Source organism: Burkholderia sp. RF4-BP95 (assembly GCF_001521985.1).
GTDB classification, from domain to species: Bacteria; Pseudomonadota; Gammaproteobacteria; order Burkholderiales; family Burkholderiaceae; genus Burkholderia; species Burkholderia diffusa.
The window spans coordinates 114,392-170,166 of record NZ_LOSX01000070.1 but is presented as its reverse complement, the minus strand read 5'-3'; the positions used below and the strand labels follow the sequence as shown (position 1 = coordinate 170,166).

At 68.8% G+C, this 55,775-nt stretch carries 54 protein-coding genes (1 of these 54 cut by a window edge); 20 read left to right on the top strand and 34 right to left on the bottom strand.

What is annotated here, in order from left to right:
- Positions 1 to 14: 14 nt before the first annotated feature.
- From flgL to flgB, 12 genes are all read right to left on the bottom strand, one after another.
- Positions 15 to 1,253, bottom strand: coding sequence for a flagellar hook-associated protein FlgL (gene flgL, locus WS46_RS23935; protein WP_059691966.1), 1,239 nt, complete (start codon positions 1,251 to 1,253; stop codon positions 15 to 17).
- A gap of 23 nt (positions 1,254 to 1,276) precedes the next feature.
- Entirely contained in the window at positions 1,277 to 3,259 is a 1,983-nt protein-coding gene (gene flgK, locus WS46_RS23930; protein ID WP_059691965.1) for a flagellar hook-associated protein FlgK, read from the bottom strand.
- A gap of 194 nt (positions 3,260 to 3,453) precedes the next feature.
- Positions 3,454 to 4,209, bottom strand: a complete 756-nt coding sequence (locus WS46_RS23925) for a flagellar brake protein (RefSeq protein WP_059535097.1) — start codon at positions 4,207 to 4,209, stop codon at positions 3,454 to 3,456.
- A 236-nt stretch (positions 4,210 to 4,445) separates the two neighbouring features.
- A complete protein-coding gene (gene flgJ, locus WS46_RS23920; RefSeq protein WP_059535095.1) occupies positions 4,446 to 5,444 on the bottom strand; it encodes a flagellar assembly peptidoglycan hydrolase FlgJ in 999 nt (332 codons plus the stop codon).
- Positions 5,445 to 6,632, bottom strand: a complete 1,188-nt coding sequence (locus WS46_RS23915) for a flagellar basal body P-ring protein FlgI (RefSeq protein ID WP_059691979.1) — start codon at positions 6,630 to 6,632, stop codon at positions 5,445 to 5,447.
- A gap of 5 nt (positions 6,633 to 6,637) precedes the next feature.
- Positions 6,638 to 7,327, bottom strand: a complete 690-nt coding sequence (flgH, locus tag WS46_RS23910) for a flagellar basal body L-ring protein FlgH (RefSeq protein WP_059535093.1) — start codon at positions 7,325 to 7,327, stop codon at positions 6,638 to 6,640.
- Positions 7,328 to 7,348: 21 nt separating this feature from the next.
- On the bottom strand, positions 7,349 to 8,137 hold the full coding sequence (gene flgG / locus WS46_RS23905; RefSeq protein WP_014895799.1) for a flagellar basal-body rod protein FlgG: 789 nt from the start codon (positions 8,135 to 8,137) through the stop codon (positions 7,349 to 7,351).
- Positions 8,138 to 8,172: 35 nt separating this feature from the next.
- On the bottom strand, positions 8,173 to 8,931 hold the full coding sequence (gene flgF, locus WS46_RS23900; protein ID WP_059691964.1) for a flagellar basal-body rod protein FlgF: 759 nt from the start codon (positions 8,929 to 8,931) through the stop codon (positions 8,173 to 8,175).
- Positions 8,932 to 8,951: 20 nt separating this feature from the next.
- Positions 8,952 to 10,193 (bottom strand): flagellar hook protein FlgE, encoded by a 1,242-nt coding sequence (gene flgE / locus WS46_RS23895; protein WP_059691963.1) that lies wholly within the window; start codon positions 10,191 to 10,193, stop codon positions 8,952 to 8,954.
- A gap of 28 nt (positions 10,194 to 10,221) precedes the next feature.
- The gene (locus tag WS46_RS23890; RefSeq protein WP_059535087.1) at positions 10,222 to 10,968 is read right to left on the bottom strand and encodes a flagellar hook assembly protein FlgD; all 747 of its coding nucleotides are present in this window, start codon (positions 10,966 to 10,968) and stop codon (positions 10,222 to 10,224) included.
- 67 nt (positions 10,969 to 11,035) lie between these two features.
- On the bottom strand, positions 11,036 to 11,461 hold the full coding sequence (flgC, locus tag WS46_RS23885) for a flagellar basal body rod protein FlgC (RefSeq protein WP_059535085.1): 426 nt from the start codon (positions 11,459 to 11,461) through the stop codon (positions 11,036 to 11,038).
- Between the two features lie 35 nt (positions 11,462 to 11,496).
- Positions 11,497 to 11,985 carry a flagellar basal body rod protein FlgB gene (gene flgB / locus WS46_RS23880; protein WP_059448497.1) on the bottom strand — a complete coding sequence of 163 codons (489 nt, stop codon included), beginning with the start codon at positions 11,983 to 11,985 and terminating at the stop codon, positions 11,497 to 11,499.
- 206 nt (positions 11,986 to 12,191) lie between these two features.
- On the opposite strand from flgB, the gene flgA reads away from it, so the two are divergent.
- The 3 genes from flgA (at position 12,192) to WS46_RS23865 (ending at position 14,428) form a co-directional block, all read left to right on the top strand.
- Positions 12,192 to 13,451 carry a flagellar basal body P-ring formation chaperone FlgA gene (gene flgA / locus WS46_RS23875; RefSeq protein WP_059691962.1) on the top strand — a complete coding sequence of 420 codons (1,260 nt, stop codon included), beginning with the start codon at positions 12,192 to 12,194 and terminating at the stop codon, positions 13,449 to 13,451.
- A 118-nt stretch (positions 13,452 to 13,569) separates the two neighbouring features.
- Entirely contained in the window at positions 13,570 to 13,902 is a 333-nt protein-coding gene (flgM, locus tag WS46_RS23870; RefSeq protein WP_059448495.1) for a flagellar biosynthesis anti-sigma factor FlgM, read from the top strand.
- 85 nt (positions 13,903 to 13,987) lie between these two features.
- The gene (locus WS46_RS23865) at positions 13,988 to 14,428 is read left to right on the top strand and encodes a flagella synthesis protein FlgN (protein WP_006762551.1); all 441 of its coding nucleotides are present in this window, start codon (positions 13,988 to 13,990) and stop codon (positions 14,426 to 14,428) included.
- 95 nt (positions 14,429 to 14,523) lie between these two features.
- Here WS46_RS23865 and WS46_RS23860 read toward each other — a convergent pair whose 3' ends face one another.
- Positions 14,524 to 16,374 carry a M24 family metallopeptidase gene (locus tag WS46_RS23860; RefSeq protein WP_059691961.1) on the bottom strand — a complete coding sequence of 617 codons (1,851 nt, stop codon included), beginning with the start codon at positions 16,372 to 16,374 and terminating at the stop codon, positions 14,524 to 14,526.
- Between the two features lie 448 nt (positions 16,375 to 16,822).
- Between WS46_RS23860 and WS46_RS23855 the strand changes: the two genes are divergently transcribed.
- Entirely contained in the window at positions 16,823 to 17,653 is an 831-nt protein-coding gene (locus tag WS46_RS23855) for a helix-turn-helix domain-containing protein (RefSeq protein WP_059691960.1), read from the top strand.
- A 48-nt stretch (positions 17,654 to 17,701) separates the two neighbouring features.
- Here WS46_RS23855 and WS46_RS23850 read toward each other — a convergent pair whose 3' ends face one another.
- The 4 genes from WS46_RS23850 to WS46_RS23835 all read right to left on the bottom strand — a co-directional run bounded on the left by WS46_RS23850 (position 17,702) and on the right by WS46_RS23835 (position 22,711).
- A complete protein-coding gene (locus tag WS46_RS23850; RefSeq protein ID WP_059691959.1) occupies positions 17,702 to 18,943 on the bottom strand; it encodes a multifunctional CCA addition/repair protein in 1,242 nt (413 codons plus the stop codon).
- A complete protein-coding gene (locus WS46_RS23845) occupies positions 18,940 to 19,587 on the bottom strand; it encodes a glutathione S-transferase family protein (protein WP_059691958.1) in 648 nt (215 codons plus the stop codon). Before WS46_RS23845 ends, WS46_RS23850 begins: the two co-directional genes overlap by 4 nt.
- 54 nt (positions 19,588 to 19,641) lie before the next feature.
- A complete protein-coding gene (locus WS46_RS23840; protein WP_059535067.1) occupies positions 19,642 to 20,601 on the bottom strand; it encodes a complex I NDUFA9 subunit family protein in 960 nt (319 codons plus the stop codon).
- Between the two features lie 157 nt (positions 20,602 to 20,758).
- The gene (locus WS46_RS23835; RefSeq protein ID WP_059535065.1) at positions 20,759 to 22,711 is read right to left on the bottom strand and encodes a lytic transglycosylase domain-containing protein; all 1,953 of its coding nucleotides are present in this window, start codon (positions 22,709 to 22,711) and stop codon (positions 20,759 to 20,761) included.
- 8 nt (positions 22,712 to 22,719) lie between these two features.
- Between WS46_RS23835 and WS46_RS23830 the strand changes: the two genes are divergently transcribed.
- Positions 22,720 to 23,328, top strand: a complete 609-nt coding sequence (locus WS46_RS23830; RefSeq protein WP_059691957.1) for a 5-formyltetrahydrofolate cyclo-ligase — start codon at positions 22,720 to 22,722, stop codon at positions 23,326 to 23,328.
- Positions 23,329 to 23,396: 68 nt separating this feature from the next.
- On the opposite strand, the gene WS46_RS23825 is transcribed toward WS46_RS23830, so the two are convergent.
- Positions 23,397 to 23,909: a winged helix DNA-binding protein gene (locus tag WS46_RS23825; protein ID WP_059535061.1), complete on the bottom strand. Its 513-nt coding sequence runs from the start codon at positions 23,907 to 23,909 to the stop codon at positions 23,397 to 23,399.
- A gap of 148 nt (positions 23,910 to 24,057) precedes the next feature.
- Between WS46_RS23825 and pxpB the strand changes: the two genes are divergently transcribed.
- The 3 genes from pxpB to pxpA are packed head-to-tail and all read left to right on the top strand — an operon-like array spanning position 24,058 to position 26,598.
- Positions 24,058 to 24,714, top strand: a complete 657-nt coding sequence (gene pxpB, locus WS46_RS23820) for a 5-oxoprolinase subunit PxpB (protein ID WP_059535059.1) — start codon at positions 24,058 to 24,060, stop codon at positions 24,712 to 24,714.
- On the top strand, positions 24,711 to 25,778 hold the full coding sequence (locus tag WS46_RS23815) for a biotin-dependent carboxyltransferase family protein (RefSeq protein WP_059691956.1): 1,068 nt from the start codon (positions 24,711 to 24,713) through the stop codon (positions 25,776 to 25,778). The genes pxpB and WS46_RS23815 overlap by 4 nt, the downstream gene beginning before the upstream one ends.
- Before the next feature lie 55 nt (positions 25,779 to 25,833).
- On the top strand, positions 25,834 to 26,598 hold the full coding sequence (pxpA, locus tag WS46_RS23810) for a 5-oxoprolinase subunit PxpA (protein WP_059535055.1): 765 nt from the start codon (positions 25,834 to 25,836) through the stop codon (positions 26,596 to 26,598).
- Positions 26,599 to 27,158: 560 nt separating this feature from the next.
- Here pxpA and WS46_RS23805 read toward each other — a convergent pair.
- The 10 genes from WS46_RS23805 to WS46_RS23760 form a co-directional block, all read right to left on the bottom strand.
- Complete coding sequence (locus tag WS46_RS23805) at positions 27,159 to 28,304, bottom strand: TraB/GumN family protein (protein ID WP_059691955.1); 1,146 nt, start codon at positions 28,302 to 28,304, stop codon at positions 27,159 to 27,161.
- Entirely contained in the window at positions 28,297 to 29,313 is a 1,017-nt protein-coding gene (locus WS46_RS23800) for a peptide ABC transporter ATP-binding protein (protein ID WP_059691954.1), read from the bottom strand. Before WS46_RS23800 ends, WS46_RS23805 begins: the two co-directional genes overlap by 8 nt.
- The gene (locus WS46_RS23795; RefSeq protein ID WP_059691953.1) at positions 29,310 to 30,308 is read right to left on the bottom strand and encodes an ABC transporter ATP-binding protein; all 999 of its coding nucleotides are present in this window, start codon (positions 30,306 to 30,308) and stop codon (positions 29,310 to 29,312) included. Before WS46_RS23795 ends, WS46_RS23800 begins: the two co-directional genes overlap by 4 nt.
- A 1-nt stretch (position 30,309) precedes the next feature.
- Entirely contained in the window at positions 30,310 to 31,227 is a 918-nt protein-coding gene (locus WS46_RS23790; RefSeq protein ID WP_059535048.1) for an ABC transporter permease subunit, read from the bottom strand.
- A gap of 4 nt (positions 31,228 to 31,231) precedes the next feature.
- Positions 31,232 to 32,242: an ABC transporter permease subunit gene (locus WS46_RS23785; protein ID WP_059691952.1), complete on the bottom strand. Its 1,011-nt coding sequence runs from the start codon at positions 32,240 to 32,242 to the stop codon at positions 31,232 to 31,234.
- 118 nt (positions 32,243 to 32,360) lie between these two features.
- Complete coding sequence (locus WS46_RS23780; RefSeq protein ID WP_059535044.1) at positions 32,361 to 33,989, bottom strand: ABC transporter substrate-binding protein; 1,629 nt, start codon at positions 33,987 to 33,989, stop codon at positions 32,361 to 32,363.
- A gap of 312 nt (positions 33,990 to 34,301) precedes the next feature.
- Positions 34,302 to 35,609 (bottom strand): MFS transporter, encoded by a 1,308-nt coding sequence (locus WS46_RS23775; RefSeq protein ID WP_059691951.1) that lies wholly within the window; start codon positions 35,607 to 35,609, stop codon positions 34,302 to 34,304.
- A gap of 188 nt (positions 35,610 to 35,797) precedes the next feature.
- Positions 35,798 to 36,109: a high-potential iron-sulfur protein gene (locus WS46_RS23770; protein WP_059535040.1), complete on the bottom strand. Its 312-nt coding sequence runs from the start codon at positions 36,107 to 36,109 to the stop codon at positions 35,798 to 35,800.
- Positions 36,110 to 36,258: 149 nt separating this feature from the next.
- Entirely contained in the window at positions 36,259 to 37,368 is a 1,110-nt protein-coding gene (locus WS46_RS23765; RefSeq protein WP_059691950.1) for an NAD(P)/FAD-dependent oxidoreductase, read from the bottom strand.
- A gap of 153 nt (positions 37,369 to 37,521) precedes the next feature.
- On the bottom strand, positions 37,522 to 38,502 hold the full coding sequence (locus tag WS46_RS23760; RefSeq protein WP_059535036.1) for an AAA family ATPase: 981 nt from the start codon (positions 38,500 to 38,502) through the stop codon (positions 37,522 to 37,524).
- A gap of 227 nt (positions 38,503 to 38,729) precedes the next feature.
- Here WS46_RS23760 and WS46_RS23755 point away from each other — a divergent pair, with 227 nt between their 5' ends.
- From WS46_RS23755 to WS46_RS23720, 8 genes are all read left to right on the top strand, one after another.
- Complete coding sequence (locus WS46_RS23755; RefSeq protein ID WP_059691949.1) at positions 38,730 to 39,449, top strand: nitroreductase; 720 nt, start codon at positions 38,730 to 38,732, stop codon at positions 39,447 to 39,449.
- A 146-nt stretch (positions 39,450 to 39,595) separates the two neighbouring features.
- A complete protein-coding gene (locus tag WS46_RS23750; protein ID WP_059691948.1) occupies positions 39,596 to 40,084 on the top strand; it encodes a hypothetical protein in 489 nt (162 codons plus the stop codon).
- Between the two features lie 5 nt (positions 40,085 to 40,089).
- Positions 40,090 to 40,905, top strand: coding sequence for an endonuclease/exonuclease/phosphatase family protein (locus WS46_RS23745; protein WP_059691947.1), 816 nt, complete (start codon positions 40,090 to 40,092; stop codon positions 40,903 to 40,905).
- 274 nt (positions 40,906 to 41,179) lie between these two features.
- The gene (locus WS46_RS23740; RefSeq protein WP_059535031.1) at positions 41,180 to 41,950 is read left to right on the top strand and encodes a ferredoxin--NADP reductase; all 771 of its coding nucleotides are present in this window, start codon (positions 41,180 to 41,182) and stop codon (positions 41,948 to 41,950) included.
- 415 nt (positions 41,951 to 42,365) lie between these two features.
- The gene (rqpS, locus tag WS46_RS23735; protein WP_059691946.1) at positions 42,366 to 43,181 is read left to right on the top strand and encodes a quorum system sensor histidine kinase RqpS; all 816 of its coding nucleotides are present in this window, start codon (positions 42,366 to 42,368) and stop codon (positions 43,179 to 43,181) included.
- A 7-nt stretch (positions 43,182 to 43,188) separates the two neighbouring features.
- Complete coding sequence (gene rqpR, locus WS46_RS23730) at positions 43,189 to 43,845, top strand: response regulator transcription factor RqpR (RefSeq protein WP_059535026.1); 657 nt, start codon at positions 43,189 to 43,191, stop codon at positions 43,843 to 43,845.
- Positions 43,846 to 44,043: 198 nt separating this feature from the next.
- A complete protein-coding gene (locus WS46_RS23725) occupies positions 44,044 to 45,450 on the top strand; it encodes an amino acid permease (protein ID WP_059535024.1) in 1,407 nt (468 codons plus the stop codon).
- 302 nt (positions 45,451 to 45,752) lie between these two features.
- Positions 45,753 to 46,778, top strand: a complete 1,026-nt coding sequence (locus tag WS46_RS23720) for an XdhC family protein (RefSeq protein WP_059607548.1) — start codon at positions 45,753 to 45,755, stop codon at positions 46,776 to 46,778.
- Positions 46,779 to 46,859: 81 nt separating this feature from the next.
- Here the strand turns inward: WS46_RS23720 and WS46_RS23715 are convergent, their stop codons facing one another.
- The 6 genes from WS46_RS23715 to fliE all read right to left on the bottom strand — a co-directional run bounded on the left by WS46_RS23715 (position 46,860) and on the right by fliE (position 50,874).
- The gene (locus WS46_RS23715) at positions 46,860 to 47,594 is read right to left on the bottom strand and encodes a PepSY-associated TM helix domain-containing protein (protein WP_059691945.1); all 735 of its coding nucleotides are present in this window, start codon (positions 47,592 to 47,594) and stop codon (positions 46,860 to 46,862) included.
- A 266-nt stretch (positions 47,595 to 47,860) separates the two neighbouring features.
- On the bottom strand, positions 47,861 to 48,181 hold the full coding sequence (locus tag WS46_RS23710; protein ID WP_059535017.1) for an EscU/YscU/HrcU family type III secretion system export apparatus switch protein: 321 nt from the start codon (positions 48,179 to 48,181) through the stop codon (positions 47,861 to 47,863).
- The gene (locus tag WS46_RS23705) at positions 48,178 to 49,515 is read right to left on the bottom strand and encodes a flagellar hook-length control protein FliK (protein ID WP_059691944.1); all 1,338 of its coding nucleotides are present in this window, start codon (positions 49,513 to 49,515) and stop codon (positions 48,178 to 48,180) included. The genes WS46_RS23710 and WS46_RS23705 overlap by 4 nt, the downstream gene beginning before the upstream one ends.
- A 75-nt stretch (positions 49,516 to 49,590) precedes the next feature.
- Positions 49,591 to 49,923: a flagellar protein FliT gene (locus tag WS46_RS23700; protein WP_059535015.1), complete on the bottom strand. Its 333-nt coding sequence runs from the start codon at positions 49,921 to 49,923 to the stop codon at positions 49,591 to 49,593.
- Positions 49,920 to 50,354: a flagellar export chaperone FliS gene (fliS, locus tag WS46_RS23695; protein WP_059535013.1), complete on the bottom strand. Its 435-nt coding sequence runs from the start codon at positions 50,352 to 50,354 to the stop codon at positions 49,920 to 49,922. The genes WS46_RS23700 and fliS overlap by 4 nt, the downstream gene beginning before the upstream one ends.
- A 175-nt stretch (positions 50,355 to 50,529) precedes the next feature.
- Entirely contained in the window at positions 50,530 to 50,874 is a 345-nt protein-coding gene (gene fliE, locus WS46_RS23690; protein ID WP_059448462.1) for a flagellar hook-basal body complex protein FliE, read from the bottom strand.
- A 250-nt stretch (positions 50,875 to 51,124) separates the two neighbouring features.
- Between fliE and fliF the strand changes: the two genes are divergently transcribed.
- The 4 genes in view from fliF to fliI are tightly spaced (each overlapping or abutting the next) and all read left to right on the top strand, a layout consistent with a single transcriptional unit that may run on beyond the window.
- Positions 51,125 to 52,888, top strand: coding sequence for a flagellar basal-body MS-ring/collar protein FliF (gene fliF, locus WS46_RS23685; RefSeq protein ID WP_059691943.1), 1,764 nt, complete (start codon positions 51,125 to 51,127; stop codon positions 52,886 to 52,888).
- Positions 52,878 to 53,873, top strand: a complete 996-nt coding sequence (gene fliG / locus WS46_RS23680; RefSeq protein ID WP_059535009.1) for a flagellar motor switch protein FliG — start codon at positions 52,878 to 52,880, stop codon at positions 53,871 to 53,873. Before fliF ends, fliG begins: the two co-directional genes overlap by 11 nt.
- Entirely contained in the window at positions 53,866 to 54,549 is a 684-nt protein-coding gene (gene fliH / locus WS46_RS23675; RefSeq protein WP_059691942.1) for a flagellar assembly protein FliH, read from the top strand. Before fliG ends, fliH begins: the two co-directional genes overlap by 8 nt.
- On the top strand, positions 54,543 to 55,775 hold the 5' portion of the coding sequence (gene fliI, locus WS46_RS23670) for a flagellar protein export ATPase FliI (RefSeq protein WP_059691941.1). Its footprint extends 309 nt past the window's final position; 1,233 of the gene's 1,542 nt are visible here — the first part of the coding sequence; the start codon lies at positions 54,543 to 54,545; its stop codon lies beyond the right edge, outside the window. The genes fliH and fliI overlap by 7 nt, the downstream gene beginning before the upstream one ends.

The window sequence follows — 55,775 nt, the reverse complement described above, 5'->3', positions numbered from 1 at the left end:
GGATGCCGCGGGGATCACGGATTGATGTACTGGAACAGCGACATGTTCTGCAGCTGCGCATACGCCTTCTGCGCGCCGCTCAACGCGTTCTGCACCTGCAGGTACTGGCTGATGGTCGTCACCATGTTGGTGCTGGTCAGGTCCGACAGGTTGCTGGTCGTCTGCAGCGCCGCGGTCTGGTTGACGACCTGCATCGCCTTGACTTCCTGCTCGCGGCCGCCGACCGACGCCAGCACCGTCGTGACGTTGCGCATCGTGTTGTTGATCTTCGTCGCGGCCGTGCCCATCGCGTTCGACAGCGCGGCGCTCGCCGTCTGGTTGCCGGTGACGGGCGTCTTCAACGCCGTGATCATCGAATCGAGCGTCGAGAACACGTCGACCCCGCTTGCCTGCGGCGCGGGCGTGACCGAAAAGGTGTCGTTGACCGCCGGCGTGCCCGACACGGCCACCTTCATCCCGCTGCCGAGCGCGATCGCGGTGCCCGACGTGTAGGCCTGCGCGGGCGTGGTCGTCGGCGGCGACGCCGTATTGTCGGTCACCGTGTAGGTCGGCGCGGCCGCCGTGCCGCCGAAGGTGATCGTGAACTGATGGCCGTTCGTCGCGGCCGCCGGGTCCGTCACCGTGACGTTGCCGATGGTGGCCGTGCCCGTGTTGCTCGCGCCGGCCGCCTGGACCGGCGAGCTGCCCAGCGCCTGCACCGACATGAACACCGCGAGGCCCGAGTCGCCCTGCGGCACGCTGCGCGAATCGTCGATCTGTACCGTGCGCGTGCCCGTATCGCCGACGTAGCTGATGCCGCCGGCCGCGTTCTTCGTGAACGGCGCCGCCGCATTCTTGAAGCCGGCGAACAGGTAGTTGCCCGCGCCGTCCGTCGCGTTCGCGAGCGACATCAACTGGTCGCGATAGCCTTCGAGCTGCGTCGCGAGCGCCGCGCGGTCGCTGTCGGCGAGCGAACCGTCGCCGGCGCGCACGATCACCGACTGGATGCTACCGAGCACGGTGCCGACGTTCTGCAGCGTCTGGTCCTCGGCCTGCAGCGACGCGAGCGCCGTGCTCTGGTTCGCCGCATACTGCGACAGCGTGGCCGACGTCATCGACAACTGCACGGCCTGCGCCGCGCCCACCGGGTTGTCGGCCGGCGTCGTGAGGCTCACGCCGCTCGAGATCTGCTGGTAGAGCTGCGCGAGCTGGGCCTGCTGGTCGTTCATCTGGCCGACGTTCAGCTGGTAGAACTGGGTCGTGGAAATCCGCATCGTTTCTATCCTCTCGAATCCGCTCAGCTGAACAGGCCCAGCACGGTCTGGAACAGCGAAGCCGCCGTCTGGATCACTTTCGCGTTCGCCTGGTAGAGCTGCTGGTACTGCATCAGGTTCGCGGCTTCCTCGTTCTGGTTCACGCCCGACACCGACTGCTGCGCGGACGTGATCTGGCCGACCAGCGCCGTCTGTGCGGTGCTCGACGACTTGAGCTGGCTCGCGGCGTTGCCGATGTTGTTCACGTAGTTCGCATAGGCGCCCGTGAGCGTCGTCGTGCCGCCGCCGAGCGTCTTCGCGTTGACGAGCTTCGACAGCGCGAGCGCGTTGCTGCCGTCGCTCGTGCCGCCCGCGTACGGCCCGATCGTGAACGAATCGCCGTCCGACGGCGTGCCCGACAGCGTGACGGTCACGCCGTTCATCGCCCCGGCGGCCGCCCCGGACATCGTCATCGCCGCACCGGTCGACGGGTCGTACGGCACGGGGTCGGTCGGACTCGCGATCGTCACCGACGTCGGCGGCGTGCCCGGGATCGTCACCGTGGTGCCGACCGGGAAGCCCGACAGCGACTTCGTCGCCGCGTCGTAGGTCAGCTTGGTCGACGGCACCTGGTAGCCTGCGCTCACCCCGCTCAGCGCGATCTTGCCGGTGCCGATGTTGGTGCTCGACGCCGACGTGATGGCCGGCGACGCGGCCGCGATCGCCGAACCGCTCGTCGTCGCGAGGCCGAAACCCGTCAGCGCGCCGCGCGTCGGCAGCACGGTGAACTGGTCGCCGGCATTCATCGCGCCGGACGAGAACGAGAAGTTCAGCCCGCCGAGCGACAGCGGCATCGGCCCCGCCTTCTGGTCGACCACCGCGCCGCTCGCGCGGTCGGTCAGCGTGTAGTTCGTGCCGTCGTACGACAGCGTGTAGTCGCTCGTCGTCGGCTGCGACGCATTGGCGAACGAGACGGACAGCGATGCGTTGCCGGTGTTGCCCTGATTCGAATAGACGGCCGGGGCCGCCACCGTGAACAGGTTGCCGCCCGGCTTGCCGGACAGATCGATGCCGAGCGCGTTCTGCCCGTTGACCTGCGCGGCGAAGCTGGCCGCGACCGCGCCGAGTTGCGCCTGCGCGGGGTTGAGCGTCTGGCTGCGGAACGCGAGCAGGCCACCGAGCGTGCCGCCCGACAGCGACGCATCCGGCAGCGCCTGGTTCGGGCCTGGCGGGTTCGCGCCGGCGATCCCCTGCGACACGACGGTCAGCTCGCTCGGATCGGACGGCGACGTGACGGCCGCGAGCTGATAGCTCTTGTCGGCGAGGACGAGCGGCTGGCCGCCCGCGAGGAACACGCTGTAGCCGCTGTCGTTGCGCACCACCTGCACGCCTGCGAGGCTCGACAGGTTCGACACCGCGAGGTCGCGCTGGTCCATCAGCTGGTTCGGCGGCTGCCCCTGGCTGCTCGCCGACGAGATTTGCTGGTTCAGCTTCGCGATCTGCGCGGTGTACGTGTTGATCTGCGACACCGTGCTGGTGAGCTGCGTATTCACGCTCTGGCGCAGCGCGTCGTACTGCTGGCCGGCCGCGTTGAGCTGGTTCGCGAGAATCTGCGCGTTGCTGATCGCGGTCTGCCGCACCGACGGATCGGCCGCGCTGTTCGCCACGTTCTGCAAGCCGGTGAAATAGCCGGTGATCGCGGTCGAGATCCCGGCCGTCGGGCTGCCGACGTAATTGTTCAGCTGCGCGACGAGCGAATACCACGTCGACAGCGCGCCGCCCTGCGACTGCGCGCTGTTCAGCTGGTCGCTCAGGTACTGGCTGTACTGCCGCTGCACCGTGACGGTGTTCACGCCCTGCGGCATGTAGCCGCTCGACGTGTACTGGCCGCTCGCCTCGGCATAGACCGGGCGTTCGACCGAATAGCCGGGCGTGGCGGCGTTGCTGATGTTCTGACCGGTCGTCGTGAGGCCCCAGAGCGCGGCATTGAGGCCGCTGACGCCGAGGTTCATGAGTGTGTTGGACATGCGCGATCCTGATGAGCCGGCCGCGCTGCGGCCGCCGGGTTGCGTGACTCCCGATATAACGGCCGCGGATCGGAAAAATTGAGGGAAAAATACGCGTGCGACGCGCGCGTGCGCGTCGTGTGTCGAGCCGCCGGGCGAACGCCGCCGGCGCCGGTGCGAAAGCGGCCCCGGGCGGGGCCGCGAGAGGGATTATGTCAGGCCCGCGCGAGCGAGCGGCGCTTCATCTCGAGCTGCGTGATCAGGCGCTGCAGCGTGTTCTCCGCGCTGCCCGGCAGCGACATGAAGCGAAAACCGAGCTGGAAGCGCCGCGAACCGTTCGGCATCTGGGTCGAACGCTGCGACACGAGCCGCAGGTCGAGCGACAGCTTGCCGTGGCCGGTCAGCTCGAGTTCGACCTCCGGCAGCAGCGTGCCGACCTCGAGCGCCTCGACGCGCTCGTCGGCCGTGCGCAGCCCGACGCCGCCGAGCGACAGGTTATGCACCTCGAACACGAAGCTCTCGCCGTCCGGCAGCTTGCCGCGGCACAGGAACGGATCGACGATCGGCGCATCGACGCGGAAATACTCGCGGCGCTGGATGCACATCAGCACGTCGGGAAAATCGGCGACGAACGCGGGCAGCCCCTCGTAGCGCGTCTCGCGCGGCGTGCTCGTGGTGAATTCGACGCGCACGCCTTCGGGCGCCGCCGCGAACGTGCAATGCGACGCGCCGAGGATGCCGGCGTTCTGCTCGGACAGCGCGCCCCAGTCGAACGTGAACGTGCGCGCGCCGACGTCGACCTCGAGCAGGCGCGTGACGAGCTGGCCGCCCGGATACTGGACGGTCAGGAAGTCGCCGCGGTTCACGAGGTTGCGCAGCTGCACACCGATCTCCAGCGGATTGCGGCGGGCATAGTCGGGCCCGGAATGGCCCGCATCCAGGCTCGGATCGGTCGACGTTTCGATATTCATGGCTAGCCGGTTTTCTTTTCATGGGCGCCCGGGCGACCGGTGCGCAGTAAAACCGGGCCAGAACATGGCCCGGTTGCAGGTCTCACACACTTAGCGGCAGTGCTCACCGAAAGTTTAGATCGAATTGGCGGTTTTTTTCGCGCAAACGTTGAAACCGCGCGCGGCGGGGTGCCGGGCGCGGTCCGTAAGACTGCAAGAATGGGCCGGCAGGCGGGGCCGTTCCGGCCCCTGCCCCGTCAGCCGATCTGCTGCATGATCGAGATCAGCTTCTTCGCGTAGTTCGGGTCGGTCGCGTAGCCGGCCTTCTGCAGCCCGTGCGCGAAGCCCTCGACGCTGCGGCTCGCGCTCAGCACGCCCGCGTAGCGCGGGTTGTTCTTCAGCAGGTTCGCATAATCGGTCATCGCGTGCTCGTACGAATCGTACGCGCGGAACTTCGCGACGACGCGGCGCGGCGCGCCGTTCACGTATTCGGTCGTCAGCGCCGACACCGTGCGGCCCGTCCAGCCCTTGTTCGCCTTGATGCCGAACACGTTGTAGCTCGTCGAGCCGTCGCTCGCGCGGATCTCGCGCTTGCCCCAGCCCGATTCGAGCGCGGCCTGGCCCACGATGAAGCGCGCCGGGATGCCGGTGGTCGCGCTCGCCGCCTGCGCCGGGGCGGCGAGCCGGTCGACGAACGCGTCGGCGTCCTGCGCGCCGCTCGCGCCCTTCAGCGGCGGCGTCAGCGCGCTGCCGGCCGTGTAGCCGCGCGCGCCGGCGAGCCCGCCGTTGTTCGCCGCGTTCGCGTAGGCCCGCGCCATCGCGTTCATCGCGGCGAGGCTGCCTTCGTTGCCCGACGTGCCCGAGCCGGCCGCACCCAGGCCCACCGCGCCGAGCCCGGCCGCGCCGGCGTCGGCCGCCGTGTCGCCGCCCGTGCCCTGCCCCGCGTTGCGCAGCAGCTGCTTCATCAGCGCGTCGGCCACGCCGATCCCGCGCTTCGACATCTGCTGCGCGAGCTGCTGGTCGAGCATCGACGTGTACATCTTCGACGTGTGCGAATCGAGCAGCCCGCCGTCGGGCGACGCGTCGCGCATGCTCTTGAGCATCATCTGCGTGAACATCGCGTCGAACTGGCCCGCGACCGCCTTCGCGCCGGCCTGCGGCGACTGCTTCGCCTGCGCGCGCAGCGCGTCGAAGCCCTGCACGTCGAGGGCGAAGCGCTGCGTCAGGTCGTTCGCGTTCGGGAGAGTAGCTGCCATTTAGATGATCTCCAGATCGGCGCGCAGCGCGCCGGCCGCCTTCATCGCCTGCAGGATCGACATCAGGTCCGCCGGCGTCGCGCCGAGCGTGTTCAGCGCCTTCACGACGTCGGCGAGATTCGCGCCGGCCGTCACCATCTTCAGCGCGCCGTTGTCCTGCTTCAGCTGGATCTGCGATTGCTGCGCGACCACCGTCTGCCCGTTCGAGAACGGCCCCGGCTGCGACACCACGGGCTGCGTGTTGACGACCACCGACAGGTTGCCGTGCGCGACCGCGCAGCTTTGCAGCGTGACCATCTGGTTCATCACGATCGAGCCGGTGCGCGCGTTCAGGATCACCTTCGCGGCGGCCTTGTCCGGGCTCACGTCGAGGTTCTGCAGGCGCGCCATGAACGCGACCTGCTGCGCGGAATCCGCCGGCGCGGCGAGCTGGATCGTGCGGCCGTCGAGCGCCATCGCGGTGCCCGGGCCGAAGCTCGAATTGACCGCGGACACGATCCGCTGCGCGGTGCCGTAGTCCATGTCGTTCAGCTGCAGCTGCAGCACGCCGTTCATCTGCGCGATCGCGTTCGGCACCGAGCGCTCGACGATCGCGCCGCCGACGATCCGGCCGGCCGCGAGCTGGTTCACCTGCACGCGGCTGCCGTTCGCGCTCGCCCCCGCGCCGCCGACCGCCATGTTGCCCTGCGCGAGCGCGTACACCTGGCCGTCCGCGCCCTTCAGCGGCGTGAGCAGCAGCGTGCCGCCGCGCAGGCTCTTCGCGTTGCCGAGCGACGAGACCGTCACGTCGAGCGCCTCGCCCGGCCGCGCGAACGGCGGCAGCGTCGCGGTGACCATCACGGCCGCGACGTTCTTCAGCTGCATGTTGTTCAGCGACGACGTGCCGCCGTTCGCCGAGCCGTTGTTGATCGAGATGCCGAGGTTCGCGAGCATGTTCGCGAGCGTCTGCGTCGTGAACGGCGTCTGCATCGTCTGGTCGCCCGTGCCGTCGAGACCGACGACGAGGCCATAGCCGATCAGCGGGTTGTCGCGCACGCCCTGGATCTGCGCGAGGTCCTTCAGGCGCTCCGCGTGCGCGGGCGCCGCGCCGAGCGCGCATGCGGCCAGCACGAACGCGGCGGCGAGCCGCGCGACGGCGGGCACGCGCGACACACGGGACGACAGGCGGTGGAAAAGAGGCTGCTGCATCGTCGTCACCACGGTGCGATGTTGAGGAAGAAGCGCTGCAGCCAGCCCATCGTCTCGGCTTCGTTGATGTAGCCCTTCGCCGAGTATTCGATCCGCGCGTCGGCCACCTGCGTCGAGTAGACCGAGTTCGCGCCCGAGATCGTGTTCGGGTTGACGACCCCGGAGAAGCGCACGAACTCGTTGCCCTGGTTGATCAGCATCTGCTTCTCGCCGCTGACGACGAGATTGCCGTTCGGCAGCACGTTGGTGACGGTCACCGTGATCGTGCCGTTGAACGTGTTCGCCGCGCTGGCGCCGCCGGTCGCCGCGAACTTGTTGTTGCCGGCCGCCGACAGGTTCGCCTTCGCGAACAGCCCGCCGAGGAAGCCGGCCGTCGGCACGTTGAAACTGGTGTCGCCCGCGCGGTTGGTGTTCGCGCCCGACGACTTGGTCGCGTTGATGTTCTCCGCGATCACGATCGTCAGGATGTCGCCGACGTTGCGCGGCCGCTGATCCTCGAACAGCGGCCGGCCCGCGTAGCCCGGGTTGTAGATCGAGCCGGGCGCCTGCATCGCCATCGGCGCCGGCGGCTGCGCCGTCATCGGCTGCTGGATGATCGGGTCGCGCGGAATCTGCGCGCAACCGGCGAGCGCGGCCACCGCGACCGCGCACGCGGCGCGGACGGAGGCTGACGGGAGGAGGCGAACCTGCTTCATGGCGACGACGGGACTTTCCGGTTAGCTCTTCATCTGCGTGACGGTCTGCAGCATCTGGTCGGACGTCGTCACGGCCTTGCTGTTGATCTCGTACGCGCGCTGCGTCTGAATCATGTTGACGAGCTCCTGCACGACGTTCACGTTCGACGCCTCGACATAGCCCTGGTTGAGCACGCCCGCGCCGTTCAGGCCCGGCTGCGACACGTTCGGCGCGCCCGACGACGTGGTCTCGGCGAACAGGTTCTCGCCCTTCGCCTCGAGGCCGGCCGGGTTGATGAAGGTCGCGATCTGCAGCGAGCCGATCTGCACCGCGTTGCTCGAGCCCGGCTGCGTGACCGACACGACGCCGTCCTTGCCGATCGTCAGCGACTGCGCGTTCTGCGGCACGGTGATCGCCGGCAGGATCTGGTAGCCGCTCGACGTGACGAGCTGGCCCTGCGCGTTGGTCTGGAACGAGCCGTCGCGCGTGTATGCGTTCGTGCCGTCCGGCATCAGCACCTGGAAGAAGCCCGCGCCGTTGATCGCGACGTCCTTCGAGTTGCCGGTCTGCGTGAGGCCGCCCTGCGTGTACAGGCGCTCGGTCGCGACCTGCTGCACGCCGGTGCCGAGCTGCAGGCCCGACGGCAGTTCGGTCTGCTGCGTCGAGTTCGCGCCCGGCTGGCGGATGGTCTGGTACAGCAGATCCTCGAACACCGCGCGCGACGCCTTGAAGCCGTTGGTGCTGGTGTTCGCGAGGTTGTTCGAGATCACGTCCATCTGCGCCTGCTGCGCATTCATGCCGGTGGCGGCGATGTAGAGCGATCGGTTCATGTTGAATCTTCTCCTGGTAGCGAGGGCCGTGCCGCTCAGCTGAAGTTGAGCAGCTGGTTCGCCGACTGCTCGTTCTGGTCGGCCGTCTGGATCAGCTTGGACTGCAGCTGGAACGCCCGTGCGTTGTCGATCATCGCGACCATCGCGGTCACCGGGTTCACGTTGCTGCCTTCGAGCGAATTCGGCGTGACGACCACGTTCGGATCGGTGTCGGCCGGATTGCCGTCGGCGGTGCGGAACAGCCCGTCGTTGCCGCGCGTGAGCGTGGCGGGGTCCGGGTTCACGAGCTTCATCTGGTCGACGATCGCGACCGCCGTCGGCGGATCGCCCGGCATCAGCGCCGACACCGTGCCGTCCTTGCCGATCGTCACTTCCGCGTTCGGCGGCACCGAGATCGGGCCGCCGTTGCCGATCACCGGCAGGTTGCTCGCGTTGACGAGCTGGCCGTTTTCATCGACGTGCAGGTTGCCCGCACGCGTGTAGGCCTCGCTGCCGTCGGCGGCCTGCACCGACAGCCAGCCGGCGCCCTGCACGGCGACGTCGAGCGGGTTGCCGGTGCGCGTGATCGGGCCCGGTGCGTAATCCGCGCCGGGCGTCGATGCGAGCACGTAGGTGCGCGTCGTCGTCGGGTCGATGTTGCTGCCGTCGCCGAAATTCATCGGCACCGCGCGATAGGTCGCGAGCTGCGCGCGAAAGCCCGTCGTCGACGCGTTCGCGAGGTTGTTCGCGACGATCGCCTGCTGGTCGAGCGACTGCGACGCGCCCGTCATCGCCGTGTAGATCAGTCGGTCCATGGCTGCCGGTTATCCGCGCATTACAGGTTGATGAGCGTCTGATCGACGGTCTGCTGCGTCTTGATCGTCTGCGCGTTCGCCTGGTAGTTGCGCTGCGCGGTGATCAGGTTGACGAGCTGCGACGTGAGGTCGACGTTCGAGTTCTCGAGCGCGCTGCCCTGCAGCGAACCGTGGTTCGTGCTGCCCGGCGACGAAATCTGCGGCACGCCCGACGCGGACGATTCGGCGTACTGGTTGCCGCCGAGGTTGACGAGCCCGTTCGGGTTGTTGAAGTTCGCGAGCACGATCTGGCCGAGCACCGACGTCTGGCCGTTCGAGTAGTTGCCGGTCAGCTTGCCGTCGGCGCCGATCGAGAAAGTCGTCAGCGTGCCGCTCGCATAGCCGTCCTGCGCGAGGTTGTTCACGCCGTCCTTGCCGCCGTACTGCGTGGTGCCGGTCAGGTCGAGCGTGAGCTGCTGCGGCGTCGCCGAGCCGTCGGTGTTCGGGACGGTGAACTGGAACTGGCCGAGCGATGCGGTCGGCGCGGCCGGCGTGCCCGTCGTCGTGCTCTGGATCGCGCCGGACGAGTTGAACGTGACCGTGCCGAGGTCCGTCGTGGCGCCGCCCTGCACGCCCGCGTGGGCTTCCCACGTGCCGGCCGCCGACTTCACGAAATACATGTTGACCGCCTGCGAGCCGCCGAGCGAGTCGTACACCTGGATCGACGTCGAGTAGTTGTACGTCGTGGTGTCGGTCGCGCTGAACGGCGTCTTGGTCGGCACCGTGTCCTGCGAGTTCAGGTTGAACTGGCCGGCGATCTTGGTCGTCGCGGTCGGCGCGATGTTGCTGGTCGGCGCCTGCAGCGGCACGGTCTGCGCGGTGTTGACCACGCCGCCCGTGTTGGCCGCGTAACCCATCAGGTTACGGCCTTGCGAATCGACGATGAAGCCGTTCTTGTCGCGCTGGAACGTGCCGTCGCGCGAGTACGTCGTCACGCCGTTGTTCGACATCTGGAAGAAGCCGTTGCCGTTGATCGCGACGTCGAGCGACGAGTTCGTCGTGTTGATCGTGCCCTGGCCGAACTGCTGCTGCACCGAGGCGAGCGTCGTACCGATCCCGATTTGCGTGTTGACCGACGTCGCGACCGAGTTCGCGTACATGTCGGAGAACTGCGCGGTGCTCGACTTGAAGCCGACCGTGTTCGCGTTCGCGATGTTGTTGCCGATCACGTCGAGCGCGTTCGATGCGCCGGCGAGGCCGCTCAGACCCTGTTGATAACCCATTTCGGTCTCCGTTTTCGAGAAATCTGGATCAGTTGGTGGTGGTCGTGCCGCCGGACGACGACGACGCGGTGTTCGGGAAGATCGACGCGACCTGGGTCAAGCCCACCGTCGTGCCGTTCGACAGCACGAGCCCCGCCGTGCCGTCGGCCTGCTTGATGACGCTCTGCACCTGCGCGGCCGCGAGCACGGTCGGCGCATAGGTCTTGCCGTCCGAGCCCGTGTACTGCGCGCTCACGGTGTACTTGCCGTCCGGCAGCGCGTTACCGGCCGCATCGGTCGGCGTCCAGTTGAACGGCACCGTGCCGGCCGACTGCTTGCCTGCGTTGATCGTGTTGACGACGACGCCCGAGCTGTTCTTCACGGTGATCGTCAGGTTCGACACGTCGTTCGCGAGCGACACGCCGAACGGCGACGCCGCGCCGCTCTTCACCGCGACGCCGTTGCCCGGCGCGAGTACGTTCGTGCCGATCAGCAGCGCGGCCTGCGTCTGCTGGCCGGCCGCGAGCTGCGTCGACAGCGACGTGAGCGACGTGTTCAGCTGCGCGATGCCGCTCACCGTGTTGATCTGCGCGAGCTGCGACGTCATCTGCGAGCTGTCGACCGGGCTCGTCGGATCCTGGTTCTGCAGCTGCGTGACGAGCAGCTTCAGGAACGTCGCCTGCAGGTCGCTCGCCGACGTGCCGTTCGTCGACACGTTGTTGGTGTTCATCGTGTCGGTCGGCAGGGTCGACACGTTGGTGCCGTTGCTGCCGATCGTCGTGCTGGTGGAAGTCATCCTGGGTGGCCTTGTGTCGGAACTGTCGGGTCTGGGTCTCGGTGGGGAAGGACGCTCGGCGCGCGGCTTACGTGCCGATCGTCAGCGTCTTGAGCATCAGCGTCTTCGCGGTGTTCAGCGTCTCGACGTTGGCCTGGTACGAGCGCGACGCCGAGATCATGTTCACCATCTCCTGCACCGGATCGACGTTCGGCATCTGCACGTAGCCGTTCGCGTCGGCGGCCGGGTTCGCCGGATCGTAGGTCGACTTCATCGGCGACGGATCGTCGACCACCCTGGTCACGCGCACGCCGCCGACGCCCTGGCCGGACGCGGTGCGCGCGCCGCCGATCGGGTCGGTCGCGAACACGACCTGCTTGGCCTTGTACGGCTTGCCGTCGGGGCCGGTCGCGCTGTCGGCGTTCGCGAGGTTCGACGCGGTGACGTTCAGGCGCTGCGATTGCGCGGACAGCGCCGAACCGGCGACGCCGAAGATGTTCATCAACGAGGGCATGGGGGCTCCTTGTTCGGGACGGAAGCGGCGCGCGCTTACGAGTTCGTCGAGATCGCGGCGATCATCGCCTTGATCTGCTGGGTCATCACGGTCATCCCGGTTTCGTAGTGCAGCGCGTTGTTCGCGAACTGCACGCGCTCGACGTCGAGATCGACCGTGTTGCCGTCGAGCGACGGCTGCAGCGGCATCCGGTACTGCGCGCGACCGTAGTCGTCGGCCGGGCCGCCCGTCGGAATCAGCTTCGCGGTGCCGGCCATGTGGCCGGGCGCCGTCGACACCATCGTCATCCCGCTCGTCACGCCGGCCGGCTGCGCCATCGGCAGCTGCGCGGCGTTGCTCGGCGCGAGGCCGCCGCCGGTCTGCTTCAGCGAGCGCGCGAGGGTCGACGCGAAGTCGACGTCGCGGGCCTGGTAGCCGGGCGTGTCGGCGTTCGCGATGTTCGACGACAGCAGTTCCTGCCGATAGGCGCGCACGTCGAGCGCCTGTCGGCCGAACGCGAATTCGGCATCGAGTTTGTCCAGCATGTGTGCGTCTCTCCGTATGAAGCGCTGCACGCCCCCTTGCGCCGGATGGCGACCCAAGGGGCTTTTTTCCATGACAGCGATGGTAGGCGTCGGGCGCAACCGGCAATCGGACGAATAACGCGGCAAAGGCCCCCTCTATTCATCGTTTGCGCGACGGCCGGGCTCCCTAGAATGCGAATCGGATCAACGGCTTCGAGGACACGGCGATGACAGGCGCACTTCGCGGAAACGACGGACGCGGCACGCGCATGGCGCGGGCGTTCGCGCTCGCCGCGGCGCTGTGGCTCGCGGTGCCGCTTGCGCACGCGGACGACGGGATGATCGTGATTCCCGGACGCGGCGAGACGGCCGAAACCGCGCTCGCGCATGCGAACGCGGCGAGCGGCGGGCAGTTCGGCGGGAATGCGGGCACGGCTTCGGGTACGGGCGTGGCGATGGCGGGCGGTGCCGTTGGCGCGGGTGGTGGCGCCGGCGTGACCGGCGCGGCCTCGGCCGGCTCTGCGGCGCTGCCGGCCGGCTCGATGGTCGTGACGAGCGTCCCGCCGCCGGCCGCCGTGCCGGCACCCGCGCCGCGCCCCGTCTACGCCGCCTCGCGCACGAACGCGGGCGATAGCGCACGGCGCGCTGCCGATCCGGGTGCCGTCGCGACCGTCGTCGCCGGTATGGCCGAGCCCGCATCGAATCCCGCGAACTCCGCGAATCCCGCGAATTCCGCGCGACCGGCCATCGCCGCGCGCATGGCCGCGGCCCGGGCCGCTTCTGCCGCGCCGGCGCCGCGCGCGCCGGCCGCTGCCGCCAACCCCGCCCAAGCCGCCGCCGCGTCCCAGCCGGCCACGCCGGCCGGCCAGCAGGACCCCGACACGATCCGGCGCACGGCCCTCGCGTTCCTGCAGCAGCAGATCGCGGGCCTGCCGGGCAAGACCACCGCGACCGTCGCGACCGCGTTCCCGCGCGGGCTCGCCGCGTGCACGACGCTCGAGCCGTTCCTGCCGACCGGCGCGCGCCTGTGGGGCCGCACGACGGTCGGCGTGCGCTGCGCCGGCGAGCGGCCGTGGACCGTCTATCTGCAGGCGAAGGTCGCCGTGCAGGCCACCTATTACGTCGCCGCGCGGCAGATCGCGCCGGGCGAGCCGCTCACCGCGGCCGACCTCGTCGCGCGCGACGGCGACCTGACGGTGCTGCCGCTGGCGGTGATCACCGATCCCGCGCAGGCGGTCGGCGCGACCGCGCTGGCCCGGATCTCGGCCGGACTGCCGCTGCGCCAGGACATGCTGAAGAGCGCCGCGTCGGTGTCGGCCGGCCAGACGGTGCGGGTCGTCGCGGCCGGGCCCGGCTTCACGATCTCGGCCGAGGGCAGCGCGCTCGCGAATGCGGCGCCGGGCCAGTCGGTGCGGGTCAGGATGGCGGCGGGCCAGATCGTCACGGCGATCGTCAAGGACGCCGGGACCGTGGAAATTCCGCTATAGGGACGGATCGCGTCGCAAGATTGCAAAGAATTGTTTATTCGGAGAATGTCGGGCTCACGATGCTAAAGTTCGGGCCGACCCGGCCGTTATCTGGGTCATACCGTACAGGAAACCCATCGTGAAGATCGATTCCACTCCGAACCCGAGCCCACTCGCGTCGACCGGCAACGGCGCGACCCGCGCGCAATCCGGCGCGGCTTCGTCGTCGTCCGCGCAGGCGGCCGACGCAGGATCGACCGGCGGCGACACGACCGTGAACCTGTCGGGTCTGTCCGGCCAGCTGCGTTCGCTGTCGGCCTCCGGCAGCGCCGACATCGACACGGCCCTCGTCCAGTCGATCAAGGACGCGCTGAACAACGGCACGTTGACGATCGACGTGAACAAGATCGCCGACGGCGTACTGAATACCGCCCGCGACCTGCTGCAACAGCAGCGCTCGCAGGGCAACTGAGCCGGCCCGGGGCCCGTCACGCCCGGACCGGTCCCCTGGTTTGCCGGCATGCGGACACGCGTGCCGGCGCGACGAGCATGACGCGATGAGAGAAGAGCTGCTGGCCACGGTCAACGACGAACACGCGACGGTCGAAGCGTTCGCGTCCCTGCTCGCCTACGAGGAAAAGGCACTGACGACGCCGGAGCCGCTCGACATGCTGCCCGGCATCGTCGAGAAGAAAAGCGCGTTGATCGACCGGCTCGCGCAGCTCGAGCGCACGCGCGACACGCAGTTGTCCGCGCTCGGCTTTCCGGCCGGCAAGAAAGGGATGGACCAGGCCGCCGAGCGCGATGCGCGCCTCGCCGGCCGCTGGCAGTTGCTGCTGCAGGCCGCCGAACGCGCGCGCCAGGCCAATGCGACCAACGGGATGCTGATCCGGATCCGGATGGACTACAACGAGCGCGCGCTCGCGGTGCTGCGCTCGGCGCCCGCGCCGGCCGGCGTCTATGGCCCGGACGGGCGTGTGTCGGCGCTGATGCGTTGATGCCCCGACTGTACCGACTGCCCCGATTCCACTGACGTACCGATCACGCCGGCGCATCGCGCGGCCCTGCCGCGGCCGCGCGCCCCTTCCCCGTCTTAAAGCAGCGGACACGCGGTCACCTGCGTGCCGCGCTCCACGCAAAGCCGTTCGTAGTCGCGCAGGTACGCGCGCTCGTCGTCGTTCAGCAATTCGACGTCGATCAGGTCCCAGTCGTAGCCGACCGTGACGATGTTCTCGAACGCCACGGTGTCCGACGCGTCGTCGTCCGCGCGCACGATCACGATGTTCTCGATCCGCACGCCGCCCTTGCCCGGCACGTAGATGCCCGGTTCGACCGAAATCACCGCGTTCGGCACCAGCCCGTACTTCGCGCCCGGCGCGAACCGCACGCCGCCCTCGTGCACGTGGATCCCGACGCCGTGCCCGGTGCCGTGGCCGAAATCGTAGCCGTGGTCGCGACACACCTGGCGCACCGTCGCATCGACGTCGCCGCCCGTCGCGGTCTTCGGGAAGCGCGTGACGAGCCCCTTGATGCATGCCTTCAGCGCGACCGTGTAGATCTCGCGCTGCCACGGCTGCGCGACCGTCTCCGGCCGCGTGCGACGCAGCACGACACGCGTGCAGTCCGTCGCGAAACCGGCGTCGTAGTACGCGCCGCTGTCGAGCAGCACGAGTTCGCCTTCGGTCAGCTCGACGTCGGCGCTCGCCGCCGTGTAGTGCGCGAACGCGCTGTTCGCGCCGTTCGCCGCGATCGACGGGAACGTCAGCGCGACCGCCGAGCGGGCGCCGTACGCGTCGTTGATCGTGCGGGCCAGGTCGTACTCGGTATGGCGCCTCCCCGGCTCGCCGACCTTCGCCCAGCGCATCGTTTCGGCGATCGCAGCCGAACTGCGCGCGAACGCGTCGCGGAACCGGTCGAGCACGGCCGGCGTCTTGCCGGCCCGCAGCGCCTCCACCGGGTTGAAATCGGCGTGGCGCGCGTGCGGCCACACGCGGCGCACCGACTCGACGAGCGCGCAGTTGACCGATTCGAAGCCGTAGCACACGTGGTCGACCGCGAATTGCGCGAGGAAGCGCTCGAGTTCGGCGAAGTCGCGCCGGATCACGTGCAGCGCCGGATACGACGCCAGTTCGACCGGGCAGCGGTCGCAGCCTTCCGGCAGGAACAGCGCGACCTGCTCGCCGACCGCGAACAGGAAGCCCAGGTGCGACGACGCATTCGGGATGTGATAGCCGCGGCTGTTCAGCAGGTACGCGAGATCGTCGGACGCGCACGTGAAGAACGCGGTCTTGCCGGGCGCCGCGCCGGTGTGCGCGGCGAGCCGCCGGTTCAGCGCGTCGAGGTTCTGCGCGACGCTCGCGCCGGTCATCGCGTCCGGCAGCTCGAAGATCGGCCGATCGACCACCCAGCCCGGCAGCGCGATCGCGCGGTCGATCTCGCGCTCGACGAGGCTCGTCCAGTCGAGCGACGCCGCCTGCGTGCGCTCGACCAGCCGGTCGCGCTGCGCGACGCTGATCCGCAGCGCGTCGTAGCCGACCCGCGCGAGCCGGCTCGCGTGCGCGAGCAGCCAGTCGGCCAGCGCCTGCCAGATCGTCACGTTCATCCCGAGCTTTTCGATGCGCACGCGCGCCGGGTCGCACTGCTGTTCGGCCTGCAGGTGATAGCGGCCGTCGACGAACAGCACGAACGGCGGCATGCCGAGCGCCTGCGCGGTCGCCGCGCTCAGGAAGATCCCGCAGCCGGCCGAGCCGTCGAAGCCCGACAGCGCGTAGCGCGGGTTGTTGCTGCGCGGCAGGTATTCGGTGATGTACTCGTCCTGCGACGTGACCACGACCGCGTCGAGCCGGGCGGCGTCGAGCAGTCGCGACAGACCGGCCTGCGTGTCGGCGACGGACGCGTCGTACGAGGGAAGGCCGGAGAAGCTGTATTTCAGTCGATCGATCATCGGATACCCGCTATTGATTGTTGTCGTCCGCCGGCGGCGTCACGCGCCGGCGCGTGCCTGGCGCGCCGCGCCGCCCGTGCGGGGACGACGCGCGGCCCGGCGGGCAGCCGCGCCGCGGCGCCGTTCCATCGACGGATTTTCGGGGAAATTTTTGTCTCACTTAACTTTGTTTGATGCGAGCGACAGAATCTAGAGCACGCTGAAAACGAGGTCAAGCCAAAATTTTCGTAGGGCTAAAATTACCGGCGCCGCGCGCGACGGCGGCGCGGCCCCAAGCGGCCCCCCGCGGCCCAGCCTGGCGCGAGGCGGCCGGGCGCCGGCGTGCGCGGTACAATGCGCCGGCATCGTCGTCCCGACGGCCGTGCTTCGTGCGATTCGCGGAATGCCGCATCCCGGCGACGGCACCGCCCTCCGCTCGCCTTGCGACTCGTTGCCACGAAAGAGATTCATGGATTCAGACATCATGCGTATCGGCCAGCGCATTCGCCGCCTGCGCCGGGAAGCGAAGAAAACGCTGCTGGAAGTCGCGACCGAAGCGAACCTGTCGGTCGGGTTCCTGTCGCAGGTCGAGCGCCACCTCACCGGCATTTCGCTCTCGTCGCTCGTCAACGTCGCGAAGGCGCTGAACGTGCCGCTCGGCACGCTGATCGACCAGCCGCGCCAGGCGCAGCCCGACTCGCACGCGGGGCGCCGCGAACCGTACGCGGTCGATGCCGCGTCGCAGTGGTACGAGCGGCTGTCCACCACCTTCGACGGCAGTCAGATCAACGCGCTCAAGGTCCGGATGATGGAGGGCTACCGTTCGGAATGGGTCGCGCACGGCGGCGACGAGTTCGTCTACGTGCTGACCGGCCGGCTCTGCTACACGATCGGCAAGAAGGATTACCCGCTGTCTGCCGGCGACTCGCTGCACTTCGACGCGCGGAAGCGCCACCGCGTCGCGAACGTGGGCGACGGGCCCGCCGAAATGATCGCGGTCGGCACGCTGCCGCTCTTCGACGACAACGGTGCCGAGCTGGGATCCGAGGCGATGAAGATCAGACTGCTCGCACGCGATGCCGGCGCGGCGCCGGGCGAACCGCGCGTGAGCCGCCGCAAACCCGCACCGAAGCGCGAGCGCGACGCGGATTCGCTCGCGGCCGCGCCCGCCGACACACCTGCCGACACGCCTGCCCGCGCGATGGCCAGGCCGGCAGCCGGGAAGCCTCGCGCGACCGCCGCGAAACGTCCGGCTGCCGCCACCCCGGCCCGCCGCGCCGCCGCCCGCACGAAGAAATGACGGCTGGCCGCCGGGCGACGCACCACGCCACCCGGCGCTTCCGCAGCACTATTCCCCGATCGCCAGCGCCTGCTTGACGGCCTCGATGCGCGCGCGATGCACGGCGTCCTTGATCTGCATCGCATCGTTGGCGACGCCGCGCGCGATCGCGCCCGCGTCGACGCTGCGCGCCGCCACCAGCGCCACGCGCAGCCGCTCGGCCTGCGGATACGGCTGCGTGTCGAGCCCGAGCCGGCCGCGCGCATCCGATTCGCACGCCTGCAGCATCTCGGCGAAGCGCGCGGGCTTGCGCAGCGCGTCGCTGCGCTCGAAGAGCCGCACCAGCGCGGCCGCACCCATTTCCATCACGCGATGCAGGTTGCCGTGCTCGCGCGCGACCACCAGCGCGAGATCGCGGCACTCGTTCGGCACGCGCAGCCGCTCGCACAGCGGCTTGATGAGATCGACGCTGCGGCCTTCGTGGCCGAGATGGCGCGGCAGCACGTCGGCGGGCGTCGTCGCCTTGCCGAGATCGTGCGTGAGCGCCGCGAAGCGCACCGCCAGCGAGTAGCCCTGCTTCGCCGCGTAGTCGACGACCATCATCACGTGCACGCCCGTGTCGACTTCCGGGTGGTAGTCCGCCCGCTGCGGCACGCCCCACAGCGCGTCGACCTCGGGCAGGATGCGCGCGAGCGCGCCGCACTCGCGCAGCACCGCGAACATCCGCGACGGCTTCGCCTCCATCAGCCCGCGCGCGATCTCCTGCCACACGCGCTCGGGCACCAGCGCGTCCGCTTCGCCCGCGTCGACCATCCGCCGCATCAGCGCGAGCGTGTCGTCCGCGACCGTGAAATCCGCGAAGCGCGCGGCAAAACGCGCGATCCGCAGGATCCGCACCGGATCCTCGACGAACGCGTCGCCCACGTGCCGGAACACACGTGCACGCAGGTCGGCCTGTCCGTCGAACGGATCGATCACCGGGCCGATCAGCGCGCCCTCCGGGCTCACTTCACGCGCCATCGCGTTGATCGTCAGGTCGCGCCGCGCGAGATCCTCGTCGAGCGTCACGTCCGGCGCGTAGTAGAACTGGAAGCCGTGATAGCCGGCCGCCGTCTTGCGTTCGGTGCGCGCGAGCGCGTATTCCTCCTGCGTGTCCGGATGCAGGAACACGGGGAAATCCTTGCCGACCGGCCGGAAGCCCTGCGCGGCCATCTGCTCGGGCGTCGCGCCCACCACCACGTAGTCGCGGTCCTGCACCGGCACGCCGAGCAATTCGTCGCGGATCGCTCCGCCTACTGCGTAGATGTTCATGGCGTCGGTTCGTATTCGGCGATCACGTTGGTTTCACGGCGCGCGGCATCGATCCAGCGCTGCACCGCCGGCAGCGCCGTCACGCGCGCGGCATACCCGGCCGCCTCCGGCGACAACGCCGGCGCATACGTGTTGAAACGCATCACGACGGGCGCATACATCGCATCGGCGATGCCGAATTCACCGAACAGGAACGGGCCGCCCGATGCCTCGATACACGCGCTCCACAGCGCGTCGATGCGCGCGACGTCGGCGAGCGCATCGGGCGTCGCGCCGCGTCCCGGCATCGACGCGCGCACGTTCATCCCCATCTGCGTGCGCAGCGCGGCGAAGCCCGAGTGCATCTCGGCCGAGATACAGCGCGCATGCACGCGATCGAGCGGATCGGCCGGCCACATCGGGAACTGCGGATAGCGCTCGGCGAGCGTCTCGGCGATCGCGAGCGAATCCCAGATCGCGACGCCATGGTCGTCGATCAGGCACGGCACCTTGCCGGTCGGCGAATACTCGCGGATGCGCGCGACCGTGTCGTCGCGGCGCAGCTCGATTGCGATCTCGTCGAACGGGATGCCGAAATGCGCGAGCAGCAGCCACGGCCGCATCGACCACGACGAGTAATTCTTGTCTCCAATGACGAGTTTCATGGCGGGGTTCCGAAAAGCGCGAAAGTGAATGACGGAAGCGACGGCCCGCGACGCCTAGCGGCGCGAGCGGAACCAGTCGAAGCGGGAGCGCCGCGCGGCATGGCCGAGATACGCGGGCGCGATGCTCTCGAGACTCGCGGGCGAGATGCCGAGTTCGGGCGCGAGCGGCCCGGACAGCACGTTCGGCACCGACATCGACGCAAGATTGTCGCGCGTGATCACCGGCTCGCCGGGCAGGCATTCGAACACGCTCGCCTGCAGCCGCGCGAGCGCGTCGGGCAGGCGCACGATGCGTGCCTGCCGACCGACCAGCGTGCCGCAATAACGCACCAGTTGCTCGAGCGTGTAGACGGTGGGGCCGCCGAGTTCGTAGGTCTTGCCGTGCGCGGCCGCGAGATCGAGCGTGTTGACGAACGCGCGCACGACGTCGCCGACGAACACCGGCTGGAAGCGCGCATCGGGCATCGCGAGCGGCAGCACCGGCAGCGTGCGCTGCAGGTTCGCGAACGTGTTCAGGAACGCGTCGCCGGGGCCGAACACGACCGACGGGCGGAAGATCGTCAGCGCGAGCGAATCGGTCGCCGCGACCGCATGCAGCGCGGCCTCGCCGTCGCCCTTCGAGCGCTGGTACATGCTCGGGCCGTGCGAATCGGCGCCGAGCGCGCTCATGTGCAGCACGCGCCGCACGCCGACTTCGACGCACGCGGCGGCCAGCGCGGCCGGCAGCGCGACGTGCGCGCGCTCGAACCCGGGCCCGTACGGCGTGCCGCGGCCGCCGTGCAGCACGCCGACGAGGTTGACGGCCGCATGCGCGCCGGCGACGAACCGCGCCAGCGTGCGCGGATCGAACGCGTCGAGCTCGACGATCTCGACCGGCAGCATCTGCAGGTGGCGTGCATGCTCGCGCCGCCGCGTGGCGATCCGCACCTGCTTGCCGGCGTCGATCAGCGCATTGACGAGCCGGCTGCCGATGAAGCCGGTGCCGCCCAGCAGCGCGACGGTCTGGCGATCCATGTTCGAGACCTCCAAGGAGCTGTTCACGCCAATAACGGGCTTGCACTGGCGGCCAGCCCCACAAATGACTTTTCCAGTCAGGGGAACAAGCCCGGTATCAGCGTGAACAGCCCCTTGCATACTGCCGCGTCTCGCGCGGCAGTATGAAGATTGCGGATCAGGGCGAGATCATGCCCAGGCGTTTCTTCAACGACTGCGGTTTGCCCTCGAAGAGCGCCGCGTAGTAGACGGTATTCGACAGCACGTTCTTCACGTAGTCGCGCGTCTCGTTGAACGGAATCGTCTCCGCGAAGATCGCGCCTTCGACCGGCTGCGTCAACACCTGGCGCCACTGGCGCGGCCGGCCCGGGCCCGCGTTGTAGCCGGCCGTCGCCAGCACCGGCGAGCTGTCGAAGTTGTTGTAGATGTCCGACAGGTACCAGGTGCCGAGCTGGATGTTCGTATTGATGTCGTGCATCTGCGCACGCGTGATCGTGCCCATCCCGAGTTTCTTCGCGACGAGCTGCGCGGTGGCCGGCATCAGCTGCATCAGCCCGCCCGCGCCGACCGACGAACGCGCGTTCGTGATGAAGCGCGACTCCTGGCGAATCAGCCCGTACGCCCATTCGATGTCGAGGCCGGTCGACTGCGCGTAGCGCTCGACGATGTCGCGATACGGCGACGGGTAGCGCAGCGTGAAGTCGTGCTCGGCCTTCGTGCGGTCGGCCGTGTTGACCGTGCGGTCGAGCAGGTCGATGCGCTTGCCGTATTCGGCGGCCGCGAGCAGTTGGCGATCGGTCATCCCGCGCAGCGGCCAGTTCCATTCGCGGTTGCCTTCGAGGCGCAGGTTCAGCCCATAGAAGCGTTGCGCGAGCGCGAATCCGGGGATCTTGCTCATCGCGTCGACGTCGGCGTCGCTCACCTTCGTGCGCGGCGGGACCGACGTGCGCTGGCCGAGCTCCTCGCCGGCGAGCTGCCCGTAGAAGTTGAACTGGCCCGCGACCTGCTCGAATTCCTGGTTCGCCTGCAGCGTGTCGCCGCTCTGCTTGAGCGCGCGCGCATGCCAGTAGATCCACGCCGGATCGCTGCGCAGCGACGGCGGCATCTGTTCGATCGACCAGCGCACCATCGGCCAGTTGCCGACGAGCAACGCGGCGCGCGTGCGCCATTCGTAACCCGGGTTCGACAGCGGCGCGTTCGCGGATTTCGCATACCAGACCGATGCGAGCGCCGAGCGCTTGATCGCCCCCTGGTAGCCGATCGCGCCCCATGCGATCGCCTGCTCCTGCTTCGTCAGCGAGCCGGCGATGGACGTCAGCATTCCCGCCGCGGCGTCCGGGTCGTTGCGCGCCATGCGGCCGAGCGCGATCAGCGCGAGCTGGTGCGATGCCGCGTCGGGGCCGACGCCGCGCGCGAGGTACAGCGGCGGCGCGCTGGTCGCCTGATCGAAGCCGACCGGCCGCGCGCCGAGCGCGTCGACGATCTTCCCGCCGAGCGTCGTGTAGTTTTGCTCGTAAGCGAGGCGTGCCTGCTGCCACACGTCGTCGCTCGTGAACTGCTGGTTGACGGTGAGCGCCGTAATCAGGTCGACACAGGCGTCGCCGTAGTATTTCGGCTCGACGAGCAGCGCGCGCGCCGCCTCGGCGACGTTCTCGCCGCGCGCCGCGCGCGATTCGAGCGCGTAGCACTTGACCTGCGTGTCGTCGTCGAGCACGAAGCGCTTGTACTGCTCGTCGAAGCTGCGCCAGTCGTGGCGCGCGCCGAGCACGAGCAGGTAGTCGTTGCGCAGGCGGTCGGCGATCGCCTGGCCGTCGTAGCGCTGCAGGAACGACTGCACGGGGGCGTCGGGTGCGTCGACACGTGCGCGGCCCGTCGAATCGAACAGTTGCGGCTTGATCTGAAAATACTCGACGTAGGACGGGACCGGATAGTTCGGAATCATCGCCGCGAGCTGCGCGGCCTTCGCGGCGTCGTTGCGGCGCGCGGCTTCGCGCAGCTGCACGAAGATCTGGTCGTCCCCGGCGAGCGTGTCGTCGTTCGGTGCGGCGCACGCGGCCGTGCCCGCGACGAGCGCGGCGGCAGAAAGCGCGAGCGCGACCGCGCGATATACTCGGAAAAGGCTGTTCGACATCGTTTTGAATGGAGCACGAAGTGAGCGAAAGCATAGCATGCAACCCTGTGCCGAACCCGAAGGTTGCACTGCGCAAAACGCTGTCCGGCGCGCGTCGCGACGCCGCGTCGCAGCCCGCCGCGAACGCCGCGCTCGACGCGCGGCTGCGCCTGTTGCTCGAGCGGCTCGCGCCGCGCACGGTCGGCTTCTACTGGCCGCTGCCGGGCGAATTCGACGCACGCGACGCGGTGCTCGCGTGGTCCGCGGCAGGCCCGGGGCGCCGCGCCGCGCTGCCGGTGATCGGCGAGAAGCACACGCCGCTCGCGTTCCATGCGTGGGATGCGCACACGCCGATGCGCGAAGGGCATCACCGGATTCCGGAGCCGGCGTCGGGGGTCGTCGTCGTGCCCGATCTGTTGCTGATTCCGTGTGTGGGATTCGATCTGCAGCGCTACCGGCTCGGCTATGGCGGCGGCTATTACGACCGCACGCTCGCGGTGTGGCCGGGCGACACGCTGCCGGTGACGGTCGGCATCGCGTATGAAGCGTGCCGCGTGGACGCGCTGCCGGCCGAAGCGCACGATCTCGCGATGCGCTGGATCGTGACCGACGGCGCGCTTTACCCGGCCGCCGGATGACGGGGCGCGCGACGCGAAGTCTGCGGCATGCCGCGCGTCACCGCGTCGACCGTCCCGTCCGCAATCGTTTACAGCGACGCCGCCGCGCGCGCGGCCGTGTCGTAGAGGCCCGATGCGTGGCGCAGCAGCTGCGCCGCGTCGCCGATCTGCTCGTTGGTGAGGCCGCTGTCCTTCAGCGTCTCGATCAGGCAATGCTCGCGCACCTCCCGATACTTCATGCACAGCTCGCGGCCCGCGTCGGTCGCGAAGAAGAACACTTCCTTGCCGCTCTTCTCGCTCTTCACATAGCCGCGCGCGATCAGTTTTTTCAGCGCATAGGTCGCGACGTGCGTATCCTCGATATTGAGCACGAAGCAGATGTCGGCGAGCTTCTTCTTGCGTTCGCGATGGCTGACGTGATGCAGCAGCGACACCTCGACCGCCGTCATGTCCTTCGCGCCCGCGGCCGACATGCAGCGCACCATCCAGCGGTTGAACGCATTGCCGGCCATGATGAGCCCGTATTCGAGTTCCGACAGCTCCGCGCTCGAATCGGAAACGAGGTGTTCGGATGACACGATCTTGGTCGCAGGACGCTTCATGGAAAGGCGGCGCAAGCCGGATGACAGGGTGTGCCGAGTGTACGCCAGAAGCCCGGACATACGGGCTAGGCGAAAACGCTTATTGGGAAGTTGTCGATATTTTATTGACAATGTGCGCTAACATTGCCGTCCAAACCGTGCCAGTCCGATGACGCAACCCCGCATTTATCCGCTCGGCGACGCCGCCCTCGTCTGCGAGGTGCCGCCGCCCGCCACGCTCGATTGCCAGCGCCGCGTCTGGGCCGTCGCCGAGGTCGCGCGCGCGTGGCCCGACGTGATCGACGTCGTGCCGGGCATGAACAACCTGACGATCGTGTTCGACGCGCTCGCCGCGACGGCCGAGTCGCTCACGCCCGCGCTGCGCGATGCGTGGGAAACCGCCGACGTCGAGCATGCGGACGGCCGGGAAATCGACATCCCGGTCGAATACGGCGGTGCGGCCGGCCCCGACCTGGCGGCCGTCGCCGCGCACACCGGGCTGCCGGCCGACGAAGTCGTCGCGCGCCATGCGGCCGGCGAATACGTCGTGTTCTTCGTCGGCTTCCAGCCGGGCTTCGCCTATCTCGGCGGCCTCGATGCGTCGCTGCACACGCCGCGCCGCGCGGCGCCGCGCCTGGAAGTGCCGGCCGGCTCGGTCGGCATCGGCGGGGCGCAGACGGGCATCTACCCGGCCACGTCGCCCGGCGGCTGGCAGCTGATCGGCCGCACGTCGCACGTGCTGTTCGACCCGGCGCGGCCGCAGCCGGCGCTGCTGCTGCCCGGCGACCGCGTGCGCTTCACCATTGCCGGAGTCGACGCGACATGACCCAGAACACCGCACCGGGCACGATCGAGGTGGTCCGCGCCGGCCCGTTGTCGACCGTGCAGGATCTCGGCCGCCGCGGCATGCGCCATCTCGGCGTCGCGCAGGGCGGCGCGCTCGACGGCCTCGCGCTCGAAGTCGGCAACCGGCTGGTCGGCAATCGCCCCGACGCGGCGGCCGTCGAAATCACGATCGGCCCGGCCGCGTTCCGCTTCACGCGCGCGACGCGCATCGCGATCACCGGCACCGAATTCGGCGCGACGCTCGACGGCAAGCCCGTGTATTCCTGGTGGAGCCTGCCGGTCGACGCCGGGCAAACGCTCGTGCTGCCGGCCGCGAAACGCGGGATGCGCGGCTATCTGTGCATCGCCGGCGGCATCGACGTGCTGCCGATGCTCGGCTCGCGCAGCACCGATCTCGCATCGCGCTTCGGCGGCCTCGGCGGCCGCGCGCTGCGCGACGGCGATCGGCTTCCGGTCGGTGTGCCGCCGGCCGGCGCCGGCTGCCTCGCGGCCGATGCGCCCGAATTCGGCGTGAAGGCGCCCGCGTGGTGCGCGTTCGTGCGCGTCGACGAACCGCCGCGCCGCCACCGGCCCGCGCATGCGCCGTGGGCGATGCCCGTGCGCGTGCTGCCGGGCCCCGACTACGCGTCGTTCGCGGCCGATTCGCAGCAGGCGTTCTGGGACGAGGAATGGCTCGTCACCGCGAACAGCAACCGGATGGGCTATCGCCTCGCCGGCGCCGAGCTGGTGCGCGAGCGGCCGGTCGAGCTGCTGTCGCACGCGGTGCTGCCCGGCACGATCCAGGTGCCGCCGAACGGCCAGCCGATCGTGCTGATGCACGACGCGCAGACCACCGGCGGCTATCCGAAGATCGGCACGGTGATCCGCGCGGATCTCTGGAAACTCGCACAGGCGCGCCTCAACCTGCCGATCCGCTTCGTGCGCACGACACCCGACGCCGCGCGCGCCGCCCTGACCGCAGAACGTGCCTATCTGCGTCAGATCGACGTCGCGATCGAGATGCGCGAGGAGACCCGCCGCCGCGCGCAATCGCGCGCGGCGTGACAATGGCGGAAGCAGGACGAAGGACGCGCCACGCCATCAGTGGACGAGGAACATCATGGAAATCGATCTGAATGCCGATCTCGGCGAAGGATGCGGATCGGACGAGGCGCTGCTCGACCTCGTCACGTCGGCGAACATCGCGTGCGGCTGGCATGCAGGCGGCGCCAATGCGATGCGCGACTGCGTGCGCTGGGCCGTGCAGAAAGGCGTGTCGATCGGCGCGCACCCGAGCTTTCACGACCCGGAGAATTTCGGCCGCAAGGAAATGCAGCTGCCGGCCGGCGACATCTATGCCGGCGTGCTGTACCAGCTCGGCGCGCTGTCGGCGATCGCGCAGGCCGAGGGCGGCCGCATCGCGCACGTGAAGCCGCACGGCGCGCTGTACAACCAGGCCGCGCGCGATCCGATGATCGCCGACGCGGTGGTGTCCGCGATCCACGACTTCGATCCGTCGCTTGCCGTGTTCGGGCTCGCGAACAGCGTGTTCGTCGCGGCCGCGCGCCACGCGGGGCTCGCCGCGGTGGAGGAAGTGTTCGCCGATCGCGGCTACCGCGCGGACGGCTCGCTCGTGCCGCGCAGCCAGCCCGGCGCGCTGATCGATGACGAGGACGCGGTGCTCGCCCGCACGCTCGACATGGTGCGCGATCGGCGGGTGCAGTCGGTGAGCGGCGAGTGGGTGCCGCTCAATGCGCAGACGGTCTGCCTGCACGGCGACGGCCCGCATGCGCTCGCGTTCGCGAAGCGGATCCGCGCGGCGCTCGAAGCGGCCGGCATCGACGTCGTCGCCCCGGGCGCGCTGGAAGCCGACGAAGGCGCCTGACCGGCGCGCAAGCCGCGCCGCCGCCCGACGAAAACCGCCGCACCAAAGAAAAAAAGCGCCCTCGTGGCGCTTTTCTGTTGGCGCAATCGCCGCGGACTTCGCCGTCTGTCGATTCGCCCCCCCGAAACCGTCTGTCGACGGTGACCGGAATAATGCTCCGGATTAAAAAACGTCCGCCGCCGCCCGATTGCTGCTTCCCCCCGGTCGGACGACGGAACGTCGCTTATCCGCAAGTCTGTCGCATGCATTTGTTGTCCCGACGATGTTGGCCCCGCCGTGCATGCAGACACTCCGCGGCCGGCACGATCATCACGTGCCGGCTACGCTAACCCCGCGCTTTGTTTTCTGCTACCCCGTAGAACTTTTTCTATTCTTTTCAATTTTTCAACTTGTGGGATGAAGAATAGAGATCGGCAGAACCGGATGTCAATCGTTTTAAACGCTATTTCCTGAGGATTCAAGGGTTTTCCTTATCGAATCGCGCGGCCGCACAGGCGCCTCGCCGCGCGTGCGTAACGTCGATCAAACAGGGGGGGATCGGTGCGCGGCGCCCGGCGCGATCAGTTCGCGTCGACCTGATACCCTTGCTGGCGCAACAATTCGAGCACGCCGCGCGGGCCGCCCAGATGCAGCGCGCCGATGGCGACGAATACCGGCCGGTTCGGCGCGGCGATTGCCGTCATCCGCGCAACGAAGCGCCGGTTGCGTTCGTACAGGATCTTGTTGTCGATCGACGCCGATAGCGCCTTCGAACGGGCCAGCCGCTCGCTCTTCGCGACCGCCCACGCCGAGATCGCATCGGCGTCGCCGATTTGCCACAGCCGGTGCAGCGCCTTGATGTCGTCGGCGTTCTGCGCCGGCGTCTGCACCATGTCCTGCGCGAGCATCTCGCGCTGCTCGGCGAGCGTCAGCCCGGTGAACGCGCGCATCTGCTCGGCGAGCGTCTCGAGCCCGATCACGCGGCCGCCCTTCTTCTTCAGGAATACGTTCTGAAGTTGCGCCTCGGTGCCGTATTCCGTCTGCAGGCCGGCCGCCAGCGAGTCGTAGGTTTCGACGACCAGCGCCGCGAGCCACGGCCGCATCCGGCGAATCTCCGCAAGCGCGGCCGGATTGCCGCGCAGGCGCCCCGCGAGGCGCTGCCACAGCGGCTCGGGCAACAGGCGCTGCAGGCACGGGTAGCGGCACACGCCATACTTCGACACGTCGTCCTGCGATTCGAGCAGATCGTCCGGCGACAGCTCGAGCGCGAGCGTCGGCGACGCCGCAAGCGCCCCGAGGATGCGCGGCCGGAACGGCTGAGCGGGCGGATAGTCGGACGGGTCGCCCGTGTGCAGCGTGCCGAGCACGTACAGCGTGACCTTGCCCTTGGTCGCCACGTAGAACGGCATGCGCGCGGGCTGCACGCGCACCGTGCCGCGCGCGACCGTGCCGTTGGACACGGAAGGCGCGTGGAAGCCCGGCAGGCTCATGCCGGGCGGCGGAACCTGCGACGTATGGATCGGCGAACTGGCCGGCGCACGCCCTTCGGCACGCGCGGCCCCGACGGGAACGACGAGGCCGGCCGCCACGCACGCGCCGGCCAGCGCCGCGCCCGTGACCGTGCGCACGCTCCAGCGCCGTGCGTTGCGGCACGCGCGCATCACGCGCGCGCTGCCGGCCCCCGAACGGCGCACGCCGGACGCGCGCGCCGCCAAACCATCAGGCATTCGCCTCCCCCACCTCCTCGGCGCGATGGCAGGCCACGCGGCGTCCGTCGACGTCGCGCAGCTGCGGTTCCTCGACACGGCAACGCTCGACCGCGTACGGGCAGCGCTGGTGAAACGCGCAGCCCGACGGCGGATTGAGCGGCGACGGCAGCTCGCCCTGCAGCTTGATCTGCACGCGGCGGTCTTCCTCGAAGATCGCCGGCGTCGCCGACATCAGCGCGCGCGTGTACGGATGGCGCGGCCGCGCGTAGATCGTCGCCTTGTCGCCGAGCTCGGCGACGCTGCCGAAGTACATCACCATCACGTCGTCGGCGACGTGCTCGACCACCGACAGGTTGTGCGAGATGAAGACGTAGCTCGTCTTGAACTGCTCCTGCAGATCCATGAACAGGTTCAGGATCTGCGCCTGGATCGACACGTCGAGCGCGGACACCGGCTCGTCGGCGACGACGATCCGCGGATCGAGGATCATCGCGCGCGCGATCGCGACCCGCTGGCGCTGGCCGCCCGAGAACATGTGCGGATAGCGCTTCGCGTGCTCGGGCCGCAGGCCGACCGTGCGCATGATCTGCGCGATGCGCGCCGCGCGCTCGGCGGCCGTCAGGTTCGCATTGATCTCGAGCGGTTCGGAAAGCGTCTGCTCGACCGTCTTGCGCGGGTTCAGCGACGCGAACGGATTCTGGAACACCATCTGCACGCGGCGGCGCAGGTCGGCGACCGTCTCGCGGCTCGCGCCGGCCACGTCCTTGCCGTCGATCGTCAGGTGGCCCGAGGTGGGCGTCTCGATCATCGTGAGCTGGCGCGCGAGCGTCGATTTCCCGCAGCCCGATTCGCCGACGACGGCGAGCGTCTTGCCGCGCCTGAGCGTGAACGACACGCCGTTCAGCGCCTTCACCGTGCCTTGCCCGAACATCCCGCGCTTGACCGTGTAGTGCTTCGCGAGCTGGTCGGCGACCAGCACCGCTTCCTCGTCGTGCGGCACGCGAGGCGTTTCTTGGACAGCATTCATCGTGCGCCTCCCGTCAGGTCGAGGTTGGAAACATTGAGCGGCTTGATGCAGCGCGCACGCATCGCATCGTTGGCCGGCACCAGCGTATCGAGCGCCGGACGCGCCTTGCGGCAATCGTCGACGACGTACTTGCAGCGCGGCGCAAACAGGCACCCGGACGGGCGATCATCGCGGCCGGGCACCATGCCCGGCAATGCGGCAAGGCGACGCGCCCCCTGATTGTGCTCGGGAATCGCCGCGAGCAGCGCTTCGGTGTACGGATGATGCGGCGCACGGAAGATGTCCGGCACGCGATTGGTCTCGATGACCTCGCCCGCATACATCACCGCGACGCGCTGCGCGACCTCCGACACCACGGCCAGGTCGTGCGAGATCAGCACGAGCGCCATCCCGCGCTCCTTCTGCAGCTTCACGAGCAGATCCATGATCTGCGCCTGGATCGTCACGTCGAGCGCGGTGGTCGGCTCGTCGGCGATCAGCAGCTTCGGGTTGCACGCGACCGCCATCGCGATCATCACGCGCTGGTTCATGCCGCCCGACATCTGGTGCGGGAACGCCGCGATGCGGTTCTTCGCGTCGGGAATGCCGACCTGGTCGAGCAGTTCGAGCGCGCGCCGGTGCAGCGCGTCGCCGCGCAGGCCTTCGTGCAGCTTCAGCACCTCCTTGATCTGGTAGCCGACCGTGTAGCTCGGATTCAGGCTCGTCAGCGCGTCCTGGAACACCATCGCGATGTCCTTGCCGACGATCTTGCGGCGCGCCTTCGGCGACGCCTTCAGCAGATCCACGCCGTTGAACGTGACCTCGTCGGCCGTCACCTTGCCGGGCGCGTCGATCAGGCCCATCAGCGCCATCATCGTCACGCTCTTGCCCGAGCCCGATTCGCCGACGACGCCCACCACCTCGCCCGGCGCGATCGACAGGTTGATCCGGTCGACAGCGGGCAGGCCGTTGAAGTTCACCGCGAGATTGCGGATGGTCAGAAGATTCTGGGTCATGTCAGGCCATCCGCTTCAGTTTGGGATCGAGCGCGTCGCGCAGCCCGTCGCCGAGCAGGTTGATCGCGAGCACCGAAATCAGGATCGACAGGCCGGGCATCGTCACGATCCACCATGCGTTGTCGATGTAGTCGCGCGCGGACGCGAGCATCGCGCCCCATTCCGCGGTCGGCGGCTGCACGCCGAGGCCGAGGAAGCCGAGCGCGGCCGCGTCGAGAATGGCCGACGAGAAGCCGAGCGTCGCCTGCACGATCAGCGGCGCCGTGCAGTTCGGCAGCACCTGGGAGAACATCAGGCGCAGCGTGCCGGCACCGGCCACGCGCGACGCCGTCACGTACTCCTTCTGCAGTTCGCCGAGCGCCGACGCACGCGTGAGACGCACGTAGGCCGGCAGCGCGACGATCGCGATCGCGAACATCGTGTTGGTGAGGCCCGGGCCGATGATCGCGACGACCGCGACCGCGAGCAGCAGCGACGGCAGCGCGAGCAGCACGTCCATGATGCGCATCACCGGCGTGTCGGCCCATTTCTGGAAGAACGCGGCGACCAGCCCGAGCACGATGCCCGGGATCAGCGCGAGCACGACCGACACGAAGCCGATCCAGAACGACATGCGCGCGCCGAACATCAGGCGCGAAAGGATGTCGCGGCCCGCTTCGTCGGTGCCGAGGATGAACTGCCAGTTGCCGCCGGCGAGCCATGCGGGCGGGATCTTCACGTAGTCGCGGTATTGCTCGACCGGGCTGTGCGGCGCGATCAGCGGCGCGAGGAGCGCGACCAGGATCAGCATCAGCACGACGATGCCGGCGCCGACGGCGCCGCGGTTGCGCGAGAAGTTGGCCCAGAACTCGCGCAGCGCGAGCGCACGGCCGCCGGCCGGCGCGGATTCGCTCGGCAGGGTGTTTTGCAGATTGCTCATGGAATTACCTCGTGTGGCGGATGCGCGGATTCAGCACGCCGTACAGCAGGTCGACGACCAGGTTCACGACGATCACGAGCGTCGCGATCAGCAGGATGCCGCCCTGGACGACCGGATAGTCGCGGCGGCCGATCGCATCGATCAGCCACTTGCCGACACCGGGCCACGAAAAGAGCGTCTCGGTCAGCACGGCGCCGGCGAGCAGCGTGCCGATCTGCAGGCCGATCACCGTGACGACGGGGATCAGCGCATTGCGCAGCGCATGCACGACGACCACGCGCGCGGGCGACAGCCCCTTCGCACGGGCGGTGCGGATGTAGTCCTCGCGCAGCACTTCGAGCATCGACGAGCGCGTCATCCGCGCGATCACCGCGAGCGGGATCGTGCCGAGCACGATCGCGGGCAGGATCAGGTGGCTGACCGCCGACTTGAACGAGCCTTCGTCCGGCGCGAGCAGCGCGTCGATCAGCATGAAGCCGGTCGGATGCGGGAAGTCGTATTCGACCGCGATGCGCCCGGACACGGGCGTCCAGCCGAGGTACGACGAAAACACCATGATGAGGATCAGCCCCCACCAGAAGATCGGCATCGAGTAGCCGGTGAGCGCGGTGCCCATCACGCCGTGATCGACGACCGAGCCGCGCCGCAGCGCGGCGATCACGCCGGCCGGCAGCCCGACGGCGAGCGCGAACACGAGCGCGCACAGCGACAGCTCGACGGTCGCCGGGAAGCGCGCGAAGAATTCGCCCGCGACGCTGGTGTTGGTGATGATCGACGTGCCGAGGTCGCCATGCAGCGCCCGGCCGATGTAGTGGACGTACTGCAGGGGCAGCGGCTGGTCGAGCCCGAGGCGTTTCATCGCCTCCGCATGCATCGCGGGATCGACGCCGCGCTCGCCCATCATCACTTCGATGGGGTCGCCCGGTATCAGGTGAATCAGCGCAAACGCCAGGATGGTGATGCCGATGAAGGTCGGGATCACCATCCCCACGCGGCGCAACACGAATGTGAACATGATGCGTCTCGTATTTTCTTGTGGGAAATGTGCGACCGGCGACGAGGGGCTTTTGGCCCCTCGCCGCCGGATGATTTCAAGCCGGTCTTCTCAATGACGACAGCTTAGGCCAGGTCGGTTACTTCACGCTGACACCGTCGAAACGCGCATAGCCGAGCGGCTCGATGCGCATGTCGACCACGTTCTTGCGCACTGGCTGGTAGACCGTCGAGTTCGCGATCGGCGAGAACGGCAGCTGCTGCGCGAAGATCTGCTGGGCCTGCATGTAGATCTTCGTGCGCGCGTCCTGGCCGGTCGTCGTGCGACCCTTCTGGATCAGCTCGTCGAACGGCTTGTAGCACCAGTGCGAGAAGTTGTTGCCCTTGATCGCCTCGCAGCCGAGCAGCGTGCCGAGCCAGTTGTCGGGGTCGCCGTTGTCGCCCGTCCAGCCGATCAGCATCGTGTCCTGCTCGCCCGTGTGTGCGCGCTTGATGTACTCGCCCCACTCGTACGTGACGATCTTCGCCTTCACGCCGATCTTCGCCCAGTCGGCCTGGATCATCTCGGCCATCAGGCGGGCGTTCGGGTTGTACGCGCGCTGCACCGGCATCGCCCACAGCGTGATGTCGAAACCGTTCGGATAGCCGGCCTTCGCGAGCAGCGCCTTCGCCTTCGCGGTGTCGTTCGGCGCCATCTTCAGGTTCTTGTCGTACGACCATTGGGTCGGCGGCATCGGTGCGCTGGCGGCCTGGCCCGCGCCCTGATAGACGGATTCGAGGATCGCCTTCTTGTTGATCGCCATGTCGAGCGCCTGACGCACTTCGAGCTTGTCGACCGGCTTGTGCTCGACGTTGTACGCGAGGTAGCCGAGGTTGAAGCCCGGCTGCGACGGCATGTCGATGCCCGAGTCGGCCTTCAGCGTCGCGATGTCGGCCGGACGCGGATAGCTCATCACCTGACACTCGTTGCGCTTGATCTTCTGCACGCGCACGCCCGGGTCGGGCGTGATCGAGAAGATCAGCTTCGACAGCTTCACGGCGCCCTTCTTCCAGTAATCAGGATTCCCGTCGAAACGGATCGTCGCGTCCTTCGTGTAGCTGCGGAAGATGAACGGGCCCGTGCCGACCGGCTTCTGGTTGATGTCGGCGGCCTTGCCTGCCTTCATCAGCTGATCGCCGTATTCCGCCGACAGGATCGACGCGAATTCCATCGCCATGTTCTGGATGAACGGCGCGTTCGGCTCGGCCAACGTGAACTTTACGGTGTACGGATCGACCTTCTCGACCTTCGTGATCAGCTTGTCGAGGCCCATGTCGGTGAAGTACGGGAACGACACCGGGTAGGCCTTGCGGAACGCCTGGTTCGGATCGAGCATGCGCTCGAACGAGAACACGACGTCGTCCGCGTTGAATTCACGCGTCGGCTTGAAGAAGTCGGTCGTGTGGAACTTCACGCCATGGCGCAGGTGGAACGTGTACACCTTGCCGTCGGACGAGACGTCCCACTTCTCGGCGAGGCCCGGCTCGACCTTGGTGCCGCCGCGCTCGAATTCGACGAGACGGTTGTAGACGGTGAACGTGGCGGCGGTGAAATCGACGCCGGTCGTGAATTGCGCGGAATCGAAACCCGCCGGGCTGCCTTCTGAGCAGTAGACGAGCGTTTTGTTCGGGATCTGTGCGAATGCAGAACCCGCGACGCCGAGCGATGCCGCTGCCACGCCTGCAATGGCGGTAACACGCAGGGTGTGCAACAGACGGTTGTATTCCATGTTTCCTCCAGGTCTCCAGATCGGAACCGGTCCCCCCTGGGGCCGGGTACGCGGATATTACTTGAGCTAGCGATTTTGCAACAAGCTGGAGAAAAAACTCTTCTAGACGCATTTGCGCGGGTTTTTGCGGATGTCTCGCGCACGCAAAAAGTGCGTCTGCGCGCGCGAGCGGCGAATTCGTTCATCCCGCGCGTGTTTCCTTCGACAACTAAACAATTCGTACGCGGGCGCGAACGATCGCCGCGCCGATTTCGGGGCCAAAGCCCGCATCGTTGCGGATTTCGAAATGATGGTCGCGCTGCAATGCGGCCGTCAGGCCGGCGCGTCGAGATCCGCGTTGCGCGCGGGCACGAACGCGACCGCGACGATCGACAGTGCGAGCCCCGCCATCACGTAATAGGTCGGCGCGAGCGGCGTGCCCGTCACCTTGATCAGCCACGTGACGATGAACTGCCCGAAACCGCCGAACAGCATCACCGCGACGTTGTACGCGATCGACAGCCCCGTCGAGCGCACGTTGGCCGGGAACAGTTCGGCGATCATCGCGCCGAACGGCCCGTAGTAGCCGGCGAGCGTCACCGACAGCACGGCCTGCACCGCGATCAGCCGCCCGATGCTCGGCGCCGCGTCGAGCCACGCGAACAACGGATACATCAACGCGAGCGTCAGCACGAGCGACCACAGCGACAGCCCCTTGCGGCCGATGCGGTCCGACCACGCGCCCGCGACCGGCGACAGCACCATCAACAGCAGGTTGCCGACGATCACCGCATAGAACGATTCCGCATACGGCAGCTTCAGCTGCTTCACCGCGAAGGTCGGCAGATAGCTGATCAGCACGTAGATCGTCACCGTCAGCGCGATCACCGAGCCGAGCCCGCACAGCACCTCGCGCGGATGGCGCGTGAACACTTCGCCGAGCGTCGCGCGGCGGGCGCTTTGCTGCGCGTGCAGGAATGCTTCGGAATCCGCGAGATGACGGCGGATGTAGAAGCCGATCGGGCCGATCATGAGCCCGAGGATGAACGGCACGCGCCAGCCCCAGCTGCGCAGCGCGTCGTGCGACAGCCCGCGCGTGACGGCCGCGCCGACGAGCGCGCCGATCAGCAGCGCGGCCGCCTGGCTCGCCATCTGCCAGCTGCCGTAGAAACCGCGTTTCGAGAACGGCGCGGCTTCGATCAGGAGCGCGGTCGCGCTGCCGAATTCGCCGCCCGCCGAGAAACCCTGCAGCAGGCGGCCGAGCACGATCAGGATCGGGCCGCCGATGCCGATCGCCGCATAGGGCGGTGCGATCGCGAGCAGGAAGATGCCGGCCGTCATCAGCAGGATCACGAGCGACAACGCGGCCTTGCGGCCCGCGCGGTCGGCGTACAGGCCGAACACGATGCCGCCGATCGGGCGCATGAAGAACGCGACGCCGAACGTCGCGGTGGTCAGCAGCAGCGACGAGTATTCGCTGGTCGTCGGAAAGAACAGTTCGGCGATCACGACGGTCATGAAGCCGAACACCGTGAAGTCGTACCACTCGAGCGCGTTGCCGATCACGGCCGCCGCGACGGCCCGCCGGTTCAGCGCACGCTCGGGCCGGATCGTTTTCGTTGAATTCGCAATCGTCGCCATGCGTGCCTCGTCCTCGTGAATTCGCCATCGGGTGGCGCGGCGCACGGGGGGCCGCGGCGCGCTGGTTTGCAGCGAGTGTAGAAAGCGACGGAACCGTTTTCAAGCATAAAAAACGCCCGCCATCGTCCGATGGCGGGCGTTTTGCGGTTTTCGCCACATTGCGGCATCGCACGATGCCGCCGCGGACGTCAGCCCATCTTCGTGAATGCGCTGCACCAGCCCTTCGCCGATACCTGCTTGCCGGGGAATGCACCGCACGGGCCCGAGGCCGAGCCCTTCTTGCCCTGATACAGCATGCAGGCCGCGCAATCCTGGCCTGCTGCGTATTTCGGATACTTCGTCTTGTCGACCTTCGTGGCATCGGCCTTGTAGCCGAGCGCCACCGCGGCCGGATCCGTTTCCGACAGCATCGGCGCGTCGGCCAGCGCTTCGCGCGACAGCGCCAGCGCGGACACGGCACCAATGCTCGTAATCAGGAAACTCCGACGGGATGTTTTCATGGGGGACTCGCTCCAACGTTATCGGTTTGAAAGCCGTTCTGGCGACGGCCGTTCGACAGAATAACGCTCAAGCGAATGAATGTGCGCGCCGAAATGCCGGAAATAAGGGATTTCACACGGCCGGCCCGCACGAATGCGGGCCGCGTGCGTCACGCATGTGACGTCATGTCGCCGACGCGCTGCGCGAGCGCGAGCGACGCGGTCAGCCCCGGCGACTCGATGCCGAACAGGTTCACGAGCCCGCGCACGCCGTGCTGCGCCGCGCCCTGCACGATGAAGTCGGCCGGCGGCTCGCCGGGCCCCGCGAGCTTCGGCCGGATTCCCGCGTAGGCCGGCTGCAGTGCGTCGTCGGGTAGCCCCGGCCAGTACGTGCGGATCGACGCGTAGAACGCCGGTGCGCGCGCGGGATCGACCTCGTAGCGCAATGCATCGACCCACTCGACGTCCGGGCCGAAACGCGCCTGTCCGGCCAGGTCGAGCGTCAGGTGCACGCCGAGCCCCGCGCGGTCGGGCATCGGATAGACGAGGTGCGAGAACGGCGCGCGCCCGGACAGGCTGAAGTAGTTGCCGCGCGCGAGATAGAGCGGCGGCACCCAGCGCGGATCGAGCCCGCGCGTGCGGCGCGCGAGCGCCTGCGCGCCGAGGCCCGCGCTGTTGATCACGCACGCGGCCTCGATTTCGGTCGGCGCGTCGCCGCCGGTACGCACCACGAAGCGGCCGCCGCGCAGCACGTCGATCGACTCGACCGGGGATTTCAGCGCGCACATCGCGCCGTCGCGCTCGGCGTCGCCGAGCAGCGCGAGCATCAGCTGGTGACTGTCGACGATACCGGTGCTCGGCGAGAACAGCGCCTCCGCGCATTCGAGCGCGGGCTCGAGCGTCTGCGCCTCGGCACGCGTGAGCGGCATCAGGTCGAGCACGCCGTTTTCCGCCGCGCGCGCGGCGATCGCCTTCAACTGCTTCACCTGCGCGGCGCTCGTCGCGACGAGCAGCTTGCCCACGCGCCGGTGCGGCACGTGGCGGGTCTCGCAGAACTCGTACAACAGGTCGCGCCCGTGCACGCACGACATCGCCTTGAGCGAACCGCGCGGGTAGTAAAGCCCCGCGTGAATCACCTCGCTGTTGCGCGAGCTCGTGCCCGTGCCGATCGCGTCGGCCGCCTCGAGCACGACGGTTTCGCGCCCGCGCGCGGCCAGTTCCCGCGCAATCGCAAGACCGACGACACCCGCGCCGATCACCACACAATCCATCTGCTCCATGACGTTTCGCGTTGCTTGCGCATCAAGGGGAGAGAAGAGAATTGTACGTCCCGGTTCGCACGCTTGCCGGACGCGTCCGTATCGGCCTGTACGCGTCGCGCGGCGAGGCTCGGCGCGACGCGTGCAGGTCGCGGCGCAGCGCGCGCCGCCGGCTCAGAATCCGATCGGCCGGCGCTTCGCCGCGCCCTCGTCGGCGCGGATGTCGGACGGTGCGATCACGTCGCGGCCGTCGAGCCGCGCGGCGCCGAACGCATGCAGCAGCGCACGGCGCATCGTGCGCGGCGGCGTCGCGGCCAGCACGTCGAGCGCGTCGTCGTCGAGCGTGTCGGGGAAGCGCCGCCCCCACGCGTGCGACGTGCGGATCTCGTCGTAGATCGTCTGCGCGATCCGGCGCGCGCCGGCCGCGTCCGGCGGCGCGATCTCGTACACGTTCATCCGGTTCAGCAGCGGCTCCGGAATCGCCTGCGCATCGTTCGCGGTCGCGACCCAGATCACGTTGCCCGCATCGATCGGCACTTCGGCGAATTCGTCGACGAACGCGCGCGCGGTATCGTGTTCGAGCAACGCGTACAGCGCGCCGAGCGGATCGTATTGCGCGTCGCTGCCGGCCTTGTCGATCTCGTCGACCGCGATCACCGGGTTCGCATAGCTGCCGTTGACGAGCGCATCGAACACCTTGCCGGGCTTCGCGTTCTTCCATTGCGACGACGCGCCCGACAGGATCCAGCCGGCCGTCAGCGAACTCATCGGCACGTAGTGATACGCGGTGCCGAGCAGGTGCGCGAGCGCCTTCGCGAAATGCGTCTTGCCGATGCCGGGCGGCCCGAGCAGCAGGATCGGCATCAGTTCGAGCCGGTCGTCCGTCTCGAGGCACAGCGCGACCTGCTTGCGCACGTCGTCGAGCGGCTCGGTGAAATTGGGCAGCGCGTCGCCGAGTTCGTCGAACGACGGCATCCGGTTCGGCTTCACGCAAAAGCGCAGATTGCCGGTCTTGAGCATGCGCTCGTAGGTGGCGCGCAGTGCGTCGCTCGCGCTCTCGTTCAGGTCGTTCAACGCGGTCTCGACCTGCTCGAGGTCGTACACCGTGCTGAAGGACGCCACCGCCAGTTCCTGTTTCACCATCGCCGTCGTCATACCAACCTCGCTACCGCTACCGTCACACGACCATCAGACCCTTACGATTTCAGTGTAGCGATCCCGCATCGGCGTGCAAGCAAGCAGCCGCCCCGGTCTGCTGCTAACACCGCGCGCGCGCTGCAGCGCAGCGCCGCGCGGCGTATGATCGAACGTTCACCGGCCGCCGCGCCGGCCTCGCCACGGCGCCCGCGCGGCGCCGTGCGCTTCGTCTCGAAGGGTTGCCGATGTCCGTCCCCGCTGCCGTCCCGCGCATCGACGCCGATGCGATCCGCGCCGTCGACGCCGCGCTCAAGTCGCGCCGCGCGATTCGCGCGTTCCTGCCGACGCCCGTGCCGCGCGACACGCTCGAGGCGATCCTCGAAGCCGCGAGCCGCGCGCCGTCGGGCACCAACATCCAGCCGTGGCGCGTGTACGTCGCGACCGGCGCGACCCGCGACGCACTTGCCGCGGCCCTCACCGCCGCGTACGACGATCCGGCGCGCGACGAGAAATACGTCGCCGAATACGACTACTATCCGCGCGAATGGGTGTCGCCGTATATCGACCGGCGCCGCAAGGTCGGCTGGGACCTGTATGGTCTGTTGAACATCGGCCGCGACGAAAAGGCCCGCATGCACGCGCAGCACGCGCGCAACTTCCGCTTCTTCGATGCGCCGGTCGCGCTGTTCTTCACGCTCGACCGCGTGATGACGCACGGTGCATGGCTCGACTGCGGCATGTTCCTGCAGGGCGTGATGACGGCCGCGCGCGGACGCGGCCTCGACACCTGCCCGCAGGCCGCGTTCGTGCCGTTCCACCGGATCGTCGCCGAGCATCTCGACATGCCGGCCAACGAGCAGCTCGTCTGCGGGATGTCGCTCGGCCATGCCGACCCGGACGCGATCGAGAACCGCCTCGTCACCGAGCGCGCGAGCGTCGCCGAATTCGCGCGCTTTTTCGCTTGAAAACGCGTGACGCGTACCTACCTTTCGATCAGGACCGGATCGTGCTGCGAACCTGCGGCGATGCGTCCTGTCACACCACCGTCCAAATCGATCCGGCGTAAGATGTGCGTCCGTTCCCCGCTACCCCGCGTTTCCGGAGAAGTTTCATGCTGAAACACGGCCTGGCCGTCCTGCTCGCGAGCGCCGCGCTCGCGGCCCATGCGCAGAGCCCCGCCCCAGCCGTCGTCGCGTGGGAGATCCAGGTGGTGCGCGATGGTCAGACGATCGACACGTTCCAGCAACGCACCACCGTGGGTCAATCCCGTACCGACACTCATCGCTATCCGTCCGCCGTGCCCGTCGGCTGCGGCAATGCCGCGCGCGTCGTGCCGACCGAGCGCTCGCGCTCGGTGACGGTCGCGCCGCTCGCCGTCGACGACGCCGCGCACACGGTATCGCTCGCGCTCGACGTGCAGGAAACCCTCGACGACGAAAACGCGACGCGCAGCGATCCGTGCCTGCCCGCGTCGCCGCGGCAGATCGTCGCGAGCCATCCGGGGCTGTCGGTCGGCGGCGATGCATGGACCGACTGGACGCTCGTCGAGCAGCGCCCGCATCTCGTCTACCGCGTGCGCGCGCACGTCGCGAAGGACTGAGCGCCATGTCCGCCGACGCCCTGTCCTTGCCGTTCGCCGAACCGCACGCCGCGCCCGACGAAATCACCGCGGTCAGCTGGAACCTGCACAAGGGCCGCTCGCCGCTCGGCTTCACCGCATGGAACGCGATGCGCAACTGGATGCAGTCGACGCACGCCGACGTGTATTTCCTGCAGGAGGCGATGGCGCGCCGCATGCCGCGCCCGATGCTCGCCCCCGGCTTCGGCGCGCCGATGGACGACGCGGTCGACGACGTGTGGCATTGCCAGGCCACCGAGATCGCGCAGGCGCTCGACTGGCAGATCGCGCTCGGACCGAACGTGTTCAAGCCGTCGTGGCGGCACGGCAATGCGATCCTGTCGCCGCATCCGCTCGACCTCGGCGGCCGCTGGGACATCTCCGCGCACCGCTTCGAGCGGCGCGGGCTGCTGGTCGCGCGCGCGACGCTCGCGGGCGCACGGCCCGTCACGCTGCTGTGCGCGCACCTCGCGCTCACGCGCGCGGCGCGGCTGCGCCAGATGCACTGGATCGCGCACTGGATCGTGCGCAACGCGGGCGACGACCCGCTCGTGCTCGCCGGCGACTTCAACGACTGGCGCAACGATTCGGTCGCGCTGTTCGGCGAGATCGGGCTGTCCGAAGTCGCGACGCTGCTCGGCCAGTCGGGCCGCACGTTCCCCGCGTTCTCCCCGGCGCTCGCGCTCGACAAGATGTTCGTGCGCGGGCTGACGCCGCTCGAATGGCAGGCGCCGTCCGGCGAAACCGCGTGGCTGTCGGATCACCTGCCGTATATCGCGCGGCTGCGCCTCGATCCGAGGTGATGCGGTGGCGCGGCGCGCCATGCGCGAAGCTCGCGGCCGGTCGCTGAAAGCCGGTTGCAAGATTTCGTTGCGCCAAATCCGCGCGGCCGCGCGGGTCAAGCCCGCATCTGCCCCAAGCAGGGTAAAATAACGAGTTCCTCAATCGTCTGTCATCGAGAAGGCGCGTGTCCGACGCGCCGGCCGGCCGATCCGCGATCGGGCCGACGCACTCGGTTTTTTTGCCCGTTTTTGGGCCCGTTACACGCGTCCGCTACGCGCGTCCGTTTTCAAAGCCATGAGCAAATACGACACCGCCACCGTCCAATCCGTCCATCACTGGACCGACACGCTTTTCAGCTTCACCTGCACCCGTGAACCGAGCCTGCGCTTCAACAACGGCGAATTCACGATGGTCGGCCTCGAGGTCGACGGCAAGCCGCTCGCGCGTGCCTACTCGATCGTCAGCCCGAACTACGAAGAGCACCTCGAATTCTTCAGCATCAAGGTCCAGAACGGCCCGCTGACGTCGCGCCTGCAGCACCTGAAGGTGGGCGACTCGGTGCTGATCGGCAAGAAGCCGACCGGCACGCTCGTCGCCGACAACCTGCTGCCCGGCAAGACGCTGTGGATGCTGTCGACCGGCACGGGCCTCGCACCGTTCATGTCGATCATCCGCGACCCGGACATCTACGAACGCTTCGACAAGGTCATCCTGACGCACACCTGCCGCCTGAAGGGCGAGCTGGCGTACATGGACTACATCAAGCACGACCTGCCGGGCCACGAGTATCTCGGCGACATCATCAAGGAAAAGCTCGTCTACTACCCGACGGTCACGCGCGAGGCGTTCGACAACGAGGGCCGGATCACCGACCTGATCGCGACGGGCAAGCTGTTCACGGACCTCGGCGTGCCGGCGTTCTCGCCGGAAAACGACCGCGTGATGCTGTGCGGCAGCACCGCGATGCTGAAGGACACGACGGACCTGCTGAAGCAGGCCGGCCTGGTCGAAGGCAAGAACAGCGCGCCGGGTCACTATGTGATCGAACGCGCATTCGTGGACTGATCGAACCCCGAATTTGTGCCACATCAAGAACCGGAGCAAAAGCTCCGGTTTTTTTTCGTCCCTACTTGGCGAATTCGTAACAAGCCACGATCATTTCATGTCAAATCGTTACATTTGGATACGGGCGATCCGTGTGCTTTCGCGTCAGTGTTTTTCCTACAACAGCTTCGCTCGGATTATTCACATTTACCCTTAAATGTCCGCCCAGCATGACGTTTTCCAAATTTTTGAGATATTATTCGCCCCGCGTGGTCGCCGATCGGGCGACCATTGGAGGGTCGGACTCAAACGTTACAAGATGTAACTTTTGTTACCTCGGCACGGGGCGATTCTCTGGCGGCTGCCGTCATCGAAACGGCAGCCGATCCACGCAGCCAGCCGGTGTCTGAACCGCTTTCTGACAGCAGGGAGAGTCATGGATACGTCGCTCAACGCGCCCACGGGCGCTCATGCCCCGTTCCCGTCGCAGCCGCTCGTGCACGGCTGCGACACGGCCGCGCCCGTGGCCGGCGCCCTGCCCCAACGCGACACGTCCGCCGCCCGGATCGCGGCGCTGTCCCTCCAGCTGATGGTTGCCGACGAGGCGGCCCGCCGCCATCTCGCCGGCGAGCTGCATGACGGACTCGGCGCCGAACTCACCGCCGCACGTTTCGCGCTCGCAAACGTTCAAACGTGGCTGCCGGCAAATGCGCCGGACGGCTGCCTGCGCGCGCTCGAGCTGGCGCAGCAGGCGCTCGACTCCGCCACCGACGCCAACCGCCGGCTGATCGACGAGCGCGACACGCCGGCACTCGACGGCGGCGTCGTCGGCGCCCTGTCGGCGTGGGTCGACAGCCACACGGCGCGCACCGGCCTGCGCACGAGCTTCGTCTGCGCGGCCGACGCACGGCTCACGCAACTCGGCGGCGCCGGCGCGCTCGCGATCTTCCGCGTCGCGCAGGAAGCGCTGTCGAACGTCGCGAAGCATGCGCGCGCGACGTCCGTCGACGTGCAGATCGACACCGACGACTCGCATATGTCCCTGATCGTCACCGACGATGGGACCGGTTTCGCGCGCAGCCGACGCACCGGCTACGGCCTCGCCGGGATGCGCGCACGCTGCGAGGCGTTCGGCGGCAGCTTCGACGCGAGCGCACCGGAAGCGGGCCGCGGCACGCGCGTCACCGCGCGCTTCGCGTGGGACTCGCTGTTCGCGGCGCCGGCGGCCGCGCGCCGCGCGTCGCTTTCGTGAGGCCGTCATGAGCCTGAACATCCTGCTCGTCGACGATCACGCGATCGTCCGTCAAGGGATCCGCCACTTGCTGATCGACCGCGGCATCGCGCGTAACGTGACCGAGGCCGAGACCGGCAGCGATGCGGTGGCGGCCGTCGACCGCGACGCCTTCGACGTGATCCTGCTCGACATCTCGTTGCCGGACACGAATGGCATCGAGGTGCTCAAGCGCATCAAGCGCAAGCTGCCGGGCGCGCCGGTGCTGATGTTCTCGATGTACCGCGAGGACCAGTACGCGGTGCGCGCGCTGAAGGCCGGCGCGGCCGGCTACCTGTCGAAGACGGTGAATGCCGCGCAGATGATCGGCGCGATCCAGCAGGTCGCGGCCGGCCGCAAGTACGTGAGCCCGGCGATGGCCGAGGCGCTCGCCGAATACGTGTCGTTCGAGAACGAACCGCTGCCGCACGAGAAGCTGTCCGATCGCGAATACCAGACGCTCTGCATGCTCGCATCGGGCAAGCGCCTCACCGACATCGCGAACACGCTGTCGCTGTCGGTGAAGACGGTCAGCGTGTACCGGTCGCGGCTGCTCGAGAAGATGCGGCTGTCGAACAATGCGGAACTGACGTTCTACGTGATGAGCAACCGGCTCGTCGACATGGCGCCCGCGTCGGGCGCCTGATTCTTCGTCCTCGCCGCACCCGGCCGGCTCCACGCCGGCCCCGGCGCGCCGCACGCCGCGCACAAGCAATTGTTTTATCGGACGATTCCCGGGCGCACCGCTGCGCCGCAGCGGGTCTTCCACGCCAAATCGGCTAAAATTGCGGGTTTTCACTCACTCGGCGCCGCCGCGCTCGCGCGCGCTGGAAACTCATCCGCAATGTCCTTCTTCCGCAAGAAAAACGTCGATCGCATGATCGCCGGCGCGCACGGCGCCGGGCTCAAGAAAGCGCTCGGCGCCATCGACCTCACCTTCCTCGGCATCGGCGCGATCATCGGCACCGGCATCTTCGTGCTGACCGGCACGGGCGCCGTACAGGCCGGCCCCGCGCTGATGCTGTCGTTCGTGATCGCCGCGATCGCGTGCGGCCTCGCGGCGCTGTCGTACGCCGAATTCGCGTCGACGATTCCGGTCGCGGGCTCGATCTACACGTACTCGTACGCGACGCTCGGCGAGCTCGTCGCCTGGATCATCGGCTGGGACCTGATGCTCGAATACGGCCTCGCGGCGTCGGCCGTGTCGGTCGGCTGGTCGGGCTACCTGCAATCGCTGCTGCAGGGCTTCGGGCTCACGCTGCCGACCGTGCTGACGGCCGCGCCCGGCGCGATCCCGGGTGTCGTCACGTGGTTCAACCTGCCGGCGTTCCTCGTGATGCTGGTGATCACGACGCTGCTGTCGATCGGCATTCGCGAGTCGACCCGCATCAACAACGTCATGGTGTTCATCAAGGTGTCGGTCGTGCTGCTCGTGATCGCGGTCGGCATCTTCCACGTCACGCCCGCGAACTGGAAGCCGTTCATGCCGCACGGCTGGAACGGCGTGTTCGGCGCGGCGGCCGTGATGTTCTTCGCGTTCATCGGCTTCGACGCCGTATCGTCGGCGGCCGAGGAAGTGAAGAATCCGAAACGCGACCTGCCGATCGGCATCATCGCGTCGCTCGCGGTGTGCGCGGTGCTGTACGTGACGGTCGCGGCGGTCGCGACCGGCATCGTGCCGTCGGCGCAGTACGCAAACGTGTCGCATCCGATCTCGTATGCGCTGCAGATCGCCGGCGAGAAGTGGGTCGCGGGCTTCATCGATCTCGGCGCGGTGCTCGGCATGCTGACCGTGATCCTCGTGATGAGCTACGGCCAGACGCGGATCATCTTCGCGATGTCGCGCGACGGCCTGCTGCCGGCGGCGCTGTCGCGCGTGCATCCGCGCTACGCGACGCCGTTCCTGACGACCTGGCTCGTCGGCCTGTTCTTCGGGCTGATCGCCGCGCTCGTGCCGCTCAACGTGCTCGCCGAGCTGATCAACATCGGCACGCTCGCCGCATTCTCGATGGTGTCGATCGCGGTGCTGGTGCTGCGCCGCACGCACCCGGAACTGCCGCGCGCGTTCCGCTGCCCGGGCGTGCCGGTGGTGCCGATCCTCGCGGTCGGCGCATGCCTGTTCCTGATGCTGAACCTGCAGCCCGTCACGTGGGCCGCGTTCGGCATCTGGCTCGTGATCGGCCTCGTGATCTACTTCCTGTATTCGCGGCATCACTCGAAGCTCGCGCACGGTCAGCACGACGCACATTGACCGCCGTCGCTGCGCGCGCACGCCGCGCGCAGCGACACGACGCCACGCCGGGCCGTCACCGGCCCCGTGCGCGCCCCCTCCCCGCCCGAACCGGCCCGGCCATCGGCGCCCCCGCGCGGCGCACGACGCGCGCCGCCGCGCCCCGCACACGCGCGATCGCTGCCCGATCGTCGCGATTTCTTGCCCGATCGTCCGGATTTTCCCACACGATTTGCACGCTGCCAGCACGCGCGCGCCGAGCGGTTCATAATCCGGCCATCGAACGACGGCCCGGCGGGCCGTCCGGCAACAGGAACAGGATGATGGAAAGCGTCGATCTCGATGTACTGAAATCCAGCGCGCGCTGGCTCGACGAAGGGCGCCGCGTGCTGCTCGTCACGGTCGTGAAGACGTGGGGCTCGTCGCCCCGCCCCGAAGGCGCGATGCTCGCGGTGCGCGAGGACGGCCTCGTGGTCGGCTCCGTGTCCGGCGGCTGCATCGAGGACGACCTGATCGCCCGCGTGCATGCAAGCGGGATCGCGGCCGATGCACGCCCGGAAGCCGTCAAGTACGGCGTGACGGCCGAGGAAGCGCACCGCTTCGGGCTGCCCTGCGGCGGCACGATCCAGCTCGTGCTGGAGCCGCTCACGCCCGACAGCGGGATCGCCGCGCTGTGCGCGGAAGTCGAGGCCGGCCGCCTCGTCACGCGCACGATGACGCTCGCGACCGGCCGCGCGTCGCTGTCGCCCGCGCAGGCGACCGACGGGCTCGCGTTCGACGGCGACCGGCTCGTGACGATCCACGGGCCGCGCTACCGGATGCTCGTGATCGGCGCGGGACAATTGTCGCGCTATCTGTGCCAGATCGCGGTCGGGCTCGATTACCAGGTGACGGTCTGCGATCCGCGCGAGGAGTACACGGATGCGTGGGACGTGACGGGCACGCGCGTCGTGCACACGATGCCCGACGACACGGTGCTCGACATGAAGCTCGACGCGCGTTCGGCCGTGATCGCGCTCACGCACGACCCGAAGCTCGACGATCTCGCGCTGATGGAGGCGCTGAAGACGCCCGCGTTCTACGTGGGCGCGCTCGGCTCGCGACGCAACAACGCGGCCCGGCGCGAGCGGCTGCTCGAATTCGACCTGAGCGAGGCGGAACTGGCGCGGCTGCACGGGCCGGCCGGCATCTACATCGGCAGCCGCACGCCGCCGGAAATCGCGATCTCGATCCTCGCCGAGATCACGGCCGCGAAGAACAACGTGTCGCTGCCGACGATCCTGCAGGTCGAGGGCGCGAAGGCCGCCCGCGAGATCGCGGCAAACAGCGGCGCGACCTGCGGCCTCTGAGGCCGGTCGCCCGCGCGGCGCATGGCCGCGCCGGCGGGCCGTCATGCGCCGGCGGGAAACCGGCGCGCGTCGAGGGTGACGTCAGGCGAGACCTGCGGCGAGCGCCGCGGCGACGGAGCCGACCACCAGCACGACGCCGACCGTGCGTCGCTTGTTCAGCTCCGTCCACAGCAGCACGCCCGTCAGCGACAACAGGATCAGCGAACCCGCGATCGTGTCCATCAGCAGCACCCAGCCGAGATTCATGCCGACGCCGCGATGCAGGTTGTTCAGCGTCGTCAGGAACGTATTGCCGGTGCGCTTCACCGATACGTAGCCGTTGCCGACCCAATATTCGGCCTGGAGGTTCTGGTGCGGACCGAACAGGCCCATCTGCCAGCGCTCCGGCTGCATCACACGCTTGTCGCCCCAGGCGACCGGCTGCGCGGGCTCCGTGCGCACGCGGCCCGGCCGGCCGTCGAAGTGCAGTTCGTGCTGCAGCCACTTCGTCATCGCGGCCGGCGACTTCGGCGCCGGGTCCGGCAACGCGATCTGCATCTGCTCGACCTGCGGTTCGCCGGTCGGGATCTTCAGCGGCGGCGCACGGTGGTTGAGCAGCACGCCCGTCACGCCGAACAGCAGCCCGAGCACCGCGCCCCAGAGCCCGACCCAGCCATGCACCTTGCGCAGCCATTTGATGAAGGTCGCACGCCGCGAGCGCTGGCGGCGCGCCGCCAGTTCGGCGTCGCTCAGGGGCCGTGCGGCCGGATGCAGCACGGTGACGCCCGCGATGGGCCTGCCCGCCTGCGGCGGGGCGATCGTTTCGGGCGCGTTCACGCGAGAGTGTCCATTCGTTCAAAGCAACGGGCGGCGCACGGAAAACATGCGCCGCCCGGATAACATGAAAATGAGAATGGATATCATTACACAAATGGCGCGACCGCTCAATCCGCCGGCGCACGTCGGGACGACGGGACAATCCGGCGATAACCGACGAAGCGCGCGGATTGCACGCCGATCCAGGTCGATAAAAGAGAAATGCCGGTGAAATGATTGCGAAAGTCCGGGACAGCATTTCGCAAGTAAAACGGCGCGGCGAACGCTCAGCGGCGCAGCGGCGGTAGCGGAAAATGCGGCGCGGCGTCGCCCGGCCCGGGCTCGGTCCGATCGAGCGCGTACAGCCATGCCAGCAGATCGGCGACGGCCTGGTAAAGCTGCGGCGGAATCCGGTCGTCGAGATCGACCTGCATCAGCAGCGACACCATCTCCGGCGCGGTATGCACGTACAGCCCGGCATCCCGCGCACGGGCGACGATCATCTCGGCGAGCAGGCCGTACCCCTTCGCGACCACGCGCGGCGCGGTATCGCCCCCCTTCGGATCGTAGACGAGCGCGGCCGCGCGCTTGCGGGACGTCATGCTCATCGCGGCACCTCGTCGTCGGCGCCCGGCGTGCCGCCGGCCGCGCTGCGCGCATATGCGGCGGCGGCCGCCTGCGCGACAAGCGGGTCGAAGCCGTCCGGTTCGTCGCCGACCGCGCGAATCGACAGTCCGCCGAGCTGCAGCCCCGATCCCTCGAACCGCTGCCGCAGCGCGGCCTCGTTCCGTGTGAGCCGGTCGGCGCCGGCCGAATTCGCGCGCAGTCGCGCGACGAGCTGCGCGCCGTTCAGCACCAGCTCCGCGTCGACCGTGCCGAGCGACGGCAACGTGAGCGTCAGCCGCGTGCGCCATGCGATCCCGTCGCCGGCGTCGTCGCCGCCGCGCGACGCGCGGCCGCCCGGATCGTCGGGCTCGATCGTCCAGTCGAGCCGCGCGCCGGGCCATGCCTCGCCTGCCCAGCGGAACTGATCGGTCGCAAGCGCATCGAGCTGCTGCCGGACGATCGGCACGGCGGCAGGATGCACGGGAGCCGGCGTCTGCGCCTGCGGATCGGCCGACGCGGCGGCCAGTTCGGCGCGCGCGGGCGTCCAGCGCGTGTCGGGGCGATCGCCGAGCGGGTCGGTCGTCGCGGCCGTGGCCGACGCCGCACCTTGCCGAGCGGCGGCGGCCGCGTTCTGTGCAAGCTCGCGCGGCACCGCACCGCCCGACGCGGGCGCGCCCGGCTGCGTGGCCGTTCGCGCTGGCGTCGGCAGCGGCAGGCGCTGCGCGAGCAGTTCGTCGAGCACGTCGGGCGCGTCGTGCTGCGCGGCATCCGGGGCCGGCTGCACCGGCGCGGTCGTGAGCCGCGCCTGCGGTTCGCGCATCAGCGCGGCGAGCGGGCGCTGGCCGGCCAGCCACTGCGCGAGATGGGATTCGTAAAAGAGGCCGCTTTCGCTGACGGCCTGCGCGAGCGCCGCACGCAGCGCCGCGACGGGCGGCGCGGCCGCAACATCGGACGCGGGCGTTGCGGTGGAAGGCGCGGCGGCGGACGCAGCCGGACCGGCGGTCGGCTGCCCGTCCGGCGGCACGGCCGCCGCCGTGCTCAGCAACACGGCGGGATCGGCCAGCAGCGGCGTGCGCCCGGCGATCACGGGCGTCGCGACGCCGCCCGAGCGCGAAATCGCGTCGAGCACGAGCGCGACATCGGACAACGCGGTCTGCGCGGATGCCGGCGGCGGCGCCAGCGGGGCCACGGTCGAAGACGGCGACGACGCGCCGGCGCCCGGCGTGCCGACCTGCGCGGTCGCGCCGCCGCCTGCGGGCGCGATCACGGGGCCGGTCAGCAGGCTGTCGAGGCGACTCGCCAGCAGGGCGGCCGCAACGGAGTCGATACCGGTCATGATCGGAGCCTGCTCACCTCAGCGACATCGTTGCGAAGCCGGGCATGCGGCAACCGCCGCCCCGGCAAACGGGCACTACCCGCGAGCGCGGTAGAGATCGGTCAATACCTGGGTCGAGCGCCGCGCCTCGAACAGCGCGGACAGCCGTGCGACGTCCGGGCTCGCGAGGTCGCGGATGGCGGCGTCGTCGGCGAGGATCCGGCGAATCAGCTCGAGCTTGCGGCCGAGGTCCGCCTGGTCGAGCGCGACGCCCGGATGGGCCTCCTTCAGCCCGTCGACGAGACGCAGGAATTCGGCCTGCAACTCCGGCAGCGCGCTCCAGTCCGCGCCGCGCGCCGCGGACAGCATGCGGCCCGACACGGCCGCAAGCGCCTCGTAGCGAGCGAAGTATTCGGCCTTGAGATTCATCGTGCCGCGCCCGCCGCCTGTTGCGCGGCCATGCGCGCGACTTCCGGAGCGATGCCCGTCCACGCTTCCTCGAGCGTCGCGAGCAACCCGTCGACCTCGACCAGCATCGCGTCGCTGGCATGCATGTTGGCTTCCAGCAGGCGCCGGCCGATATACGTATACAGCGCGTCGAGGCGCCCGGCGATCTGGCCGCCCGCGTCGCGGTTCAGCGACGCCTGCAGGCCGCTCTCGACGATCCCGATCGCCTTGCCGATCGCTTCGCCGCGTGCGGGCACGTTGCCCTGCTGCAGGTGCATGCGCGCGAGCGCGATGGCCTGGCGCGCGCCCTGGTACAGCATCGCGATCAGCCGGTGCGGGGAGGCGCCCATCACCCCCGTCTCGACGCCGACACGCGCGTATGCACTGGCTCCAGCGTGTCCTGGGGAAAACATGCGCTTCTCCTTGTGATGCGTTGGCTATGCGGTAGCCGCCGCCCTGCAATGCATGACGCGGCCTTGTTCCAGAGTTATCGGAAGGGAATTGAAAAGCTTTAGGCGCACGGCCCGCCGCCAGTCGGCCGCCCCCGGATGCCCGTCGGCGGCTGGCCGTCCCCGGTTGCCGGTCGCGTCACACGGACATCTGCATGATGTCGTTGTACGCGCTCACGAGCTTGTTGCGGACCTGAAGCCCGAACTGGAAACCGATGTTGGCCTTCTGCATGTCGACCATCACGTCGTTCAGCGACACGTTCGCCGCGCCGACCTCGAACGCCTGCGCCTCGCCGAGCGCGTGCTTCTGGTCGCCGCTGATCTTGTCGAGCGACGCCTTCATCGCGCTCGCGAACGTGCCGGCCGTCGCCGCGCCCGAACCGGCGAGTGCCGCCGTCGGGCTCGCGACGCCGCCGCTCGCCTGCGCGGCCATCGCCTGCATCTGTTGCAACACCGAACCGATTCCGCTGACGTTGGCAGCCATGCTGTCCCCAGACATATGAGAGAAGAGACCCGGACGCACCGGGCGGTCCGGCGGCGCCGCACGATGCGCACCATGCCGGATCGCGAAAAAGGATAGCAGCGCGGCGCGCGCCAAAGCCGCGAAAGTACGGGGGAAACCCCGCTCTTTTCGGTCGATCGGAGTCGGGCCCCGGTCCCGATAATCGCATCGTGTCATTGTCCGTCCGCTCGTCCGAGCGGCTCAGTCGTCCCGCTCCGGAGAAATTCCACGCATGGATTCGCAGGCCAACTCGCTGATCAACCCCGACGCCCGCACGGGCCTCGCCAGCCCGGTGCCAGGCGCCACCGCGGCCGCCGCGTTGCCGGGAGCAGGCGGCGCCGGCGCGGACTTCGGGTTCGGCGGCTTCGCGGAACGCATCCCCGGCATCACGCGGATGAAGGGCAACCCGAAACTGCCGTTCGTGATCGCCGTCGCGCTCGCCATCGCCGCGATCACCGCGCTCGTGCTGTGGAGCCGCACGCCCGACTATCGCGTGCTATACAGCAACCTGTCGGACCGCGACGGCGGCGCGATCATCACCGCGCTCCAGCAGGCAAACGTTCCCTACAAGTTCGCCGACGCCGGCGGCGCGATCCTCGTGCCGTCGAACCAGGTGCACGAAACGCGCCTGAAGCTCGCCGCGATGGGCCTGCCCAAGGGCGGCTCGGTCGGCTTCGAGCTGATGGACAACCAGAAATTCGGCATCAGCCAGTTCGCCGAGCAGGTGAACTACCAGCGCGCGCTCGAAGGCGAGCTGCAACGCACGATCGAGTCGATCAACGCCGTGAAGACGGCGCGCGTGCATCTGGCGATCCCGAAGCCGTCGGTGTTCGTGCGCGACAAGGAGGCGCCGAGCGCGTCGGTGTTCGTCGATCTCTACCCGGGCCGCGTGCTCGACGAGGGCCAGGTGCAGGCGATCACGCGGATGGTGTCGTCCGGCGTGCCCGACATGCCGGCCAAAAACGTGACGATCGTCGACCAGGACGGCAACCTGCTGACCCAGACCGCATCGGCCACCGGCCTCGACGCAAGCCAGCTCAAGTACGTGCAGCAGGTCGAGCACAACACGCAGAAGCGCATCGACGCGATCCTCGCGCCGATCTTCGGCACCGGCAACGCACGCTCGCAAGTCAGCGCGGACATCGATTTCTCGAAGCTCGAGCAGACCTCGGAAAGCTACGGCCCGAACGGCTCGCCGCAGCAGACCGCGATCCGCAGCCAGCAGACCAGCAGCGCGACCGAACTCGCGCAGGGCGGCGCATCGGGCGTGCCGGGCGCGCTGTCGAACACGCCGCCGCAGCCGGCCTCCGCGCCGATCGTCGCCGGCAACGGCCAGAACGGGCCGCAGTCGACGCCCGTCAGCGACCGCAAGGACCAGACGACCAACTACGAGCTCGACAAGACGATCCGCCACGTCGAGCAGCCGATGGGCAACGTGAAGCGGCTGTCGGTGGCCGTCGTCGTCAACTACCAGCCGGTCGCCGACGCGAAGGGCCACGTGACGATGCAGCCGCTGCCGCCCGCGAAGCTCGCGCAGATCGAGCAGCTCGTGAAGGACGCGATGGGCTACGACGAGAAGCGCGGCGACTCGGTGAACGTCGTGAACAGCGCGTTCTCGACCGCCAGCGATCCGTACGCCGACCTGCCGTGGTGGCGCCAGCCGGACATGATCGCGATGGCGAAGGAAGCCGCGAAGTGGCTCGGCATCGCGGCGGCCGCGGCGGCGCTCTATTTCATGTTCGTGCGCCCGGCGATGCGCCGCGCGTTCCCGCCGCCCGAGCCGGCCGCGCCGGCCCTCGCGGCGCCAGAGGATCCGGTCGCGCTCGACGGCCTGCCCGCGCTGGAACAGCCGGACGAGCCCGATCCGCTGCTGCTCGGCTTCGAGAACGAAAAGAACCGCTACGAACGCAACCTCGACTACGCGCGCACGATCGCCCGCCAGGATCCGAAGATCGTCGCCACCGTCGTGAAGAACTGGGTGTCCGATGAACGCTGAAGGCCTGACCAAGAGCGCGCTGCTGCTGATGTCGATCGGCGAGGAAGAGGCCGCTGAAGTATTCAAGTTCCTCGCGCCGCGCGAAGTGCAGAAGATCGGCGCCGCGATGGCCGCGCTGAAGAACGTCACGCGCGAGCAGGTCGAGGACGTGCTGCACGAATTCGCGAAGGAAGCCGAGCAGCACACCGCGCTGTCGCTCGATTCGAGCGAGTACATCCGCTCGGTGCTGACCAAGGCGCTCGGCGAGGACAAGGCCGGCGTGCTGATCGACCGGATCCTGCAGGGCAGCGACACGAGCGGCATCGAGGGCCTGAAGTGGATGGACTCGGCCGCCGTCGCGGAACTGATCAAGAACGAGCATCCGCAGATCATCGCGACGATCCTCGTGCACCTCGACCGCGACCAGGCGTCCGAGATCGCGTCGTGCTTCACCGAGCGCCTGCGCAACGACGTGCTGCTGCGGATCGCGACGCTCGACGGCATCCAGCCGGCCGCGCTGCGCGAGCTCGACGACGTGCTGACGGGCCTGCTGTCCGGCAGCGACAACCTGAAGCGCAGCCCGATGGGCGGCATCCGCACCGCGGCCGAAATCCTGAACTTCATGACGAGCAATCATGAGGAAGGCGTGCTCGAAAGCGTGCGCCAGTACGACGCGGACCTCGCGCAGAAGATCGTCGACCAGATGTTCGTGTTCGAGAACCTGCTCGACCTCGAGGATCGCGCGATCCAGATGGTGCTGAAGGAAGTCGAGTCGGAAACGCTGATCATCGCGCTGAAGGGCGCGCCGCCCGCGCTGCGCCAGAAATTCCTCGCGAACATGTCGCAACGCGCGGCCGAACTGCTCGCCGAGGATCTCGACGCGCGCGGCCCGGTGCGCGTGTCCGAAGTCGAGACGCAGCAGCGCCGCATCCTGCAGATCGTGCGCAACCTCGCCGAGAGCGGTCAGATCGTGATCGGCGGCAAGGCGGAAGACGCCTATGTCTGATTCCGCGCGCGACCGCGCCGGCACCCTCACCGCGTACCAGCGGTGGGAGATGGCGTCGTTCGATCCGCCGCCGCCCCCGCCGCCGCCCGACGACGCGGCTGCGGCCGCCGCCGCGCTCGCCGAGGAATTGCAGCGCGTGCGCGACGCCGCGCATGCCGAAGGCCACGCGGCCGGTCACGTCGAAGGCCAGGCACTGGGTTATCAGGCCGGTTTCGACCAGGGCCGCGAACAGGGTTTCGCGGCCGGCCAGGCCGAAGCCCGCGAACAGGCCGCGCAGCTCGCGGCGCTCGCCGCGTCGTTCCGCGAAGCCGTGTCGAGCGCCGAGCACGACCTCGCGTCCGACCTCGCGCAACTCGCGCTCGACATCGCGCAGCAGGTCGTGCGCCAGCACGTGAAGCACGATCCCGCCGCGCTCGTCGCGGCCGTGCGCGACGTGCTCGCCGCCGAACCGGCGTTGTCCGGCGCGCCGCATCTCGCGGTGAACCCGGCCGACCTGCCCGTTGTCGAGGCCTATCTGCAGGACGATCTCGACACGCTCGGCTGGAACGTGCGCACCGACGCGTCGATCGAGCGCGGCGGCTGCCGCGCGCACGCCGCGACGGGCGAAGTCGACGCGACGCTGCCCACCCGCTGGCAGCGCGTCGCCGCCGCGATCGGCAAGGTGAGCGCATGGTGACGCCCACGCCCGAATCGATCCTGTATGACGGAATGACGCCGCTCGAGCGCGAACTCGCGCTCGCGTCGTTCGGCCCCGAGCAACCGCACGGCACCGCGCACGGCGCGCCGGCGCACGCGACCGACGCCGCGGCCGACACGCCGCGCGCGCCGCACAATCCGCATCTCGCGCACTGGCGCACGCACCTGAACGGCCTCGCGACCCGCAGCCACCGCGCGCTGCCGCTGCGGCCGTGCGGGCGCCTCACGCGCGCCGCGGGCCTCGTGCTCGAGGCGATCGGCCTGCGCCTGTCGGTCGGTGCCGAATGCACGATCGAATTGCCGCCCGGCAGCACGCTGCCGCATGCGGAAGCGGAAGTCGTCGGGTTCTCCGGCGATCGCCTGTTCCTGATGCCGACCACCGACGTCGCGGGCGTGCTGCCCGGCGCGCGCGTGTGGCCGCTGGAGGCCGCGCCCGTCGCCGATCCGCTCGCGGGCGCGAAACGGCTGCCGGTCGGCTGGGAAATGCTGGGGCGCGTCGTCGACGCGTCGGGCCGCCCGCTCGACGGCCTCGGCCCGCTCGCGTCGAAGGTCGACGCGCCGCTGTCGGCGCCGTCGATCAACCCGCTCGATCGCGAGCCGATCCACCACGTGCTCGACGTCGGCGTGCGCGCGATCAACGCGCTGCTCACCGTCGGCCGCGGGCAGCGGATGGGCCTGTTCGCGGGCTCCGGCGTCGGCAAGTCGGTGCTGCTCGGCACGATGGCGCGCTACACCAGCGCGGAAGTGATCGTGATCGGACTGATCGGCGAACGCGGCCGCGAAGTGAAGGAATTCATCGAACAGATCCTCGGCGAGGACGGGCTCGCGCGCTCCGTCGTCGTCGCGGCGCCGGCCGACGTGTCGCCGCTGCTGCGGATGCAGGGCGCCGCGTATGCGACGTCGCTCGCCGAATATTTCCGCGATCAGGGCAAGCACGTGCTGCTGCTGATGGATTCGCTGACGCGCTACGCGATGGCCCAGCGCGAGATCGCGCTCGCGATCGGCGAGCCGCCCGCGACCAAGGGCTATCCGCCGTCGGTGTTCGCGAAGCTGCCCGCGCTCGTCGAGCGCACCGGCAACGGGCCCGAAGGCGGCGGCTCGATCACCGCGTTCTACACGGTGCTGACCGAAGGCGACGACCAGCAGGACCCGATCGCCGATTCGGCGCGCGCGATCCTCGACGGCCACATCGTGCTGTCGCGCGCG

Excerpts from the sequence above, each read along its gene's own strand:
- flgL (WP_059691966.1), bottom strand. The coding sequence starts at position 1,253 with ATGCGGATTTCCACGACCCAGTTCTACCAGCTGAACGTCGGCCAGATG.
- flgK (WP_059691965.1), bottom strand. The coding sequence starts at position 3,259 with ATGTCCAACACACTCATGAACCTCGGCGTCAGCGGCCTCAATGCCGCG.
- WS46_RS23925 (WP_059535097.1), bottom strand. The coding sequence starts at position 4,209 with ATGAATATCGAAACGTCGACCGATCCGAGCCTGGATGCGGGCCATTCC.
- flgJ (WP_059535095.1), bottom strand. The coding sequence starts at position 5,444 with ATGGCAGCTACTCTCCCGAACGCGAACGACCTGACGCAGCGCTTCGCC.
- WS46_RS23915 (WP_059691979.1), bottom strand. The coding sequence starts at position 6,632 with ATGCAGCAGCCTCTTTTCCACCGCCTGTCGTCCCGTGTGTCGCGCGTG.
- flgH (WP_059535093.1), bottom strand. The coding sequence starts at position 7,327 with ATGAAGCAGGTTCGCCTCCTCCCGTCAGCCTCCGTCCGCGCCGCGTGC.
- flgG (WP_014895799.1), bottom strand. The coding sequence starts at position 8,137 with ATGAACCGATCGCTCTACATCGCCGCCACCGGCATGAATGCGCAGCAG.
- flgF (WP_059691964.1), bottom strand. The coding sequence starts at position 8,931 with ATGGACCGACTGATCTACACGGCGATGACGGGCGCGTCGCAGTCGCTC.
- flgE (WP_059691963.1), bottom strand. The coding sequence starts at position 10,193 with ATGGGTTATCAACAGGGTCTGAGCGGCCTCGCCGGCGCATCGAACGCG.
- WS46_RS23890 (WP_059535087.1), bottom strand. The coding sequence starts at position 10,968 with ATGACTTCCACCAGCACGACGATCGGCAGCAACGGCACCAACGTGTCG.
- flgC (WP_059535085.1), bottom strand. The coding sequence starts at position 11,461 with ATGCCCTCGTTGATGAACATCTTCGGCGTCGCCGGTTCGGCGCTGTCC.
- flgB (WP_059448497.1), bottom strand. The coding sequence starts at position 11,985 with ATGCTGGACAAACTCGATGCCGAATTCGCGTTCGGCCGACAGGCGCTC.
- flgA (WP_059691962.1), top strand. The coding sequence starts at position 12,192 with ATGACAGGCGCACTTCGCGGAAACGACGGACGCGGCACGCGCATGGCG.
- WS46_RS23865 (WP_006762551.1), top strand. The coding sequence starts at position 13,988 with ATGAGAGAAGAGCTGCTGGCCACGGTCAACGACGAACACGCGACGGTC.
- WS46_RS23860 (WP_059691961.1), bottom strand. The coding sequence starts at position 16,374 with ATGATCGATCGACTGAAATACAGCTTCTCCGGCCTTCCCTCGTACGAC.
- WS46_RS23855 (WP_059691960.1), top strand. The coding sequence starts at position 16,823 with ATGGATTCAGACATCATGCGTATCGGCCAGCGCATTCGCCGCCTGCGC.
- WS46_RS23850 (WP_059691959.1), bottom strand. The coding sequence starts at position 18,943 with ATGAACATCTACGCAGTAGGCGGAGCGATCCGCGACGAATTGCTCGGC.
- WS46_RS23845 (WP_059691958.1), bottom strand. The coding sequence starts at position 19,587 with ATGAAACTCGTCATTGGAGACAAGAATTACTCGTCGTGGTCGATGCGG.
- WS46_RS23840 (WP_059535067.1), bottom strand. The coding sequence starts at position 20,601 with ATGGATCGCCAGACCGTCGCGCTGCTGGGCGGCACCGGCTTCATCGGC.
- WS46_RS23835 (WP_059535065.1), bottom strand. The coding sequence starts at position 22,711 with ATGTCGAACAGCCTTTTCCGAGTATATCGCGCGGTCGCGCTCGCGCTT.
- WS46_RS23830 (WP_059691957.1), top strand. The coding sequence starts at position 22,720 with ATGGAGCACGAAGTGAGCGAAAGCATAGCATGCAACCCTGTGCCGAAC.
- WS46_RS23825 (WP_059535061.1), bottom strand. The coding sequence starts at position 23,909 with ATGAAGCGTCCTGCGACCAAGATCGTGTCATCCGAACACCTCGTTTCC.
- pxpB (WP_059535059.1), top strand. The coding sequence starts at position 24,058 with ATGACGCAACCCCGCATTTATCCGCTCGGCGACGCCGCCCTCGTCTGC.
- WS46_RS23815 (WP_059691956.1), top strand. The coding sequence starts at position 24,711 with ATGACCCAGAACACCGCACCGGGCACGATCGAGGTGGTCCGCGCCGGC.
- pxpA (WP_059535055.1), top strand. The coding sequence starts at position 25,834 with ATGGAAATCGATCTGAATGCCGATCTCGGCGAAGGATGCGGATCGGAC.
- WS46_RS23805 (WP_059691955.1), bottom strand. The coding sequence starts at position 28,304 with ATGCCTGATGGTTTGGCGGCGCGCGCGTCCGGCGTGCGCCGTTCGGGG.
- WS46_RS23800 (WP_059691954.1), bottom strand. The coding sequence starts at position 29,313 with ATGAATGCTGTCCAAGAAACGCCTCGCGTGCCGCACGACGAGGAAGCG.
- WS46_RS23795 (WP_059691953.1), bottom strand. The coding sequence starts at position 30,308 with ATGACCCAGAATCTTCTGACCATCCGCAATCTCGCGGTGAACTTCAAC.
- WS46_RS23790 (WP_059535048.1), bottom strand. The coding sequence starts at position 31,227 with ATGAGCAATCTGCAAAACACCCTGCCGAGCGAATCCGCGCCGGCCGGC.
- WS46_RS23785 (WP_059691952.1), bottom strand. The coding sequence starts at position 32,242 with ATGTTCACATTCGTGTTGCGCCGCGTGGGGATGGTGATCCCGACCTTC.
- WS46_RS23780 (WP_059535044.1), bottom strand. The coding sequence starts at position 33,989 with ATGGAATACAACCGTCTGTTGCACACCCTGCGTGTTACCGCCATTGCA.
- WS46_RS23775 (WP_059691951.1), bottom strand. The coding sequence starts at position 35,609 with ATGGCGACGATTGCGAATTCAACGAAAACGATCCGGCCCGAGCGTGCG.
- WS46_RS23770 (WP_059535040.1), bottom strand. The coding sequence starts at position 36,109 with ATGAAAACATCCCGTCGGAGTTTCCTGATTACGAGCATTGGTGCCGTG.
- WS46_RS23765 (WP_059691950.1), bottom strand. The coding sequence starts at position 37,368 with ATGGAGCAGATGGATTGTGTGGTGATCGGCGCGGGTGTCGTCGGTCTT.
- WS46_RS23760 (WP_059535036.1), bottom strand. The coding sequence starts at position 38,502 with ATGACGACGGCGATGGTGAAACAGGAACTGGCGGTGGCGTCCTTCAGC.
- WS46_RS23755 (WP_059691949.1), top strand. The coding sequence starts at position 38,730 with ATGTCCGTCCCCGCTGCCGTCCCGCGCATCGACGCCGATGCGATCCGC.
- WS46_RS23750 (WP_059691948.1), top strand. The coding sequence starts at position 39,596 with ATGCTGAAACACGGCCTGGCCGTCCTGCTCGCGAGCGCCGCGCTCGCG.
- WS46_RS23745 (WP_059691947.1), top strand. The coding sequence starts at position 40,090 with ATGTCCGCCGACGCCCTGTCCTTGCCGTTCGCCGAACCGCACGCCGCG.
- WS46_RS23740 (WP_059535031.1), top strand. The coding sequence starts at position 41,180 with ATGAGCAAATACGACACCGCCACCGTCCAATCCGTCCATCACTGGACC.
- rqpS (WP_059691946.1), top strand. The coding sequence starts at position 42,366 with ATGGATACGTCGCTCAACGCGCCCACGGGCGCTCATGCCCCGTTCCCG.
- rqpR (WP_059535026.1), top strand. The coding sequence starts at position 43,189 with ATGAGCCTGAACATCCTGCTCGTCGACGATCACGCGATCGTCCGTCAA.
- WS46_RS23725 (WP_059535024.1), top strand. The coding sequence starts at position 44,044 with ATGTCCTTCTTCCGCAAGAAAAACGTCGATCGCATGATCGCCGGCGCG.
- WS46_RS23720 (WP_059607548.1), top strand. The coding sequence starts at position 45,753 with ATGGAAAGCGTCGATCTCGATGTACTGAAATCCAGCGCGCGCTGGCTC.
- WS46_RS23710 (WP_059535017.1), bottom strand. The coding sequence starts at position 48,181 with ATGAGCATGACGTCCCGCAAGCGCGCGGCCGCGCTCGTCTACGATCCG.
- WS46_RS23705 (WP_059691944.1), bottom strand. The coding sequence starts at position 49,515 with ATGACCGGTATCGACTCCGTTGCGGCCGCCCTGCTGGCGAGTCGCCTC.
- WS46_RS23700 (WP_059535015.1), bottom strand. The coding sequence starts at position 49,923 with ATGAATCTCAAGGCCGAATACTTCGCTCGCTACGAGGCGCTTGCGGCC.
- fliS (WP_059535013.1), bottom strand. The coding sequence starts at position 50,354 with ATGTTTTCCCCAGGACACGCTGGAGCCAGTGCATACGCGCGTGTCGGC.
- fliE (WP_059448462.1), bottom strand. The coding sequence starts at position 50,874 with ATGGCTGCCAACGTCAGCGGAATCGGTTCGGTGTTGCAACAGATGCAG.
- fliF (WP_059691943.1), top strand. The coding sequence starts at position 51,125 with ATGGATTCGCAGGCCAACTCGCTGATCAACCCCGACGCCCGCACGGGC.
- fliG (WP_059535009.1), top strand. The coding sequence starts at position 52,878 with ATGAACGCTGAAGGCCTGACCAAGAGCGCGCTGCTGCTGATGTCGATC.
- fliH (WP_059691942.1), top strand. The coding sequence starts at position 53,866 with ATGTCTGATTCCGCGCGCGACCGCGCCGGCACCCTCACCGCGTACCAG.